Origin of the sequence: uncultured Algimonas sp., assembly GCF_947498175.1 — a bacterium.
Lineage (GTDB): Bacteria > Pseudomonadota > Alphaproteobacteria > Caulobacterales > Maricaulaceae > Litorimonas.
The window spans coordinates 1-48,335 of the sequence record NZ_CANMJB010000012.1; the positions used below are offsets into that span (position 1 = coordinate 1).

Genomic DNA, 48,335 nt, shown 5'->3' on the forward strand with positions numbered 1-48,335 from the left:
ACCTTGTTCATGTAGACCACCATGGCGGGAATGCCGACCTGGCGACCGAGCAGGATGTGCTCGCGCGTCTGGGGCATCGGTCCGTCGGCGGCGTTCACCACCAGGATCGCGCCATCCATCTGCGCCGCACCCGTGATCATGTTCTTGACGTAGTCGGCGTGGCCGGGGCAGTCGACGTGGGCGTAGTGACGCGCGTCCGTCTCGTACTCCACGTGCGCCGTGCTGATCGTGATCCCGCGGGCCTTCTCTTCCGGCGCGCCGTCGATCTGGTCATACGCCTTGAAATCCCCGAAATACTTCGTGATCGCCGCCGTCAGCGTCGTCTTGCCGTGGTCCACGTGACCGATCGTGCCGATGTTGGCATGCGGCTTCGTGCGCTCGAACTTTTCCTTGGCCATGTGGCTCATCCTCTCATCTGGCCCACCTATCAGGCCGTTAAGGGTTCATTATGTCTGCAGCGTCATTCCTTGCGAAGCGACGCCGTATTCTGGAGCGGGTAGCGGGAATCGAACCCGCATACTCAGCTTGGAAGGCTGCTGCACTACCATTGTGCTATACCCGCCGCGTTGATCGAGACCGTACGGCCCGTTGAAATCCTGCGGAAGTGGTGGAGGGGGTTGGATTCGAACCAACGTACACATAGTGACCAGATTTACAGTCTGGCGCCTTTAACCACTCGGCCACCCCTCCCTGAAGGAACTCCTGATACCCCGAAGCATCCGACCCGGCCGATGGATCGAAAGCCCGAAAGTGCTGTTTTCCAACAAAAAACGCTCTGTCGCCCGCATGGCCATCGTGTTAGCCGCGCTGGAAGACAGAGACATGATGTTGATCGAGGCGGGCATATAACGATGGACGACGGTCCGCGCAAGAACGAAAACGCAGGCGGAACGGGCGGAAAGAGCCGACGGCGCCCCGGTGGCGGCCATGCCAGCGGCAAGCGTGGCGGCAAAGGCGGCGGCGCGCCCCATAATGCACGCCAGACGGGAAACTCAGGCGGTCATCCGGACCGGGACTCTCCCATGCGCTCGAAAGGCATGATCGGCGGGTCGGCTAGGGACGCGAAAAAAGGCGGCCCGCGCCGATCCAAGGGCGCGCGCGATCATGGCGCCGTCACGACACCGCGCAAGCCGAATCGCGGAAACTACAACAAACGCAGCAATAAGGGCGCCGGACCCAATCCCTGGATCTGGGGCTGGCACGCCGTGCAGGCCGTGTTGGCCAATCCGCGCCGCACCATCCATCAGATCATGGTGACGGAACAGGCCGCCGGACGGCTGGGCCTCGCCGACGGTCATCCCAATCTGAAAATGGTGGCGATGAATTATATCGACACCGCCTTGCCGCGCGGCGCGGCTCATCAAGGCGTCGCGGTCAAGGCCGCGCCGCTGGAATGGCCGGACCTGTCGCAGCTGGCCGACGATGCGGATGACGACGCACTCATCCTCGTGCTGGACCAGATCACCGATCCGCATAATGTCGGTGCCATGCTGCGCCTGTGCAGTGCGTTCGGTGTCTCCGCGCTCGTCATGCAGACCCGCAAGGCCCCACCATTGTTCGGCGCAACCGCCAAGGTTGCCGTGGGCTGCGTGGAAACCGTGCCCGTCTGCCTGGAGGTCAACATCGCCCAGTCGCTCAAGACGTTGCAGAATTTCGGCTACACCGTCGTTGGGTTGGCAGGCGAAACCGAGACGACCTTGCCGGATGCGCTATCGGGCGGCGGGCGCCGCGCCCTCGTCATGGGCGCGGAAGGGCCGGGCCTGCGCGAGCTGGTCGCCAAGAATTGCGACGTGCTAGCCCGCATCCCGATGCAAAGCCATGCCGTCGCGGGGCAAGCGGAAAGCCTGAACGTGGCCACGGCGGCGGGAATCGCGCTTTATGAGGCGCGCCGCTAGACATAATCATGTCCAAGGTCGCCGACAGCCGCAACACGCATTGGGTCAACCGCACACCCAGTTTTCTCCGCCCCTATTTGCAGCTTTCCCGCCTCGACCGCCCTGTCGGCTATTGGCTGCTCGCCTTGCCCGGCTGGGTCGGCCTGATGGTGCCGTCCTGGCTGTGCCGTCCGGGCTGGCAGGTCTGGTCACCCCTTTACTGGGGCGGCCTGATCCTGATCGGGGCCGTCGCCATGCGCGGAGCCGGCTGCACCTATAACGATATCGTCGACCGGGATCTGGATGCCCAAGTCGAACGGACGCAGTCGCGCCCCCTGCCCTCCGGGCAAGTCACGGTGAGGCGGGCCTGGCTTTGGCTCGTCGCGCAACTCGCCATCGGCTTCGTCGTCTGGCTCGCCCTGCCTTGGGGCGCGAAACTTGTCGCTTTTGCCTCGATCCCCCTCGTCGCCGCCTACCCGTTCATGAAGCGCATCACCTGGTGGCCGCAGGTCTGGCTTGGCCTGACGTTCAATTGCGCGGTGCTGGTGGCCTATGCGATCAAGACCGGCGGGCTCGATGCGACGATCGGGCTTGTCTATGCGGGGATGGCGATGTGGACGGTCGGCTACGACACGATCTACGCTCTGCAGGATCTGGAAGACGACGCCATGGCCGGCATCCGCAGCACGGCGCGCCGCTTCGGGTCGCGAGTCAGGTCGGGTGTGGCGCTGAGCTACGGCCTGTGCGTCGCGGCGATCACGGCCGGACTGTCGATCTCGCAGATGCCTCTCGCCGCCCTCGCCGTCATTCCCTTCGCCATCCATCTTTTCTGGCAGGTCATGAAACTCCGCTCTGATGACCGTCGCGGCGCGCTGCGCCTGTTCAAGTCCAACGGCTGGGCTGCGCTGATCCTGGCGGCCACGCTCGCCCTTGTGCAAACCGCGGTCACTCAGGCGTGAGAGAAACCTGATTGGCGTGTCACGCGTAAATCCTTACGTCGGAGCGGAGTCCGATCCGACGGAGAGACCGACATGATCGACAGACGCCGATTCGCCTTGAGCAGCCTCGCCTTCGGAAGTTCCGCCATCGTCCTCACGGCGTGCGGCGCATCGTCCGCACCCGCCTCCCGGGCAACCCTTCAGAGAAAGACAGACGTCATGAGCGCATTAGACACCGACACCGACTGGGCCGAACTGACCAAGGCGGACTGGAAAGAGCGCCTGACCGAAGAGGAGTTCCACGTCCTGCGCAAGGAGGGCACGGAGCGCCCCTTCTCCAGCCCGCTCAACGACGAAAAACGCCCCGGCACCTTCGTCTGTGCCGGGTGCGGATTGCCTTTGTTCAAGACAGACATGAAATTCGATTCGGGTACGGGCTGGCCGAGCTTCTTCGACTATATAGACGGCGCGGTGGACACAAAGCGCGACTTCAAGCTGATCGTGCCGCGCACCGAATATCACTGTGCGCGCTGTGGCGGGCATCAGGGTCATGTCTTCAAGGACGGGCCTGCCCCGACGGGTCTGCGCTACTGCAATAACGGCGTTGCGCTGGACTTCATCCCCGACGCTGCCTGAAACAGCGTTACCCATCCCTTAACCGAGGCTGCAATTTCACATAATTTCATGCTTGCCCGCAGCGTGGAGTCACCCCAATTATGGATCTATCGTTAGCCGTCCCATTGTGGGGCCGCGTTGAGAAAGGAGGTGTGATTTGTCTATCTTTTTTGAGGGGTCTGCCCAGAGCTGTTAGCTCAGCCTTTCGTAAACGCGAAACTGGGTAGGGTTTGCTCGCCGGATGCGTCCACAGAGTGAACCACAACGAAGCGGGCATGGTGTCCCGTAAGACCCAAACTTCAAAACGAGGCCCGCTGGCATTGTCGGCGGGCCTTTGTTTTATCCGCCTTTCCAAAAAGTCATCTTTTCGGCCCATTTGTACCATATGGGCAATGTCTCTCCTATCTGGCCGCGCCTAGCAGGCACATGTCGCGCGAATCCCCGCGCTGCAGACCGTCGCGGTCGGAGTGAAATCATGTCGCCTTGGACATCCGCCATCAGCCTTCTGTTCGCCGCCACGCTCGCCGGCTTGTTCTGGCCGGCCGATGCCGCGCAGACACCGCTGCGGCCTGCCTCCGTAACGAAGGCCTCTATGACCCCGGTTACTGCGGCCCCGGTCATGGCCCGCGACATGGCCACTCAGACGGAGGATGTCGCCCTCGCCAATCGGTGCGTGCTGGACGGGATTGGCAAGGCCGACTGCCTTTGCGTCGTCAAGATCATGAAATTCGAGCTGCCGTTACGGACTTACCGCCAGGACGTCCGGGCTTATGTCAGACGCCAAGCGGGCTCGACCATACGTCCGGCCGTGCGAGACCTCGTCTCGGATGCATTGTTCACTGACCGTTGCGCCTCGGCCAACGATTTCTTCTTCCCCGGCCCGGCAGACCGCTGACGAACGACGCCTGACGCACCGCGGTGGATTGCGGACATCGCGGCGCGGCGTTAGAGCCGCGCCATGCCCGATTTCATGATCCTGTCCAAAGACGTCGCCGAAGGCCCGGACATCCGCGCCCGCATCCGGCAGGACCATCTGGACTGGCTCGGCCAACCGTCTAACTGCACCGTTCTGTCGGCCGGACCTTGGCTCGACGACATGGATGTGATGCGTGGGTCCCTGCTAATTGTCAAAGCGCCGTCCCGCGAGGCATTGGAAGCCTGGATGGCCGAAGATCCCTACGCCGTGGCGGGTCTGTCGGCCGACATCGACGTCAGGCCGTTCAATCTCGTGATCGGACGGCCCGACGGGCGCTGATACACGCAGGGGAACGCATATGGGTTTGCAATTGGTCACGGATACCGTCCTTCCCGACCGCGGCCCGCGCGATCCGGTTCACCCGATCCAATACCCTCTGACGCCCCCTGCCGATCTGGGCGAACCCCTCACTTTCGCCGTGGAACCGCCTTGGAAGGCGTTCCGATCGATGCGCGAAACGGCTCCGGTCATGTGGCATCCGCTGGACAACAAGAAGCTGGAAGGCTTCTGGGCACTGACGCGTTACGACGATATCCGAGCGGCCAGCCTCGATACCGGCATCTGGTCCTCGCAGATGGGCGGCATCATGATGGCTTATGCCAACGATGCCCGACAGCATCCCAAGCTGCACTCCGCCTCGCTCAACACCATGATCTGCCTGGACGCTCCGCACCACATGCAGCTGCGGCGCGAACACATGCAGTTCGTGCGCCCGGATTTCGTCGCCGATCTGCGCCGCAAGGTCGATCAACGCGTGACGCACTTGCTCGACGGCGTCGAACGGAACGGACCGCGCCTGGACTGGGTCGAGCATTTCTCCTCCCGGCTGCCTCTCTTCACCCTGTGTGAAATGCTAGGCGTGCCAGAAGCCGACCGACCCCAGATCCGCGACTGGATGGATATGCTGGAAATGGCGACATACGTGCTCGGCACCGGCGATCCGTCATCCATCGACCCGCAACTGGTCATGACATTCCTGACCGAAGTCGAAGCGATGTTCGCCTATGGCCGCGACATCTTGCTGGCACGGCGGGCCAATCCGACCGGCGACCTGCTTTCGGCCATCGCCAATGTCGAGATCGACGGCGAACGACTGCCAGACGAATTTCTCGACGGATCCTGGCTGCTCATCATTATCGCCGGGAACGATACCACACGCAACTCCCTGTCCGGCGGCTTGCGCCTGCTGGGCCGGTTTCCTGACGAGAAAGCTAAGGTGCTGACCGACCGCTCGCTGATCCCGAACATGTGTCACGAAATCGTGCGCATGGTCAGCCCGGTCATGTATATGCGCCGCACCGCTTTGCAGGAGACGGAGATCCGCGGACAGATGATCGCCAAGGGCGAAAAGATCGTCATGTGGTACGGAGCCGGCAACCGCGATCCCGAAGTCTTTCCCGACCCCGACCGGTTCATCGTGACGCGCGAAAATGCCTCCAAGCATATCGCCTTCGGCACCGGCCCCCACCTCTGCATGGGCCAGCGCATCGCCAACATGCAGCTGAACGCCGCCTTCACGCAGATATTCGACCGTTTCCCTGACATTGCGTGGACCGGCCAACAGACGATCCTGCCCAACAACTTCACACATTCGATCGGATCTTTGGAGGTGGATTTAGGTCCAGCTTGATCGAACAGGTCTGGGTCCATCTCGGCACCGGCTCTTGCAGCTTTCGTCTTGCGTGCAGATCCAAGAACGGCGAAACCGTTCGTCGCAAACCTCCCGCTCAGCAGATTTGTTCTAGAGGATAGAAGGGAAAAAAATCCGCCGTAAATCGAGTCGGTGTGTGGTGTGCTGGTCGCCTCTTTGTCCGCATACCCCGATGTGTCGGGGTTCAGCTCGTAGCCGCACAACCACGCTCGAGCCAGCCCGCCGCCTGGATCCCGACATCCGTCGGGATGAGCGGTGGATCAAAGGCTATCGTTTGTCTTACGTCGATCTGTCGTCACGGCTTGGCTTGCCCATCTCCCCGCAACCTCATCCCGGGCTTGGCCCGGAATCCGCCTTCCAGCCCTATCGGCTAGGCCAGCGGTCTGGTGATGGACTCCGGGCCAAGCCTGGAACGAGGCCTGCAAAAGACACCGTCGCCAACACATTCTCCCAGGTTTGTTGTCGTTCACACTCACGAGACGAGGGCGGGTTTGCCGCCACCTCTTGTGAACCTAACCTCGACCGAATTCAGGCAATAGGTGCCGGCACGAAAGGAGGATGGACGAGATGTCGCTCTGATGCCGATGTCCGGAAGACCGGACAGGCCTAGTTCCGACGCCGATCCGTATCCATCGCACAAATCATCCGGGCTTTCCCTACGCCAAGCCCCATCACCCACTTTTAGCCTCTTGCCCCTCCAGGGACGAAAGGGGCCGCGGACTACAAGGGCCATGTGTCGCAGACCGGGCGGCGGCAGGGGGTCGGACTCCCCGCGCGGGCTTCGCCTTCGTGTGGATGGTTCTTCTTTCGCTTCCCCATCACGAAGCAGGGCAACGCCTCGTGTCGCTTCGCGGCACTCACGCAGACTCGCCGTGGCCAGCATGTTTGGTCGCACCGAAAAGCATGCGTCGAAAACAATTCACATCACGAGCGTCGACGATAGGGGTGTTACGAGCGCGCAAAGAAAAAGCCCGGCTCGAAAGCCGGGCTTCTTGCTTTCGGAATGTCCGAGAAGCCTAGTTGTTCATCATCGCTGTGCCGACTTCGGACAGCGTCAGAAGAACTTCCGTACGGCGGTTCAGCTGTTCGCGCACACCGTCGCCGGTCTGGACGAATGGCTCGGTCTCGCCTTTGCCTTCGGAGGCGATCATCCCGGCATTGACACCCTGGCGGATCAGCTCTTCGCGAGCGTCTTCGGCACGGCGTTGGGACAGACCCTGGTTGTAGGAGGCCGGACCAGACGTATCGGTGTGACCGACGACCCGGATATTGTCGATGCGGCAGAACTGGCCGACGTCGAGAATACGGTTGATCGTGTTACGTGTCTCAGCGGACTCGGCCACGTCGAATTCGTAATAGATCAGTTCCTGGCGGAATTGCTCTTCACATGCATTCACCGGGCACATGGCCAGATCGGATACGACCGTGAGGCCATCCGGGCAAGTCAGACGGACAGGCTCAGGCGGACACAGATCGAGATCGGTGACTTCCGTCACGCCGTCCCAGCAAAGAACCGTCGCAGGCGGGCAAAGCGCCAGATCCGTGACGGTTGTGATGCCGTCGTCACACGTGTAGACGACGGGCGGAGGCGGAGGCGGCGGAGGCGTAACCTTGCCGAAGCGATAGCGGAAACCCGTCATCAGCGTATGCGAGGTCAGGTCCTCGACCGTTGCACCGAGGCTGGCAAACACGCCGCCTGTTCCCGGAACGCCCGCTTGGATGTAGGTGCCGTCCAGATCGGCATCGCCAAGATCGGAATATTTGTAGGTTGTATCCCAGGTCAGGTTATCGGTGATGTTGTAGCCAAGACCTGCCATGAGGTTCCAGCCGAAACCCGTGTCCTTATCGTCAACCTGGCAGGCACGGAATGCAGCAGCGTTAGGCGGCTGCGTCACGCAAACAGGGTGACGAACGAGCACGGGACCGTTTTGGAAGTCCTGCGCGGCCAAAGTCAGGTCATTACTCACAATACCCAGACCAGCACCGATATAGGGCTCGAAGCGGCCGAAATCGTTGAAGTCGTAAAAAGCGTTGAGCATCAGCGCATTGGAGCGGATGCCCGCCGTCGTGAAGGGCTGATTGTCGATGGCGCCGAGGTCGTTTTGAAGCTGAGAGCCTTCAAGCTCGATGCGCCAGCCATTGCCATAGTCATAGCCGAGAGCCAGCCCCAGAGCGAGATCGCCTTGGCCCTGAACTTCGCCGAGCATACCCGGAAACGCCGAATTTGTCGGCACGATGTCGGCATCGGTGACGACGCCGTAACCTGCCTGTCCCTTGATATAGACGCCGCTATCCTGTGCGGTTGCAAGCGTCGGCACTGCCATGAGCGCTGTCGCGGCTGCGGCGATGAGAAGCCTATGCTTCATGATTTTCCTCCGTAAATGGTCCAAGCCATTAGTTCGATTCAGGTTTACGCACGCGGATGCGACGCGACTCCTGAAACCGCTGCTACACGAAAGCGTTCCATAATGCCAACGGGAGTTTTGGATTTCGGTCAAGTTTTGCGACAGTTTTCCCGTAAACGTTGCAAAACTGCACCAGTTTCGCCTCGTGACAGAGTCAACGAAATCCTAATCGGGAAGATTTGGTACGCCCACACGGACTCGAACCGTGGACATCCTCATTAAAAGTGAGGCGCTCTACCAACTGAGCTATGGGCGCTTGCCAAAAACGGCCGCAACGATCCGGATGCCGGTTTGCGGAAGCGGGCGCTACCTAGGCGCGGCGGCAGAACAGGTCAAGCCGCCTTGGCCCTTCTATTTCAGCCCCACTCTTGGCGGAACCGGACGACGAACGCGCCAAAGGTTCCGCCGGCGATCTCGACGCGGATTCGGCGCATGAGATCTTCGAAGTAGGCGATGTTGTGCCAGGACAGGATCATCTGGCCCAACATCTCGCCGGAGCGGATCAGGTGGTGGACATAGGCTTTCGAATAGGTCCGCGAGGCCGGGCAGTCGACCGACGCATCGAGCGGGCTGTCGTCTTCGGCGAATTCGGCGCGCCTGATGTTGTAGGGCCCACGGTCGGTCCAGACCTGCCCGTGACGGCCGGACCGGGTCGGGATGACGCAATCGAACATGTCGATGCCGCGCCAGACCGCCTCGACCAGATCGATCGGCTTGCCGACGCCCATCAGGTAGCGCGGTCTCTCGGCGGGCAGGTGCGGTGTCGTAGCGTCCAGCACGTCGCACATCGTCTCGTGCCCTTCCCCGACCGCGAGACCACCGACAGCATAACCGCCATATCCGCCCAAACGGATGGAGCGCTCCGCCGATTCGGCGCGCAGATCCGGATAGACCGAGCCTTGCACTATGGCGAACAGGGTCTGGCTGGGCCGCTCGCCGAACGCCTCCAGCGATCGCTCGCCCCAGCGCAGCGACAACTCCATCGACGACCGCGCCTGATCCGGGCTGGCCGGGAACGGCGTGCATTCGTCGAACTGCATGCAGATGTCGGCGCCCAGCAATTCGGCCTGGATCTGCATGGAGCGCTCCGGGCTCAACATATGCTTGGAACCGTCGATATGGGACCGGAACTCGACCCCTTCCTCGCTCATGGTGCGCAGCTTGGACAGCGACCAGACCTGGAACCCGCCCGAATCGGTCAGGATCGGCCTGTCCCAGCGGCAGAATTCGTGCAGCCCGCCCAGTTTCGCGATCCGCTCCGCGCCGGGCCGCAGCATAAGATGATAGGTGTTGCCGAGGATGATGTCCGCCCCGGCTTGCCTGACCTGATCCATATAGACGCCCTTGACGGTCGCGGCCGTGCCGACCGGCATGAAGGCCGGCGTGCGGATGTCGCCGCGCGGGGTGCGCAGCGTGCCGGTGCGGGCGCGGTCCTCGGTCGCATCGATGTCGAAGGGAAAGATCGCCATCCTAGGCCTTCCAGATGAGCGAGCTGTCGCCGTAGGAGTAGAAACGGTATTCTTCCGCGATCGCATGGGCATAGGCCGCCTGCATACGGTCCAGACCGGCCAGGGCGCTGACCAGCATGAACAGGGTCGAGCGCGGCAGATGGAAATTGGTCATCAATCCGTCGACGACGCGGAAACGGTATCCGGGCGTGATGAATATATCCGTTTCGCCGGACATGGCGCGGCCGTTCGAAGCTTCGAGCGCGCGCAGTGCCGTCGTTCCGACGGCTATGATGCGGCCCCCTGTTTTCCGGGTCTCGACAATCTCTGCAGCGGTCTCGTCCTCGATCTCGAACCATTCGCTATGCATGTCATGATCTTCGGTGCGGTCCGACTTGACCGGCAGAAACGTTCCGGCCCCGACATGCAGCGTCAGCCGCGCGGTCCGCACGCCGCGGTCATGAAGACGCGCCATGAGCTGCGGCGTGAAATGCAAACCCGCCGTCGGGGCGGCCACGCTGCCCGGGTCATCCGCATAGACCGTTTGGTAGTCCCGTTCATCGCGGGCATCGGCGGCACGCTTCCTGGCGATATAGGGCGGCAACGGCATTCGTCCATGCGCTGACACGGCCGCATCCAGCGCGTCGCCAGACCGGTCGAAACGAAGTTCGACATCGCCGCCGTCGCGGATGGCCATGACTTCGGCCCGGAAATTGCTTGCGGACTTGTCCGCGAAGAGAACGGCGTCGCCGATCTTCAATCGCTTGGCGGGCCGGATGAACGCACGCCAGCGGTCCGGCGCGGTGCGCTTGTGCAGGTTGATCGTCAAGGAGACGTCGCCCCCGCCCCCGACGGGCCGGGCTGGACGGATGGCGGACAAGGCGGCCGGTATGACCTTCGTGTCGTTCAGAACCAGCAGATCGCCAGACTGCAGCAGGTCAGGCAGATCGCCGACCGTGTGATCGCTAAGCGGCTCGGTCACGCACAAAAGCCGCGCGGCTTCGCGCGGCTCCATGGGCCGGAGGGCGATGCGGTCCTCCGGCAGGTGAAAATCGAATGCGGAAACGTCCATGGCTGGACGGCTTCGAAAAGAAGCCTAGCCTTCGACGACGCTCGCCTTGACGATCTTGCCGGGGTGGCGAGGCGGTTCGCCCTTTGGCAAGGCATCGACCAGGTCCATGCCGTCCTCGACTTCCCCCCAGACGGTGTACTGGTTGTCCAGGAACTGGCTGTCGTCCAAGCAGATGAAGAATTGGCTGGACGCGCTGTTGGGCTGACTGCTGCGGGCCATGGAGCAGACACCGCGCAAGTGAGGGTGCTTGCTGAATTCGGCCGGGATCTGCTTTTTCGCTCCACCCATGCCGGTGCCGTCCGGGCAGCCGCCTTGGGCCATGAAGCCGTCGATAACGCGGTGGAAGGTCAACCCGTCATAAAAGCCGTCCTCGACCAGCGCCGTGATCTGCTCGACATGTTTGGGCGCCAGGTCCGGGCGCAGCAAGATGGTGACGTCGCCGGTCTGGCCCGTCTGCGTATCGACGGTGAGAATGAGTTTTTCGGACATGATGTTCCTGGTTGGTAAGGGATTGAACGTTAGAGCGTACGCGTAGGGATCTGCACATCGCAGACATCGTCATAGGTTTGCGTTGCGATCCAGCTGGAGAAGGCATCCGAGCCCGTGTCCAGCACCTGCACGACCGGACGGTCGTCCTCCGGCAAATCGGCGGCGATGCGCACGCTGTTCATCTGATCGGGAACGAAACCGTCATTCTGGCCGACGACGCCTTCTTCGAAGGATGTGAGATAATCATGTCCGAGCACGGTCGTGCCCCAGATGGAATATTGCGAATCCAGATGTTCGGCCTGGCCGCGCATCAGGAAGAACTGGCTGTTGGCGCTGGCCGGGTCGGATGTGCGCGCCATCGAAGTGACGCCGGCGCAATGCAGGCCGAAAGCGGCGACCTTGCCGTCGCGTGTCAGGATCGCCTGGCTGATCGGCTGGCTGGCGACCGGAAGGCCCTTGTAGAAGCCGGTGGCGATCTGCTGCTCTTCGGCGCCGCGGGCCGAGACCAACGTGATGGCCATGTCCTCGCCGCGGCGGAAACTGAATTCCGCCGGAATGTTGGGCAGGTCGCTGTCGCCCGTGCCGTCGCCGTTCGAGCCGTCGCCCGTCTGGTTCATGAAGCCGTCGATCACGCGGTGGAACGGCACGCCGTCGTAGAAACCGTCGCGGGCCAGCTGCTTGACCTGCGCCACATGCAGCGGCGCGATCTCCGGCAGCAATTCGACGCCGATCATGCCGTAGGCCGTATCGATCAGCATGAGGTTTTCGGGATCGACCGTCCGCCAGGCCGAGTCCGGAATGTCGGTCCCAGCCGTCACTTCGCCGTCGGCGTAACTTTGCGGCGGTTCGGCCGAACAGGCGGGGCTGGCGAAGGCCAGAACCGAAAGGGCGGCAAGACGGAAAACTGTCTTCATGTGTACTTGTCCTTCAATCGCAGCGCGACCTCCGGGGTCACGAACTGGTCGATGTCGCCGCCGAGCCGCGCGATTTCCTTGACCAAGCGCGACGCGATGGTCTGATATTGCGGATCGGCCATCAGGAAGACGGTCTCTATATCCGGGTTGAGCCTATCGTTCATGCCCGCCATCTGGAATTCGTATTCGAAGTCCGACACGGCCCGCAGGCCGCGCACTATCATGCTGGCGCCGCATTCTTCAACGAAGTGTATCAGCAGACCTTCGAACGGTCGCACTTCCACCTCGATCCGGTCGCGGAAGGCGGACACCACGTTTTCCACCATTTCGACGCGTTCGTCCAAAGCGAAGAGCGGGTTCTTGCCGCGGTTGATGGCGACCGCCACGATCAGCTTGTCGCACAGGCGCGACGCCCGCTTCATGATGTCCAGATGCCCCAGCGTCATCGGGTCGAACGTTCCCGGATAGAGCGCGATGCGGTGAGTGGTGGGTGTGGCCATGGCGAGCGGGACTTACGGGAGTGAATGCGGCAGAACCAGAAAATTCCGACTGGCTTCCCGCCTCAGTCGTCCGCCTCGTAAATAGCGTGGCGCGCAATCTTCAACTCTTCGGCCATCCGCTCGCGGATGGCCTGGTCGGACACGTCCACACCGGCCGCCGACAGGTCGCCGCTCAGCTTGCGGAAAACGTCTTCGTCGCCCGCCTCTTCCATGTCCGCGGCGATGACCTGCAAGGCGTAGGCGTCCGCTTCCGCACCGGACTTGCCCATCAGCGTGGCCGCCCAATGGCCCAGAGCCTTGTTGCGGCGCGCCTCGGCCTTGAATTCCTTGGCCGCGTCCAGAGCGAAGCGGGTCTCGGAAGCGTTCTTGCGGTCGTCGAACATGGACATGGGGGCGATCCTTGAGCTGTCGCGCGGCACGGAAAGTCCGGCCGCGTCACCGTCAGCGCGCAATACTAAGCCCGTTTCGCGGCGGCAAGGCGCAAATTGCGCCGGAACTTCACGTGACGGGAAATTAAACGGGGACCGGATGGTGCGCGCCGTTGCCGCCCGCCGAGCGCTCGTCTATGGGGCGCGTTCCTCATTCAAGGAGTCGCGCGCCCGATGAGCCGCCGCAAGCAAATCTACGAAGGCAAGGCCAAGATCCTCTACGAAGGACCGGAGCCCGGCACGCTGGTCCAATATTTCAAGGACGACGCGACCGCGTTCAACGCGCAGAAGAAGGCGACGCTGGACGGCAAGGGCGTGCTGAACAACCGCATCAGCGAATTCATCATGATGCGGCTGATGGAAATCGGCATCCCGACCCATTTCATCCGCCGCCTGAACATGCGCGAACAGCTCATCAAGCGGGTCGAGATCGTCCCCTTGGAAGTGATCTGCCGCAATGTCGCCGCCGGCACCATGTCCAAGCGGCTCGGCATCGACGAGGGCGAGAAGTTGCCGCGCTCCATTGTGGAATTCTGCCTCAAGCGCGACGATCTCGGCGATCCCCTGATCGCCGAAGAACATATCTACGCGTTCGGCTGGGCGAGCCAAGGCGAACTGGACGAGATCATCGCCATGACCTTGCGCATCAACGACTATCTGCAGGGCATGTTCGCGGGCATCGGCATCAAGCTGGTCGATTTCAAGCTGGAATTCGGGCGGCTGGAACATCCGGACGGGATGGGCGGACACATGATCGTGCTGGCCGACGAGATCAGCCCCGACAGCTGCCGCCTGTGGGACCGCGAGACCGACAGGAAACTCGACAAGGACCGTTTCCGCCGCGACTTGGGCGAGGTCACCGAGGCCTACCAGGAAGTCGCCACGCGCCTCGGCATCCTCAAGCCCAACCCGACGACCGCCAACATCTCCGTCATCTCCTCCAACGATTAGAGACTCCTCATGATCGCTCGCGTCTATGTCGGCCTCAAACCCGGTGTCCTCGATCCGCAAGGACGCACCATCGCCGCCTCCCTCAACGACCTCGGCTTCGACGAAGTCCAGGACGTCACGCAGGGCAAGATCATCGAATTGAAGCTGGCCTCCGGCGAGCGCGACACCGTCGAAGCCCGCGTCAAGGAGATGTGCGAACGCCTGCTCGCCAATACGGTGATCGAAAGCTACCGCATCGAGCTGGACGAAGAGGAAGAATAGGTTTGAGCACCGCCGTCATCGTCTTCCCGGCTTCGAACTGCGACCGCGACGCCGCCGTCGCGCTCGAAAAGGTCACGGGCAAACCGCCCCGCATGGTGTGGCACAAGGACACGTCCATCCCCGACGATGTGCGCTTCGTCGTCGTGCCGGGCGGGTTCTCCTATGGCGACTATCTGCGCTCCGGCGCCATCGCCGCCAACTCGCCGGTCATCCGGGACCTGAAGGACAAGTCCGAGGCGGGCCTGCCGGTGCTGGGCATCTGCAACGGCTTCCAGATCCTGACCGAAGCCGGGATGCTGCCCGGTGCGCTGATGCGCAATGCCAATCAGAAGTTCGTCTGCCGGATCAGCCGCCTGCGTCTGGCCAATGCCAAAACGCGCTTCACCAGCCAATACGACGCCAAGCACGAAATCGACGTTCCGGTGGCCCATCACGACGGCAATTATTTCGCCGACGACGAGACGCTTCGCCGCATCGAAGGCGGCGGCCAGGTCGTGTTCCGCTACAGCGAAAACCCCAACGGATCGCGCAACGACATCGCCGGGATCGTCAATGCGTCCGGCAATGTGCTCGGCATGATGCCCCATCCCGAACGCGCCGTGGATACGGTGCATGGCGGCACGGACGGCATCACCCTGTTCAAATCCATTGTGGGGTCGCTGTAATGGCGCGCAAGAAAAAGAGCGAGATCACACCCGAGATCGTCGCCGAACACGGTCTGTCCGAGGATGAATACGCGATCGTGCTCGACCGGCTCGGCCGTGAACCGAACCTGACGGAACTGGGCATCTTCTCGGTCATGTGGAGCGAGCATTGCTCGTACAAATCCTCGCGCCGCCATCTGGGCAAGTTCCTGACCACGAGCGACCGCGTCATCCAGGGGCCCGGCGAGAATGCGGGCGTGATCGACATCGACGACGGCGACGCCATCGTCTTCAAGATGGAGTCCCACAACCACCCGTCCTTCATCGAGCCCTATCAGGGCGCGGCGACGGGCGTGGGCGGGATCATGCGCGACGTGTTCACCATGGGCGCGCGCCCCATCGCGCTGATGAACGCGCTGCGCTTTGGCGAACCGGGCCACCCCAAGACGAAAGCGCTGGTGTCGGGTGTCGTCGCCGGGATCGGCGGCTACGGCAATTGCGTCGGCGTGCCGACGGTCGGCGGGGAGACGAACTTCCACCCGGGCTATAACGGCAATATTCTCGTCAACGCCATGTGCGTCGGCCTCGCCCGCACCGACAACGTCTTCTATTCGGCCGCCAAGGGCGTCGGCAATCCGATCTTCTATGTCGGGTCCAAGACCGGCCGCGACGGCATCCACGGCGCCACCATGGCGTCGGCCGAATTCGACGATGACAGCGAAGAGAAGCGCCCCACCGTGCAGGTCGGCGATCCGTTTACCGAAAAGTTGCTGATCGAGGCCTGCCTGGAACTGATGGCGACCGACGCCATCATCGCCATCCAGGACATGGGCGCGGCGGGCCTGACCAGTTCCTCCATCGAGATGGCCGACAAGGGCGGCGTCGGCATCGCGCTGAACCTCGACAAGGTGCCGCAGCGCGAAACGGGCATGAGCGCCTACGAGATGATGCTGTCGGAAAGCCAGGAACGCATGCTGATGGTCATCCAGCCGGGCAAGGAGAAGCTGGCCTTCCAGGTGTTCGAGAAGTGGGAGCTGGACGTCGCCGAAATCGGCACCACGACGGATACGGGCCGGTTGGTGCTGACGCATAAGCGCAAGACCGTCTGCGACATCCCGATCGCGCCGCTGGCCGACGACGCGCCGAACTACGACCGCCCGCACGAACCGACCGCGCCGCGCGAAATCCTCAAGCCGGACGAAGTGGACGAACCTGCAGACTACAACGATGCGCTCATCCAGGTCATGACCGATCCCGACATGGCGTCGAAACGCTGGATCTGGGAACAGTATGACCGCCACGTCATGGCCGACACGGTCGATAGCAGCCAGTCGGGCGGCGACGCCGCCATCGTGCGCATCCACGGGCCTGACGGGCCGACCGACAAGGCCGTGGCCATCACGACCGATTGCACGCCGCGCTATTGCTATGCCGATCCGGTGCAAGGCGGTCGGCAGGCCGTGGCTGAGAGCTGGCGCAACCTGACCTGCGTCGGGGCCAATCCGGTCGCGATCACCGATTGCCTGAACTTCGGAAATCCGGAACGTTCCGAGATCATGGGCCAGTTCGTCGGCTGCATCGAGGGCATGAACGAGGCCTGCCGCGCCTTCGACTATCCGGTCGTGTCCGGCAATGTGTCACTCTACAACGAGACGAACGGCGTCGCCATTCCGCCGACCCCGGCCGTGGGCGGGGTCGGTCTGATCCCGGATCTGACGCTGGTGCAGTCCCTGGGCGGCGCCCGGCCCGGCGATACGCTGATCCTGATCGGCGCAACGGAAGGCTGGCTTGGCAGCTCGATCTTCCTGCGCGCCTTGCAGAACCGCGAGGACGGCGCCCCGCCGCCCGTCGATCTGCAGGCCGAAAGGCACAATGGCGATTATGTCCGGAAACTGATCCGCAACCGCCGCGTGCGGGCCGTGCACGACCTGTCGGACGGCGGCCTCGCGGCGGCCGCTTGCGAGATGGCGTTCGCGTCAGGCATCGGCATGGAGCTGATCAATCCGAGCGAGCTGCCTGCCCATGCCTGGTATTTCGGCGAAGATCAGGCCCGCTACCTCATCAGTACGGATGGCAATTCGGTCAATCCGATCCTGACGACCGCCGACGGGCTCGGCGTGCCGGCCATGATCGTCGGCAAGGCCGGCGGCACGCGGCTGAAAGCCAAAGGCGCCTTCGATGTCAGCCTGGACGGGTTGCGCGGACGCTGGGAACAATGGATGCCCGAGTTGATGAGCGGCGCGACCGAGACGGTCTGACGAAACGGGTTTGGAGACGATTCGATGGCGATGGAAAAAGAGGCGATCGTGGCGATGCTGAAGGCCGCCCTGCCCGACGCCGAAATCGAGATGATCGATCTGGCCGGCGACAACGACCATTGGAAGGCCGTCATCGTCAGCGAGCGGTTCCGCGGCCAGAGCCGCGTCGCGCAGCACCAGCTCGTCTATTCGGCCCTGGGAGACAAGATGGGCGGCGAATTGCACGCCCTCGCCCTGGAAACCCGCGCCCCGTGACGGTGCCTCTGTAACGCCTTCGTCAGTTGAACCCCGTCCGGTCGCTTCCTACGTTGGACGCGACCTCACAGGAGACCCGCTTTTCATGTCCGATACACCCGCCCCCGACCAGACGGTCAAGGACCAGATCGCCAAGACTGTCAACGACCACGATGTCGTGCTCTACATGAAAGGCACGCCGACCTTCCCGCAATGCGGGTTTTCGTCGACCGTCGTGCAGGTTTTCGACTATCTCGGCGTCGATTATTCGTCCGTCAACGTGCTGGAAGACCCGGCCGTCCGACAAGGCATCAAGGACATCAACAACTGGCCGACCATCCCGCAGGTCTTCGTCAAGGGCGAGTTCATCGGCGGCTGCGACATCGTCCGCGAAATGTTCGAGTCCGGCGAACTGCGGACGCTGCTGGCCGACAAGGGTGTGGAGATGGCGGCGTAATCCAACGTCTTGCCCCACAGGTCTGCGTCCCGCCATGCGGCTCTAGACCGCCAACGGCCATCTTCGCGAACCTCGTCGGACTGAGCATTCGTCCTTAAGGACGACAAGGAATTGCCGCGGCGCAAGCCCGGCGGCAGTTTGCCCGCCCATCTGCGTAGATCCTTATCCCTGACTCGATCCGGGATCCATCTCCCAACCGTCATAGCCAGCACGATCATCGCGCGATTGAGCCCGGAGTGAGGGCTGCTGCGACCGTTGCCCTTGATCTTCGTCGCCAGGGATGACCGCATCGGCGTTTCGTACAAATCCCCTCCTTCGGGGCGCTCTTGCCAAATCCATCCTCGCTTATCGACTTGAGCGACCCATGGCGGTGCCTTGTAATCGCTCGGCCTTACAGAAAACCTTGGGAAAATGATCCTCCTTTTCGAAAGCTGTGATATCTTTCCGCCATTCCACTCCCGGTCACGAGGCGGTTGCATGACCGTGGTGGGGGTGGGGTTTTCCGGGAGGTCCGGATGGCGGGCGGGCGGGCAGCAGTCCGACGCGCGGCTCGCAAGAGCGGCGCGACAACCGCCCCGGACGGCCGAGCGGTGTTTATGCAACGCACCGATCGCCCGACCTTCCGTGTGGAGAGCGAACCTCCGGCTGTCGCCGGGTGGTGGCGAGAGGCGAGCGCCTTGGATGGGACACTGGCTGCGGTGTTCCCGGAGACCGTCGTCGCCCCGCCCGGCCCGACCGGACGCCCTCCATGCGGATGACCGCATCCGGGAACCGACGCGCGGGCTCCGTCCCAGCGTAAAAAGGTAAGTGTTTGCTTTGTTCCTTCGCCGGGACGGAGCCCGCGCCTCGTGCATTCTTCAAGGATGCGCCGCTCTTGCCGGGACAGGCCCCCGGTCGCAGGACTAGGCGTGGGCGGATGACGATCGGCGCGGGGCCGTGGGGTCCGTCACGGGGCGGCTGGGCTGGGCGGAACGGTGGGGAGATGGATCCCGGGTCGGGCCCGGGATGAGGGGGTGGGGAGAGGAGGCCGGCAAGACGCCGTTCGGGCTTGCGGCGAGGTGTTCCCTTCGCGTCCATTGGGACGCGTGTCCGTGCCGGACAAGGTTTGCGACGGTTGCCGTTGGCAATCTTAGACCCGCATGGCGGGACGCAAACCTGGGGCCAGTCGTTAACGCGAGTAGAATTCGATAACCAGGTTCGGTTCCATCTGCACCGCGTAGGGCACTTCGTCGAAGCTCGGCACGCGGGTGAAGGTGGCTTTCATGCCCTTGACGTCGAGGTCGACATAGTCCGGCACGTCGCGTTCGGCCAGTTCCAGCGCTTCGAGGACGAGGGCCATGGTCTTGGACTTCTCGCGGACCTCGATCGTGTCGCCGGGTTTGACGCGGTAGGACGGGATGTTGACCTTCTTGCCGTTGACCAGGACGTGGCCGTGATTGACGAACTGGCGCGCGGCGAACACGGTCGGCACGAACTTGGCGCGGTAGACGACGGCATCGAGACGCTGCTCCAGCAGGCCGATGAGGTTCTCGGACGTATCGCCCTTCATCCGGGTGGCTTCGTCATAGGTGCGGCGGAACTGCTTTTCGGTGACGTTGCCGTAATAGCCCTTGAGCTTCTGCTTGGCGCGCAGCTGCGTACCGAAGTCGGACATCTTGCCGCGACGACCGCCACCATGCTGCCCGGGCGGGTTGGGACGCTTGTTGACCGGGGACTTGGGACGGCCCCAGATGTTTTCGCCCATGCGGCGATCGATCTTGTATTTAGCGGAGTGACGCTTCGACATGGCGGCGCCCTTTCATATCTTCGCGGGCCGGCTTCCAGCATGTGCGGAGGCAATTGCAACGGCGACGGCGCGAATATCCCGTCTTGAAGGCGGGCGACATACTGCAAAAAGACGTGAAGTCAACACGGCCTGACAGGCCGTCCGAGAGGTGTATGGGGCGGTCATGAACCGATCCCAGCAACCCGACAGCCGTGCCGGTCTCGTCTCCGGCCTGTCGGCCTATCTGATGTGGGGTCTGTTCCCCATCTATTTCGTCGCGACCAAGGCCGTGCCCGCTCCGGAGATCCTGGCGCACCGCATCCTCTGGTCCCTGCCCTTCGGCCTGCTCATCCTCGTCTTCCGCAAGCAGATCGGGGCCATGCTGACGGCGCTGCGCCATCCGCGCACGCTGGGACTGCTGACGCTGGCTTCCGTCAGCCTGGCCGCGAATTGGGGGGTCTACATCTATGCCATCCAGATCGGGCAGATCTTCCAGGGCAGTCTGGGATATTACATCAATCCGCTGATCTACGTCCTCGTGGCCGTCCTGTTCTTCGGCGAAAGATTGTCCAAGTTGCAGGGTCTGGCCATCACGCTGGCTTGCGCCGGAGTGCTGGTGCTGACGCTCTATGGCGGGCAGTTCCCGGTCATCTCCTTGTTCCTAGCGGTCAGCTTCACGATCTACGGCGTGCTGCGCAAGCTGATCGATGTCGGCGCCATGCCGGGATTGTTCATCGAGGTGCTGGTGCTGCTCCTGCCCGCCGCCGGCTACATGGCGTGGCTGGCGCAGTCCGGACAGATCGTGTTCGGCACGGATCCGACGCTCGATTGGCTGATGGTGGCGGCGGGTCCGATCACCGTGCTGCCGCTGCTGGCCTTCGCGTTTGCGGCCCGGCGCATACGGCTATCGACGCTGGGCATCCTGCAATTCATCGGGCCGACCATGCAGTTCCTGTGCGGCCTCTATTACGGCGAAGCCTTCACGACGGCGCACGCCGTCTGCTTCGGGCTGATCTGGTGCGGGGTGGCGTTGTTCGCCTGGGACGGCTGGCGCGTCAGCCACCCATCATCCGCATGAGGAAGATGCCGAGCGCGAACGCCACGAAGTGAATGAGCGTTTGCTGGAAGACGAGGAAGGCCCCGTCGAGGATCATGTTGCGGTCCGGCGCCTGAGGCTGCGTCCTGAGCTGGTCGCGCCGTAGCGGAAACAGCAGCACCGCCGACAGGATGGCGACGATGAAAACCAGGAAGAACGGATAGGACAGATAGCCCAGACCGAAGCTGACGATCAGGGCGAGATAGGGAACGAAGCGCATGGCGCGCCCCTAGAGAAAGCGGACCGCACGTGCAACGCGCGGTCCGCAGCTTTGTCGTCGCTTCGCGAGAGGACGTCTATTCTTTGTCGATGTCGGTCGCGAAGATGAACGTATCCATGCCGGCCGGAATGGTCGCATTGACAGTCGCGGGCAGGTCGTAGTCGCGGGCACGGACCGTGCCTTCGATGTCGATCATGTCACCGCGATTGATGTCGAGCATGCCTTCCTGGTTCGTGCCGGGCGTGCGGACTTCGTCGAACACGATGTAGTATTCCGTGCCGCTCATGTCTTCGGCGTAGAAGGCCATGTCGCCCGATACGTTGGTCACGCGCAGATCGTCCATGTCGACGGCGCTGTCGACCACGACGCGGTCGACCGTGCCAGTATCGACCGTATCGACATCATCGTCGTTGCCGGCGAACCACCAGAAGAGCAGCGCAGCGAGTAGAAGCGCTCCCAGCAGCCACAGCCACCAGAGCGAATTTTCTTTCTTTTCGACGGGAATCTCAGCCATGGGTCGTCTCCTTTTCGAATGAGTCGCCGCGCCTGGCACGACGCGGGACGGGAACGTTCAAGCTACGCGCATTCTGCGACGATGTTCCCAAAGCGTCAGTCCCCGTCGGGGACGATGCCGCGTTTGCGGTCGATATGGCGGCCTCGGCCCCTGGACAGGGCCTTGACGATTCCGCGAAAGGTCCGGACTTCCTGCTCGGTCATTCGCGCGCGGGTCAGCGGCGCCCGGATGTTGTGGCGCATCAATTCCTGCTTGGATCGGGGGTAGAAGAAACCCGCCTCTTCCAGTTCCGCTTCCAGGTGATCGAACAAACGGACCAGGTCTTCGCGCGGCGCCACGTCGGACAGGCTGTCGTCGAACGTATCCGGCACGCCTTCGCCCGCCGCGTAGAGGAAGGCGAAGACATTGACGGCCTGCGCCAGGTTGAGCGACTGGAAGGCCGGATTGACCGGATAGGTCAGGATCGCATCCGAAAGCGCCACGTCCGCATTGGCGAGGCCGGACTTCTCCGGCCCGAACAATATGCCGGTCCGCGTGCCGGACGCCTCCAGAGCGCGCAAGCGTCCGCCCAGGCCTTCGACGCCTTCGACCGGCAATTCGATGTCGCGGCGCCGCGCCGTCGCGGACAGCACATGGTTCAGGTCGGCCACAGCCGCCTCGGTCGTGTCGAATATGGACGCCGACTCGATCACCGACAAAGCGCCGGCCGCCAGCGTGACCGCCGCTGGATTGGGCCAGCCGTCGCGCGGGGCGACGAGCCGCAGATCCGTCAGGCCGAAGTTCAGCATGGACCGCGCGGCTGCGCCGATGTTCTCGCCCAGTTGCGGATTGACCAGGATCACCGCCGGAACGGTTTGGGAAGCCACGCCCACGGTGCGGCCCAATTGGTCGCGGACTTCCTTGCCGGGCTTGTTCGCGCCCATGTCATCACCTCGCCGATAGTGCTTTAACTCTGGACACGCTTTGCTATACGCGCCCGCGAAATTCCAAGACTTTGCTGAAAAGAACAGAGGACCTCATGGCCAAAATCAAGGTGAAGAATCCCGTCGTCAACATGAATGGCGACGAGATGACCCGCATCATCTGGGACATGATCATCGAACGGCTGATCGAGCCCTATCTGGACATCGACCTGCTCGACTACGACCTGTCGATCCAGAGCCGCGACGCGACCGACGACCAGATCACGGTGGATGCCGCCGAAGCCATCAAGAAGCACAATGTCGGCATCAAATGCGCGACCATCACGCCGGACGAAGCCCGCGTGGAAGAATTCGATCTCAAACGCATGTACCGGTCCCCCAACGGCACGATCCGCAACATTCTCGGCGGCGTGGTGTTCCGCGAACCGATCATCTGCTCGAACATTCCGCGTCTGGTCCCCGGCTGGACGCAGCCCATCGTCATCGGCCGCCACGCTTTCGGCGACCAGTACAAGGCCACAGACTTCGTGGTTCCCGGCCCCGGCACGGCGACGATCAAGTTCGAAGGCGAAGACGGCGAGGTCATCGAGCACAAGATCTTCGACTTCCCCGGCGGCGGCGTGCTGATGGGCATGTACAATCTGGACAAGTCAATCGAGGACTTCGCCCGCGCCTGCTTCAATTACGGCGTCCAGCGCCGCTGGCCCGTCTACATGTCCACCAAGAACACGATCCTGAAAAAGTATGACGGCCGCTTCAAGGACATCTTCCAGGACGTCTACGACAATGAATTCAAGTCCAAGTTCGAAGCGTTCGGCGGCGAGTACCAGCACCGCCTGATCGACGACATGGTCGCGGCGGCCATGAAATGGTCCGGCGGCTATATCTGGGCCTGCAAGAACTATGACGGCGACGTGCAGTCCGACACGGTGGCGCAAGGGTTCGGCTCGCTCGGTCTGATGACGTCCTTCCTGCTGACGCCGGACGGCAAGACGATGGAAGCCGAAGCCGCGCACGGCACGGTCACCCGCCATTACCGCAACCACCAGAAGGGCGAGGCGACATCGACCAACTCGACCGCGTCGATCTTCGCCTGGACCCGAGGCCTCGCCCACCGCGCCAAGCTGGACGACAACGAAGCGTTGCTGAAATTCGCCACCGGTCTGGAAGAAACGGTCGTCGATACCATCGAGGGTGGCCAGATGACCAAGGACCTCGCATTGCTGGTCGGAGACAAGCAGGGCTGGCTGACCACGACGGGATATCTGGAAGCCATCGACGAGAACTTCCAGAAGAAGATGAGCTAAAGGACATAGCTCCATGTGGGCTCCGGAACCGGCCCATTGGCGAAAACACCCGCTCCGAGCAAAGCGAGGGGCAGTCGTCGTGTTTGGGTCATGCGCCCGACCCCAGCGCGCTGAGCGGTCGCGAACCCCATGCACGGCATCCGCCTGAACCAAGTTACGCTCGCGGCCACGGACATGGCCGCGAGCATCATGTTTTACGAAACACTCGGCTTGCGGCTCATCGTGGATGCTGCTCCGCGCTATGTGCGCTTCGAGTTTCCCGATCCGCCCGGCGGCGGGGAGCCGGCCACCCTGTCGTTGCACCATGTCTGTGAGGATTGGCGCGCGCCCGAGGACTGGCCGCTCGTCTATCTGGAAGTGGACGACGTCGCGGCTTGCCTTGCGGACACGGGGCTGACCCCGTTGGCCCCGCCCGAACTGAAATCCTACGCCTGGGAAGAAGCGGATGTGCTCGACCCGGCCGGAAACCGCCTTCGGTTGTACAAGGCCGGCATGGCCAGGCGGTTCCCCGACTGGCGGATCGATTGAAAGACTTCCTCGAAGCCTGGGAGGCCCTTCCCGAAGGCAATTTCTTCGGTCATTACAAAGGCACGCGCTACGGCATCACCCGCACAGAACGCGACAGTGGGCGCCAAGCCTGGCTCTGGGCCGAGGAGCTGGGCGGCCCGCATCGGGTCAGCGCCAATCTTTACCGTCTGGCGTCCGGGACCCTGCTCAAGCCCTGCGAAATGCCGGAAGCGGTCGTGATCGATTTTGTGCTGAACGTTCGGCCAATCGCCCACGAACCGCGATGACGATATCGCGTGTCGGGATGGGCGTGCTATGCTAGATTTCACCCATGCGGTACATGCTGGCAATCCTCATAGGGCTCTGCGCCTTTGACGCGTCTGCACAGGACGAGACGGACCGGACCATACGCCTGGGCGGCGCTCTCGCCTACATTCCCGAATATGCAGGATCGGGCGACTACGATCTGCGCATCCTGCCCTTCATCGCCTTCGACGATATTGCCGGGTTCGAACTGAACGGTCTGGCCCTCACCTATCCATTGATCGATGCCGGCACGGGCCGGGGACCGGGCCAATGGTCGTTCACCGCCGGGCCACGGGCGGCCTTCGATTTCGGCCGCGACAGCGAGGATAGCCCGACCCTGACAGGGTTCGAGGATATCGGGGCGAGCCTGCTGACGGGCGGTTTCGCCCGGGCGACCTACGGCCCGCTTGGATTTCGCATCGATGCGGGACAGGACGTGATCGGCGGTCATGAGGGATTCATTGCCGACGTCTCGGTCGGCACTTTCATCCCGGAAGGGGTCATTGCCGACAAATTCGCTCTTGCACCGGCCCTGACGCTGAGCTGGGCCGACGGAAACCATAACCAAGCCGTCTATGGCGTCACGCCGCAGCAAGCGGCCGCATCAGGTTTGCCCGTCTACGATCTAAGCGGCGGCTTTCATCGCGCCTCCGCCAATCTCGTCGGCTTCTACCAGATCGACGAACGCTGGCAGATCACCACGATCCTGTCCTACCGTGAATATCTGGGCGATTATCGCGACAGCCCGATCCTGCGCGCCCCGGACGGTGTGACCTCGGATGTTTTCACCCTGATCGGAATTTCCAGGACGTTCACACTGTGAAGTTCGTTCTGACGATGTCCGCCGCGCTGTTTCTTTCAGGTTGCGCAACATCCAACATAGCCGACCCGGAACAGCAAAGCGCTCGTTGCGACGATATCTGGACGATCAATTCTGTAACGGCCCTGCCTGACCGGACTTCGGAAGCTAAACGCTATTACGAAGCGGCCTGGCTTCCCGCGCGCAGGGTCGCGAAAGAGAAAGGCGTCATCAAGGACTTCCATCTCCTCTCGACTCAGAAACCCGACCAACCGGGCTTTCAGCTCGTCACGGTCTATGAGGACGCCGATCAGTTCGCTGCCAGCGAAGAGGCTTTCCAATCGATCTTCAGGGCGATGGAACTACCCAGGCCGCTGCTCATAGATGGGTTGGAACGCGCGCAGATCATCGCCGACACATCCGGCGCGGATGACTACCGTTTCGTCGTCTCGCCGGCGGGTCCCTGCAGACCCTGACGGATCAGAAGTTTTCCCTCAGCCATTGCACGGAACGCGAAAGCGCATTCCCGGAATAGCGGGATTTCTGGTAGCGGCGGCCCGACAGGTCCGGGGGGCCGGAGACGGCTTCGCCGGTCGCTTCGAACGCATGGCGGAGCAAGCCCGTCACGACCGCGAAATCAGGTCCGCTCAGCGCGTCCGACAGTCCGAAGACGCCGTGCGGCGATCCCATGCGCACACGCTTGTTGAAGACCAGCTCCGTCAGTTCCGGCAGTCCGGATAGCTGTGCCGCACCGCCTGTCAGCACGATCTGCCGTCCCGAATAGCTGTCCAGCCCGGCATCGTAGAGCCGGTCTTTGACCAGCTCCAGCGTCTCTTCCGTGCGCGCGCGGATGATGGCCGTCAGGCGGGAGCGTGGCTCATGCTGCAGCTCTCCCATGGCGGCCACGGGCGGGCACGGGATCTGCTCGAAATCGTCGCGCGCGCCGTGCAGAGCGGAGCCGTAGAACAGCTTGATCCGCTCGGCCGCCTCGATCGGCGTGTTGAGGCCGTGAGCGATATCCGCGGTGACGTTGCGCCCGCCCACACCCACGGCATCGACGTGGACCAGCGTGTTGTCCCGGAACACGGCGACCGTCGTCAAGCCCGCGCCCATATCGATCAGCGTCACCCCGAGGTCGCGTTCGTCTTCTGTGAGAACGGATTGCGCAGCCGCATAGGGGCTGACCGTGACGCTGCGAAGCGACAGATGGCAGCGTTCGATACAATGGGCGAGGTTGCGCAGCGGGCCGATCCCGGCCGTCACGAAATGCATGTCCACGCCCAGCCTCTGGCCGAACATGCCGCGCGGATCACGAATGCCGGTTTCGCCGTCCACCTCCCAATCGCGCGGCAGGGCATGAAGGATAGCGTAATCCGGTTCGGCCAGTTCCGTCAGCGACGAACCGATCACGCGTTTCAGATCGCGGTCCGCGATGGCCCCCGAAGCGAATTCGGTCTGGACACGCAGGTGGCGCGAGGTCAAGGAGCGCAGGCCGACATTGACGATCACGCCGTGGACCGAAACCCCGGCTGCGCGCTCCGCCTTCTCAACCGCTTTGCGAATACCGATCTCGGCGGCATCCAGATCGACGACGGCGCCGGCTTTCACTCCGCCGCTGATCGCTGTGCCGCTCCCTAACAGGCGCACGCCAACGGACGGATCCTTGCGACCGATCAGGCAGGCGACCTTGCTCGACCCCAGATCGATGACGCAGACCGTATCCGGGCTTCCGGACCTCACGCGTCGATGCGTTGCGCAGGCGTCAAGGTTACACGGTCCGGCAGACGCAGATCGACGACGGCGAATTCCAGCCTGGCGCTCCGCTTTCTCACGGCCGCATACCGGCGCAGCGCCGGGCCGACGCCTTCCGCCGGAAGTCTGAGCACGACGCCGTCCGAGAGCCGGATGTCCCACCGGCCGGAGGGCAGCAGGGTCAACGTCTCGGTTTCTTCCCAGACGGCTGGATGGATTTTCAGAGTGTCGACCAGTTCACCTGAGGCGGCGACGGCATCCGCCCCGATGAAAAGGCGCAAGCCGGGCGGCAAATGATCCAGTCCGGCCGCATAGGGCGCGATGATCGATCCGTCGCGAGCCGCCAGATGAAGCTGTCCGTCCTGCTGGTACAGCGCGTAAGGGGTGGTCTCGACCAGCTGCACGACGATCCGGTTCGGCCAGAGGCGACGGACCACGGCCCGGTCCACCCAGGGCAGGCTTTCCGTATTGCGCTGCGCGCGGTCCAGATCGGCGCCGAAAAAATAGTCGCCCTCATAGATGCCGACCGCCGCGCGCACGTCTGATTCATTCAGGCGTCCCTCGCCCGTCACGTCGATGCGCTGCACGGTGAAGCCCATGGCCATAAGGCGGTCGCGCTTATAGTCGCCGACCGTGTCGCGAACCGTCGCGAGATGTCCGCCGAGCCACAATGCGAGAAAAGCCAACGCCAGAAAGGTCAGCAGGATCGAGCCCGTGGCCCGCACCATGGACGCCCTCGACCGGGTCGCCGACCGCAGACCCGCATGCATCCGGGACTGAACCAGCCGGGACGCGCCGCGCAAACCCGGCTTCAGCGGGCTGACGCGCGCGGCTTTTGGCGGTCTTGCGCCCTTCTTGGCCATGATGCATCCTCTACCATCCAGCGACACAGCGCCCCGAAGCCCATGCCGCGATGCAGACATTGCTCGGGGACCAGCGATGTCGGAGTCATTCCAGGCTGAGTATTAAGCTCAAGCATTACCAATCCATTTACCACATCCGTTTCAGATGGGTTTTCCGGCCAATCCACGTCGTTCAACCGGAAATCCGCTCGCGTGACGCCTTGGCAGCCGAGCGCGCGGTGCGCGGTTTCGGCATTGCGCAGCGCCAACTGCGTCACGGCCTCCGGCAGATCGACATCGACCACATGCCGCGACCCGCCATCGGCATATTTCGCGTCATAGTCGTACCATTCGCCGCGCGGCAGGATTTCGGTCACGCAGACCGACTTCCCGCCGATGACGGACACGGTGAGTTCCCGGCCGGGAATGAACGGTTCGATGACCGGGACTTCGCCGAGGCCCTCGTCACCCGCGATGGAGGCGAGCAGGTCCTCGGTTTCATGCGAAACGATATAGACGGAAGCCGAACTGCCGGATCCATTCGGCTTGACGACATAAGGCACGGGCAGGAGCCCGCCTTGCGCGATTTCGTGCCGGGGCGCGACGCGGCCTTGCGGCACGGTGATGCCGTGCAATGCGAATATGTCCTTGGCCCATTCCTTGTTCATGGCGAGCTTGGACGCCGCAACACCGGAATGGGTGTAAGGCAGCTGGAGCTGCTCGAGCACGCCCTGCACCTCGCCGTCCTCCCCCCAATCGCCGTGGAGCGCGTTGAAGACGACATTCGGCGATGCGGCTTTCAGATCGTCGGCTATGCGGTCGGGATGCGCGTCGATTTCGACTACCTTATACCCTTCACCGCGCAGTGCTTGCGCGCATTCCGCGCCGCTGACCAAGCTGACCTCGCGCTCGGCCGAGATGCCGCCTTTCAGGACGGCGACCTTCATGCGAGCCTTCCGATCCGGCGCACTTCCCAATCCAAGGTGATCCCCTGCGTTTCCAGCACCTTTCCCCGGACACTCTCGCCAAGCGTCTCCAGATCGGCCGCCGTGGCACCGTCCGCATTGATCATGAAGTTGCAATGCTGCTCGCTCATCTGGGCGCCGCCGACGCGGTGGCCGCGCATCCCGGCCGCGTCGATCACCTTCCAGGCCGAGTGACCCTCCGGATTCTTGAAAGTCGATCCGCCGGTCTTGGATCGGATAGGCTGGGACTGTTCACGGCGTTCGGTGATTTCGTCCATGCGCGCGCGGATGGCGTCGGGGTCGTCGGCCGTTCCTTCGAAAGTAGCGGAGACGAATATCAGATCGTCCGGTGCGGTGCTGTGCCGATAACCATAGCCGAAATCCTCGAGGCTCATCACACTCCGGCGACCTCGCCGGTCGATCGCCACGGCCTCGACCAGCACATCGCAAGTCTCCGTGCCGTAGCAGCCCGCATTCATACGCAACGCCCCGCCGATCGTGCCCGGCACGCCTGCGTAGAATTCCAGACCCGCGATACCGGCTTCGGCGGCCGCCTTGGCCACGCGCGCGTCCAGCGCCGCCGTTCCGGTCATCAGGCGCACGCCGTCCGGCTCGATCCGGCCGAATGCCGGCCCGAGCCGGATCACGACGCCTTCGATCCCACCGTCGCGGACCAGCGTGTTGGAGGCAACGCCTAGAACAGTGACAGGAATTTTCGGGTCGATCGTGGACAGGAACAGCGCCAGGTCGGCTTCGTCCTTCGGCATGAACAGGACATCCGCCGGACCGCCGACACGCAGCCATGTGTAGGGCGCCAGCGCGACATCGGCCTTCAGCGATCCGCGCACCTCCGGCATCCGGTCGATCAACGCCATTACGACCCCAGCGCTTCGGCCAGGCCACCCGCCCAATAGGTGATGTCTCCGGCGCCCAGGCAGATTACGAGGTCGCCGTCCGTCAGGTCGCCTCTCAGATCGTCGGCCAGCGTTTCTTTGGACGTCAGAGACACTTCCCGATGACCGTGGCTGCGAATGCTGTCCACGAGCGACGGCGCCGAAACGCCTTCGATCGGGTCTTCGCCCGCGGCGAACACATCGGCGATGCGGACCGTGTCGGCATCGTTGAAGCAGGTCGAGAAATCCTCGAACAGATCGCTGAGCCGGGAATAGCGGTGCGGCTGCATGACCGCATGAACGCGACCCTTGGAAACCTGCCGAGCGGCTTGCAGCACGGCCGCGATTTCGACCGGATGATGACCGTAATCGTCGATGATGGTCACGCCGTTCCAGTCGCCGACCGGCGTGAAGCGGCGCTTCACCCCGCCAAAGCCCATCAGCGCCTTGCGGACATCCGCCTCGCCCATGCCCAGTTCGCGCGCCACGGCGATGGCGGACAGGACGTTCTGCGTGTTGTGCTTTCCGGCCATGGGCAGGAACAGATCGCTCCACCGCGTTTCGCTGTCCGTATCGCGGAACAGCACATCGAAGCGCGTTCCGTCCGGCTCCAGCGACAGATCGACGGCGCACACCGCCGCCTGCGGGTTGAAGCCGTAGGTGATGATGCGCCGGTCGGAGACGCGGCTGACCAGCGCCTGGACTTCCGGATGATCGGTGCAGAGCACGGCGAAGCCGTAGAAGGGCAGGTTTTCGACGAAACTGTCGAAGGCAGCGCGCAGCGTGTCGAAGCCACCGTAATGCTCCATGTGCTCGGGATCGATGTTCGTGACCACAGCGACCGTGGGAAGGAGTTTCAAGAAAGAGCCGTCGCTTTCGTCGGCTTCGACCACCATCCACTTGCCCATGCCGAGCTTGGCGTTTGACCCGTAGGCGTTGATGATCCCGCCATTGATGACGGTCGGGTCCAGATCGCCGCCTTCCAGCAGCGCAGCGATCATGGTGGTCGTCGTCGTCTTTCCGTGCGTTCCGCCGACCGCCACTGTCCATTTCAGGCGCATCAGTTCGGCTAGCATTTCGGCGCGGCGCACCACCGGAATGGACCGGGCGCGCGCTTCGACGAGTTCGGGATTGTCCGGCTTGATCGCCGAGCTCATGACGATGGCGCCTGCGCCGACGACCTGTTCGGCCTTCTGGCCGATGAAGATGGTAGCACCGAGGGATTTTAGCCGTTCCGTGATCGGCGATTCGCGCATGTCGGAACCCTGGACCGCATAGCCGAGATTGAGCATCACTTCGGCGATGCCGCTCATGCCGATGCCGCCGATGCCGACGAAATGGATCGGCCCCATGTCGAAAGGCACCTTGGTGGCGAGATTGCGGGGTTGGATATCGGTCACGTTACTTTCCGGCGGCAGAGACGACGAGCGCGGCCAGATCGCGCGCGGCGTCCGGTCTGGCGAGCTTAGAAGCGTTTCGGCCCGCGCGGTCAAGCCAGTCCGTGTCATTGAGCGTCTCCGTCAGAAGCGAGGTGAGTCGCTCTGCGGTGAAGGCGGATTCGGGCAGGATCTTGGCCGCACCGAGGCGTTCCAGGGTCCGCGCATTGGCCGTCTGGTGATCGTCCATCGCAATGGCCAGCGGCACTAGGATGGAGGGCTTTCCCATCAGCGCGATCTCGGACACGGAGGATGCTCCCGCACGGGCGATGACAAGATCCGCGTTCGACAGATGCTGCTCGATATCCGTGAAAAACGTGTCGAGATTGGCCGATATGCCGGCATCCTCGTAGCGTTTTCGCGCCGCGTCGATATGGGTCTGCGTCGCCTGCTGCGTCACGGATATGCGGTCGCGAAGTGAGTCCGGCAGACCGGCAATCGCTTTGGGGATGACATCGGAAAGAATGTTGGCACCCAGCGACCCTCCGACAGCCAGGAGCCTCAATCTGCTCTCGTCTTCCTGAGAAGACCCTTTGATGTCGGGGCGCGCCGCGTCGAGTAGCACATCGCGTAATGGATTGCCCACAGCGACATGGTTCGCCCGCACCGGCAGCTTTGCCAAATCCTCGAAGCCGCTCGCCACGATCGTGGCTTTGCGGGCGAAGACTCGGTTGACCCGGCCGAGCACGGCGTTCTGCTCGTGAATGACGCGCGCGATATTCAGGCTTTCGGCCGCCCGCAGGGCCGGGAAGCTTGGATAACCGCCAAAACCGACGACCACGTTCGGCGTCCAGTCGCGCATGAACGCCTTGGCCTGCCGCACGCCTTGCGCCAGCTGCAACGCACCGCGCACGGCTTTGATGGGACGGCGCGGCGAAATGGATGCGGCCTTCACCTCGATAATCGGGTCGGCCTTGATACGTCCGGTATGCTTGCGCCCGCGCGCATCCGTGATCATGGCGCACTGCCAACCCATCCGGGTCAGTTCCTCGGATAGGCTTTGCGCCGGGAACATATGTCCCCCGGTCCCTCCGGCCGCAAGCAGGGCGCGCATGGTCCTAGGTCCGGTAGGCGCCGGGACGGCGCCGCGTGAAGGCCAGGATCAGCCCGGCCGCGAAGCAGAGCGACAGCAGGGATGATCCCCCATAGGAGATGAACGGCAGCGTCATGCCCTTGCTCGGCGCCATGTTCAGATTGACGCACAGGTTGATGATGGCCTGCATCCCGATCAACGTGGCAAGCCCGGCCGTGGCCAGTTGGCAGAACTGGTCGTTCAGGCGCAGCGCGTTGGAAAAGGCGCGGATGACGAAAGCAGCGATCAGAGCGATAAGCATCGCGCTGATGAGAAAGCCGAACTCTTCGACCGATACGGCGAAAATGAAATCCGTATGTCCGTCCGGTAGATCGTATTTCACCGCGCCCTCCCCCGGCCCGCGACCGAAGAAGCCGCCGCCAGAAATCGCTTCCAGCGCCTTGTCGGTCTGGAACGAATCCGATCGGTCGGGCGACAGGAATGCAGAAACGCGCGCCCTGACGTGTGGCAGGGCCAGGTAGGCGCCGAACGCCCCCATCATCGTCACGCCCAGCATGACGAGCAGCCAACCGATCGACATGCCGGCGAAGAAGAAGACAGCGGCGAAACAAAGTGTCAGCAGAAAGGACTGCCCAAAATCCGGCTGGGTGATGAGCATCAAAATCATCGATGCGTACACGCCGAGCACGATCAGCACGGCCGGCACGTTCGGATCGCGCTTGGCGGCCGCGAACATCCAGGCGGCGAAGACGATGAAGGCGGGCTTGGCGAACTCGGATGGCTGCAGCGAGAAGGCGCCGAGCCGGATCCAGCGCACCGCGCCTTTCACCTCGAACCCGACAAGCGGCAGGGCCGCCATGACGAGGATCGAACCGAACAGCGCCAGAATGCCGATGCGGCGGGCGCCTCGCGGCGTGAACAAGGAGACGACGACAGCGCCCGAGAAACCGGCCACGGCAAACAAGCCGTGTCTCAGCAGGAAGTGGAAAGGCGACCCGATGCCGAGCCGGTGCGACGCCGCCGGAGACGCCGCCATGGACAAGACCAGCCCGGCGCAAAGCAGGCAGAGCAGCAGCATCAATGTCAGCTGATCGATCGACCGCCACCATTCGGTCAGCAGAAACCGCTGCGAGCGAGAGGTCAGCGACCGCGGCATGATCGCAACACTCATGCCGCGGTCCCCCGCGATGCGGCTTCGGCCGACTTGGCGAACAGGTCTATCAACCTGTCGACCTCTTCGCGGAATGCGTCGCCACGGACTTCGAAATTGCGGAACTGATCGAAACTGGCGCAGGCTGGCGACAGAAGAACGACCGCGTCCTTCAAACCCGACGCCAGCGCATCGTGCGCCGCACACAACACCGCCATCTTCAATGTGCCCGAAACTTTGCAATCGACCGAAGCGCCGCGAAGCGTGCGCGAAAAGCCCGGCGCCGCTTCGCCGATCAAATAGGCTTTACGGATGTTGGACCTTAAATCCATCAGCGGTTCGATCCCGCCATCCTTCGCGACACCGCCCGCGATCCAGAATGCATTCTCGTAACTCGATAGCGCCTGCCATGCGGCTTCGGCATTGGTCCCTTTGCTGTCGTTGATAAAGCGCACCCGTCCGACGGATCCCAAATTCTCCATCCGGTGCGCCAGTCCCGGAAAGGACAGGATCGCTTCGCCGATGGGTCGCGGTTCGATGCCGAAGCTGGATACCGCCGCATAGGCGGCCGCCGCATTCTGGGCGTTGTGCATGCCTTCGAGCGCGAGGGCTTTGCCCAGGTCGCAGACGACCCGGCCATTGCGCGCCGTTCGGTCCACCAGCTGTCCGCCCAGGGCGCAGACGCCGTGACCCAAGGCCCGCCGCGCCGAAATCGGAACTATGCGCCGGCCGTTCCGGGCTTTCAGCTTCGACGTCAGCGCCTTGCCGAAATCGTCGTCCACGCCAACCACGACCGTGTCGTCGGATGTCTGGTTCAGGAAAATCCGTTCTTTCGCCGCACCATAGTCGCTCATCGTGCCATGCCGGTCGAGATGGTCCGGGCTGAGATTGAGAAACACCGCCGCGTTGGCGCGCAAGCTGAACGTGCGTTCGAGCTGGTAGGAAGACAGCTCCAGCACGTAGTGGGTTCCGGCATGCATCCGGTCCAGATCGAGCACGCCGCGACCGATATTGCCGCCGATCTGCGCGTCCTTGCCAAGTGATTTCAGGATATGGCCGATCAAGGCCGTCGTCGTGGATTTGCCGTTCGTGCCCGTGATGGCAATGACCCGCGGACGGTCGGCAACGGGACGCGCATTGATCTCGCGCGCCAGGATTTCGATGTCGCAGATGATTGGCACGCCCGCGACGCGCGCCGCCCGTGCGGTCGGATGCGGCTCTGGCAGGATGTGCGGCACGCCGGGCGACAGGACGAACTCGTCCACTTCGGACCAATCGATGGCAGACAGGTCGCGCAAGGCCACGCCATCCGCTTCGGCGGCGGCCCGTGCGCTCTCGTTGTCGTCCCACGCCCAGACCTCCGCGCCGCCCGCTTGCAGCGAGAGCGCAGCCGAAACACCGGTCCGGCCGAGGCCGAAGACGGCGACGCGCCGTCCGTCGAATGTGGTCGCCTTGATCACCGCAGCTTCAACGTGGCGAGCCCGATCAGGGCGAGAATGATGGCGATGATCCAGAAGCGGATGACGATGGTCGGTTCCTGCCACCCCTTCTGTTCGAAATGATGGTGGATCGGCGCCATGCGGAAGACCCGCTTGCCGGTCAGTTTGAAGCTGACGACCTGGACGATCACGGAGACGGCTTCGAGCACGAACAGCCCGCCGATGATGGCCAGCACGATCTCGTGCTTCGTCGCCACGGCGGTCGTGCCGAGCGCGCCGCCTAGCGCGAGGCTCCCCGTGTCGCCCATGAAGATCATGGCGGGCGGCGCGTTGTACCAGAGGAAGCCGAGCGACGCGCCGATGATGGCGCCCAGGAAGATCGTCACCTCGCCCGAACCCGGCACGAAAGGCACGCCGAGATAGCCGGAGAATACCGCATTACCGACCAGATAGGCGATGAAGGCGAAGGCGGAACAGGCGATCATCACCGGCACGATGGCCAACCCGTCCAGACCGTCCGTCAGGTTCACCGCATTGGCGCTGCCCACGATGACGAGGCAACCGAAGGGGATGAAGAAGAGGCCCAGATTGATCCAGAAATCCTTGAGCAGCGGAATGGCCAGCCCGGTATTGAAGCTGTCTTCCGCCGGGATCGCGCCCATCAGGATCCAGACCGCAAGGGCGGCGATGAGGAATTCCAGCAGCAACCGGATCTTGCCGGGAAAACCCTTGTGGCTCTGGCGGCTGACTTTCAGGAAGTCATCGTAGAAACCGATCAGCCCGAAACCGACCGTGACCATGAACACGGTCCAGAGGAATGGGCTCGATAGATCGCCCCAAAGCAGCGTCGAGATGACGACCGAAAGCAGGATCAGCAGCCCACCCATGGTCGGCGTTCCCGCTTTCTCGATGATATGGCTCTGCGGCCCGTCTTCGCGGATCGGCTGGCCCTTGCCTTGTTTTTGGCGCAGCCAGTCGATCATGCGCGGCCCCAGCACGAAAGCCACAAGCAGCGCCGTCATCACCGCTCCGCCGACACGGAAGGTGATGTAGTTGAGCAAGTTGAAGATCTGGTAGTCTTCGCTCAGCGGTTCGAGCCATTCATAGAGCATCAGTCCGGCCCTCCCCGTTTGAGCCGGCCGGCCAAACGGCCAAGCCCCGTCGCATTCGATCCCTTGATCAGCAGCACGTCGCCGTCGCGGAGTTCGTCGCGCAGCGCGTCGTCGATCAGCTCGATCGTATCCGCTTGCAATGCGCGCAGATCGCGCGGCAGCGCACCGCGCAAGGAGCGCATGCATTCGCCGATGGTCAGCACGCGCGCAAACCCGGCCTTCTGCAAAGGGTCCGCTAGTACGGCATGCAATTCGAGTTCGTCAGCGCCCAGTTCATGCATGTCGCCCAGCACGGCGATCTTGCGGCCCGGCTGCAACGCGGCAGCCGCGATGGCGGCGCGCATGGAGGTCGGATTGGCGTTGTAGCTCTCGTCGATCAGCGTGACGGATTTGCCGTCGATTATGACCGTATGGATATCGCCGCGACCGTGGCTCGCCTTGACGCCCGACAGTGCGTCGGCGGCACGTTGTACATCCAGACCCAGAGCATGGGCGATGGCAATACAGGCGGCGGCGTTATGGTCCCAATGTTCACCGGCCACGTTCAGTTCAACGCTCACGGAATCGCCTGCGACGTCGAGGCGGACCGTGCCGCCATCGGCCCCGTGATCGGACGATAGAATACGGATATCGGCGTCGTCGGAGCGGCCGAACGTCACGATGCCCAAGTTTTCGGCCAGCCTGCGAATGCGCGGCGTGTATTCATTGTCGGCGTTCAGGATCAGCAAGCCGTCTTCGACCAGGCCGTGGCGAATTTCAGCCTTGGCGTCGGCGATGTCCGCGACGCTGTCGAAATTCGCCCTGTGCGCGCCCGCAACCGTCGTGATCAGCGCAATGTGCGGGGCGACCTGCTCGGATAGATCGGTCAGTTCTCCGGCATGGTTCATGCCGGTTTCGAACACGGCGAAGTCCGCCTCCGGCGACAGCGTCGCCAGCGTGATCGGCACGCCGAGATGATTATTGAACGAGCGGGCAGATATGTGTGTCGGACCGAAAGCGGACAGCATGATGCCCAAGGCGTCCTTGACGCTGGTCTTACCGACGGACCCCGTCACGGCGATCCGGCGGGCCTGACTGCGTTGCCGACCGGCCAGGCCGAGAGCCCGCAAGGCGACCATCGTATCGTCTACGATCACGGACGGTGCGAACCCATTCCGGTCGGCCAGCGTTCCGGCGGCGCCTGCCATCAGGGCTGCATCGATGAAATCGTGCCCGTCGCGCGCATCGATCAGCGGCACGAACAAATCGCCCGGCCGGGTTGTGCGTGAGTCGATGGACAGGCCCGTCGCCTCGAACGTTCCATTTTCATGTCCGTCGGTCGCAGCCGCGATGTCCGCCGATGTCCAGAGCGAACTCACGACAGCAGCTCCTGCACGACGGTGACGTCGTTGAAGGGAATGATCGTGTCGCCGACGATCTGGCCTTGTTCATGGCCCTTGCCCGCCACGACGAGGCAATCACCCGGTTTCAGCCGCGCGATCCCTTCAGCGATGGCGGCACGCCGGTCGCCGATCTCGGTCGCATCCGGGCAGCCGCTCAGAACCGCCGCTCGGATTGCGGCAGGGTCTTCGCTGCGCGGATTGTCGTCGGTGACGATGACGTCGTCGGCATGGCGGCAAGCGGCCGCGCCCATTTTGGGGCGTTTGTCCGTATCGCGGTCGCCGCCGCAGCCGAACACGACGTGCAGGCGGCCTTCCACATGCGGACGGACGGACCGCAACAGCTTCGACAGGCCGTCTTCCGTATGGGCGAAATCGACGAAGACGGGCGCGCCGTTCCCCGTCGTACCCGCAATTTCGAGCCGTCCCGCAACGCCGGACAGGGTCGACAGCGCGGACAGGGCGTCGTCTTTCGTGACGCCCGTCGCCATGGCCAGACCCAGTGCAGTCACAGCGTTCAGAGCCTGGAATTCGGCGGCAAGCGGCAGCTCGACTTCCGCGCGGTCGCCGTCGATCACCAACGTCAGGAGCTGCGAGGCGGCGCGCGGCATGATTTCGGCGATCCGAACGTCGCGGCCGGCCCAGCCGACCGAACGCACGTCGAACCCTTTGGCGTCGCACATGTCTTGGATTGTCCGTCCCGCCTCGTCGTCCACCATGACCACGACTGGCCGGCCATCGGGCAGAAGTTCGGTGAAAAGGCGGGCCTTGGCATCGAAGTAGGCTTCCGGCGTGCCGTGATAATCGTAATGATCCTGCGTCAGGTTTGTGAAGCCTGCGGCGCTGAGCGTCACTGCGTCCATGCGGCGCTGATCGAGACCGTGCGACGAGGCTTCCATGGCGGCATGGGTGATGCCGCGCGCCTCAAGATCGGACAGGGTTCGGTGCAAAGCCAGCGCATCCGGCGTCGTATGGCTCATCGGCTCCAGATCATCTGCGAGGCGAACGCCCAGCGTGCCGAAACAGGCCGAAGCACGCCCAGCCGATTGCCAGATCTGGCGCAGGAATTCGACAGTGGAGCTTTTGCCGTTTGTGCCGGTTACGGCCACGATCGTTTCGGGCTGGTCCGGATAGAGCCGCTTGGACAGGCGCGCATAATCGAGACGCGGATCCCGAGAAGCGAGCAGCGGCAGGGTCTGCGTCTGCGCTCCCGACGTGCTCAGGACGGCGATCGCGCCGTTATTGATCGCTTGCGGAATGAAGTCGCGCCCATCCAGGAATGTGCCTGGCAGCGCGGCGAAAACATAGCCGGGTTCGATCTGCCGTGAGTCGCAACTCAGTCCTTGGATGACCGTATCGCCGGACAGGCCGATATCGCCGAGCGTCAGCCGTTTCATCGCAGCGCCTCCGTATTCAGCCGTGCCGTCTTGCGGATGTCCCGCGCGCCCGGCAGCATCGGTCCGATCCGTTCGATGATCGCACCCGTCGTCGGTGCGGCGTTCCACCCCGCGGTCGCAAACCCATGCGTTTCCGGCAGGCCTTTGGGTTCGTCGAGAGTCACGATCAGCGCATAGCGCGGATCGGAATGTGGGAAGGCCGAGATGAAGGATGTGACGAGACGGTTGCGATCGTAACCGCCGCGATAAGGCTTCTCCGCCGTGCCGGTCTTGCCCATGACTCCGAAACCCGGGACGTCGGCCTTCTTGCCAGTCCCTTCCACGACAGTCAGCCGCATCATGTCGGCCAGATCCTGCGAAACCCGACTGGAGAAGACGCGGCGCGTTTCCGGCGGGCGCGTGGCATCGCGTTTCAGAACTGTCGGTGCGATATAGACGCCGTCATTGAGCAAGGCGGCGGTCGCCGCCGTCAGAGCCAACGGTGTGACGGCCAGACCGTGGCCGTAGGAGACGGTCACGGTCGCCATCTCGCCCCAATGGCTTTGAATCTGCGGGCGGGCGCTTTCGGCCAATTCGTAAGGCACGCGGTCCATCAAGCCGAGCCCGCGCAGATAACGCTGCATCCGCTCCTTGCCGATCCGCTGGGCCAGCATGGCTGTGCCGCGATTGGAGGATTCAGCCAAGACGTAATCGAGCGATAGCGGTTCCTTGGCCGGATGGTCGTCGCGAATGAACTTGTTCAATACCTTGTAAGGCTTGTGCACGTCGAACATCTCCTCCCGCTCGGCCAACTTGTCTTCCAGCGCCATGGCGACGGTCAGCGGCTTGAAGACGGAACCAAGATCGTAGGTCGACATTGCGGCGTGATTGAAGCGGGCTTCAGGCGAAGCCGCGCCGTAATCGTTCGTGTTGAAATCCGGTACGGACACCATGGCGACGATCTCGCCGGACTGGATGTCCATCAGCACGGACGCCGCCGAGAGCGCGGAATAGTGTTCGACGCTTTTCTTGAGTTCTTCTGCGATCGCGAACTGAACGCGGCCATCGATGGATAGCGTCAATGCCGGGGCCGTGTCCCCGACCAGGCGGTCCTCGAAAGCGCGTTCCACTCCGGCCGCACCGGCCAGATCGATATCTGTCCAACCGACCAGATGGGCGGCGAGCGGCGCGTTGGGATAAGCACGCCGGGGTTCGCGACGAAATCCCAGTCCCGGATGGCCGAGCTCGAACACGGCTTGGCGTTCCTTCGGCGATAGACCCCGGTCGATCCAGACGAATGCCCGTTCGGAGGCGAGCTGTTCGACTATGCGGGATCTGTCTAGACCGGGACGGATGTGCGCCAGCGCATCCGCCGTTTCCTGTGGGTTCCAGATGCGCGCAGGCTCCGCATAGAGCGAATAGCTCGACAAGGTGGTGGCGAGCAGCAGGCCGTTCCGGTCGGTGATGTCGGCCCGGTCGAGCGTGATCTGCGCCGGCGCGGCACGGCGATGCGCGTCCGGCGACAGCAAGGCGACTTCGGCCAGGCGCAGCAGGACGAGCGCCATCATGCCGAGAAACAGGATCAGGCTGATGCGGATGCGGATCCGGCCTTCCGATACGGCGGCGTGATTCACATCGGCAAGCGCGACCGAGCGCGTGCTGGCGAAAGGAGACAGGCTCATGGCGTCTCCTCCGCTGGCAGCTCATCGACCGCAGCGTCGGACAAGGCCAGCAGTCCAGCCAACGTGATCGTGTTTTCCGTGGTGACGGGAACGAGATCGAGGCGGGCCTCCGAGAGACGACGCAGGCGTTCCGGATTGGCGAGCACCGCTTTTTCGGCCGTCAGCACGCCGATGGCGGCCTCATGCTGCGCAATGCGTTTCTCCAGGCTCGCGACTTCGGCGCGCGCGTCCTGGGCACGTGTCTTGACGAAGAAGAGCACCATGGTCAGCGACAGGCCGAGCATGATCAGCAGGAACAGGCCGAGTCGACGGGATGTCCGCTCGACCGGCGTGTAGACATAAGGCGCCGCGCTCACGCCAGACGCTCCAGCGTCGGCAGTTCCGTCCGCGGCGGATGCCAGCTCTCAGCCTCGCAATCGTGAGCGGACGCGTCCGTCCGCACCGCCATGCGCAGCTTGGCCGAGCGTGCGCGTGGATTGACAGCCTCCTCGGATCTGGACGGCTTGACGACGGAACGCCGCGGCAGGATAAAACTCGGCGCTGGGCCTTCGCGAGTGACGGCCGGGGCGTAGCGCGAGCCGCCTTCCACATCTCCGGCCCGGTCGCGCAGAAACTGCTTCGCGATCCGGTCTTCGAGCGAATGGAAGGTCACGATCACCAGCCGCCCGCCGGGTTCGAGCAGGGCTTCCGCCGCGCAAAGGCCGCGATAAAGTTCGCCTAGCTCGTCATTGATGAAGATGCGCAAGGCTTGAAACACACGGGTCGCGGGATGGATCTTGCCGGTGCGGCCGATGGCGGTTTCGATAATGTCGGCCAGTTGTCCCGTCGTCGCGATATCACCGTCCATGCGGGCTTCGACGATGCGCCTTGCCGCGCGGCGGGCGTGGCGTTCCTCGCCATAGACCTTGAAGAGCGTTGACAACGCCGCCTCGTCCAGTTGCATCACCGCGTCGCGCGCCGTCGGTCCGGACCGGCTCATGCGCATGTCGAGCGGACCGTCCTTCTGGAAGGAAAAGCCGCGCTCGGCCCGGTCGATCTGCATGGAGGAGACGCCGATATCGAACACGACGACATCTACAGGTGGAATATCGTGACGGTCCATATCCGAGAACGGCGTTTCGATCAGGCGGAAGCGACCTGGATAGGCTTTGGCCAGTTCGCTCGCGCGCGGTTGCACGGTCGGATCGCGGTCCAGACCGACCACATCGCATTTTGCGGCCCGAAGGAAGGCTTCGCTGTAGCCGCCATGACCGAAAGTGGCGTCCACGACCGTATCGCCGTCCGCGACCGCGGCGGCATCCAGCACGGCGTCCAGCATGACCGGAATATGCGGCCGTGCGCTCATGGCCTCACGACGCCCATCACTAGCGGGGCGCCCTTGACCCGTTCACGCATTGCCGCCTTGCGGATTTCGTGCGCATCGGGCTCCCAGACCTGGAAGCGATTGCCCAAACCGACGAATGTCGCGGCTGTCGTCAGCCCGGCATGGTCGCGCAGCGTTTCGGGCAGCACGACGCGGCCCGTTTTGTCATAGCCGAGACGGCGTGCCTCGCCGAGCAGCATGACCTGTTGCGCTTCCGCCTCTTCCGGCGAGAGCGAACCATCCATCACGCGGTCGAAGATTTCGCGCTGGATCGAATCCATCAGCGCCTTTCCCCCACCTTCGAGGAAACTTCCGCGTACGCTCGGCCAGATGAAAACGGCCGCATCGTCGCCGATGGCGTCGCGGAAACCGGACGGAACGGATGTCCGTCCCTTGGCATCGATCGCATGTGTCGAAGTCGACAAGAACATTGTGGCACCCTGCGCACGGCCCGCCGGTCAGGGATGGGGCGGGCCGTGGCTATCCATGGGATATCGTGGGAATTCATGGTCATCAATCCCGCGTTGAACTTTTGTTAGCTATAGTTCCGCGAACCTTAATAGACTGTGAGTCCTGTGGATAAGAGGATGTTTCGCTTTCGATTCAATGTTGTGGCTTGTGGACCGCGTCGGGAAAAGCGTCAGAGGGCCTGTAAGCCGGGTTCTGTCCGGCGGATTTCTCCGCCTGTGCGGCCATTCATCTGGGCGGGCCGTTACCGACCCGCTCATGCAACCGACCCGGACGACATCGGCGAAACCCGACATGCGCCGTCCCTATTTGGTCTTGCTCCGGATGGGGTTTACCGTGGCGGCCTTCCTTGCGGTCGGCCCGGTGCGCTCTTACCGCACCCTTTCAGCTTTTCCGGGGACGAACCCCGGTAGTCTTCTCTCTGTGGCACTGTCCCTTGGCTCACGCCAGCCGGGCGTTACCCGGCATCCTGCTTCGCTGGAGCCCGGACTTTCCTCGGCACCCGAAAGTGACGCGGCCGCCCGGCCCTCTGACGTCGCCCATGTAGGGACGCCAGCTCGCTGCGTCCATAGCTACAGCGCGCCGAAAAAGCGCTGAAGGTCGTCGGCCACGATGCCGGGCTGTTCCCATTCCATGAAATGGCCGCCCTGATCCGTCTCCGTCCAATGACCGATCGGCCCCTGGCGTTCCATCCATTCGCGCGGGGTCGGGAACATGTCGTGTCTCGGCATCAGATAGCCGACCGGCACGTCGGCGCGGCCCCAGCTGCCCGGCGAGCGCACGGCTTCGTAATACAGCCGCATGGAGGATCCGATGGTCTGGGTCGCCCAGTAGATCGTCAGGTTCGTCAGGAAGGCGTCCCGCCCGACCCGGCTCATCGGGTCGCCGTCATGGTCGACCCATTTGTGGAACTTCTCGACAATCCAGGACGCCAACCCGGCCGGCGAGTCGTTCAGCGCGACGGCGAGCGTCTGCGGCTTGGACGCGTGGAGCTGTGCATAGGCCATCTCGGTCTGCATCCAATTCTGTGCATTCGCGACGAATTCCGCCTCGGCCTCCGACAGGTCTGTCGGGATCTCGCCCTGCAGATAAGGGTTCGTGCCGCCCGTGTGGGAGCCGATGACGGCCTCCGGATGGGACAGGGCCATGGCCGACGCCACGCCCGCGCCCAGATCGGACGACCGCATGCCGTAGCGTTCATAGCCCAGAACGTCGTGCATCAGCGCATGCATCATCGGCGCCATCGCCGCCGGGCTCATGCCCGGTTCGGACGGGCGGTCGGAGAAGCCGAAGCCCGGCAACGACGCCGCGACGACGTGAAAGGCCGGCTCGCCTTCGGTCAATTGCGGGATCAGGTCCAGCATCTGCACGAAGGAGGACGGCCAGCCATGCAGCAGGAGCAACGGGATCGCATCGTCCCGCGACGATGTCGCGTGAACGAAATGCACGTCCAGCCCGTCGACCCGCGCCTTGAAATGGTCGAACCCGTTCAGCCGGTCCTGTTCAGCCTCCCAGTCATAGCCGTTCCGCCAGTAATCGATCAGGGTTTCGAGATAGTCTGTCTTAGTCCCGTAATCCCAACCGGCGCCCGCGACCGTGTCCGGAAAGCGTGTCTGCGAGAGCCGCGCGCGAAGATCGTCGATGATGTCGGATGCGATGTCGATGGTAAAAGCGTCGGCGTTGGATGTCATGACGATCTCTCCCGATTGGCCCTCAAAGCATAGCACATATGCAAGACGATTGCATGACCCGCCCTCGACCCGACTTGGAAACCGGCGTTCAGGACCAACGGGGCGGATCGGCATGGAGGCGCCGCGCAGGCCTGTCCCAATGCATCGCCTGGTCGGACGGCCAGCGCACGCGCCGCGCCGGACCCCAGTCGGTCGGCTCCACCGGCTCCGCCAGATCGGCCGCGCCCACCGGTGCCAAGTCAGCCCCGTCATTGTCCGCCGGAACCGAAGCCAGCAGCGCCGCAGTCCGCGCCAGCGACAGCCGCGCCGACATGGGCCGCCCCAACCGCACCGCCCGCATCACCGCCGCCGCCATCAGATAGCCCGTCGCGAAGTCCAGCGCCTGGACGGGCAGCGGCATGGGCGTGTCCGCGCCCGCCCATTCCATGCCGCGATGAGCGATTCCGCTGCTCATCTGCACGAGGCTGTCGAAGCCGCGCCGTCCGGCCCATGGTCCGGTCCAGCCATAGGCGTTGAGCGCCACGTCGATCAGCCGCGGATTGGCCGCCCGTCGAACGGACTCGCCCAGTCCCAGCGCGTCGAGCGCATCCTTGCGGTAGCCGTGAACGAAGACATCGGCCTCCGACAGCAAGTCCAGAAGCTGCCTGCGGCCATCCTCCGTCTTCAGATCCAGCGTGGCCAGCCGCTTGCCCGGCGTCACTTCGGTCTCCACGAGCGCCTCGCCCCAGCCAGGCGGATCGATGCGCAGCACATCCGCGCCGAACCCCGCCAGCGTGCGCGTGCAGACCGGCCCGGCCAGTACGCGCGTCAGGTCCAGAACTTTCAGTCCGCGCAAGGGCCGCTCGGCCGGACCGGGCCGCCACAGCGTGCCGCGCCCGTCATGACGCTGCCAGGCGATCAGGGGTTCGGATGCGACGGCGCGGCCTTGCGGATGCGCCCGCCAGTCTTCCAAGCTCATCAGCCGCGCCGCACAGCCGTCCTGCGCGACGACGGCCGCCTCGACCGCTTCGGCGGGCATTCCGGCGACGACCGCTTCGACCCGGGCGCGGTCGGCGTCGACATCCAGCGCGCGCAGGGCGGCGGCCTTGTGATGGGGCGCGTTGGTGTGCAGGCGGACGAAGCCGTCTGCGGCGCGGTAGATGCCCGCCAGCGCGTCCCAGACGGGCGGCAGCTCCCAGCCTTGGGGTTGGACCGTGAAGCCGAACCAGAGCGACGCCAGACGGCGGTCGATCACGACCGGCGCGCGCCGATCCGCCAGCGCGCCCGCTTCCGCGCAGGCCGCGCCGATGGAGGCGACGGCCAGGTCGCTGACGGCGAAGGCGGAGGGCCAGCTGCCCTGCCCTGTTTCCGCGTAGTCCGGACCGTCCATTCCCGCCGCGTCGAGCGCGGCCGAAATCCGGATCCGGATGTCCATCAGTGGGGTTGGGTGCCCATGTCCGGACCGGTCTCCAGCGACGGCGTGCCGCCCAGCAGGATACCGGACAGCTGCGCTGCGTCGGCCTCGGTCCAGTCGATGGCCACAGGCGCGGATGCCAACGCATGTTCCAATACCTCGTCCACCGAGCCGACCGGGATGATGCGCAATTCGTCCTTCACATTGTCCGGAATCTCGGCGAGGTCCTTCTCGTTCTCGTCGGGGATCAGCACGGTCGTCACGCCGCCGCGCAATGCGGCGAGCAGCTTCTCCTTCAATCCGCCGATCGGCAGGACGCGGCCGCGCAAGGTCACTTCGCCCGTCATCGCGACGTCGGAGCGCACCGGAATGCCGGTCAGCACGGACACCATGGCCGTGACCATGGCGATGCCCGCGCTCGGCCCGTCCTTGGGCGTCGCGCCCTCGGGCACATGGACATGGATGTCGCGCGAACGGAACTCGCGCGGAGAGATCCCCAACTCCGGCGCGCGCGCCTGGACGTAGGAGTTCGCCGCCGAGATCGATTCCTTCATCACCTCCTTGAGGTTGCCCGTCACCGTCATCTTGCCCCGGCCCGACATGGAGACCGCTTCGATGGTCAGCAGATCGCCGCCCACTTCGGTCCAGGCCAGACCGGTCACGACGCCGATCCTGTCTTCCGTCTCGGTGCGGCCGAAACGATGTTTCTTCACGCCGAGGAAATCGCCGATATTGTCCGCCGTGACGCCGATCGCTTCGGACTCGCCCTTGATGATGAAGGTCAGCGCCTTGCGCGCCAGCCGGGCGATTTCGCGCTTGAGCGAGCGCACGCCGGCTTCGCGCGTATAGTAGCGGATGATCGCGCGGACCGCATCGTCGGACACGTCGAATTCGTCCGCCTTCAGCCCGTTTTCCTTGAGCTGTTCGGGGATCAGGTGGCGACGCGCGATTTCGACCTTCTCGTCTTCCGTATAGCCCGGAATGCGGATGATCTCCATCCGGTCGAGCAAAGGCTGCGGCATGTTCAGGCTATTGGCCGTGGTGACGAACATGACGTCGGACAGGTCGTAATCCACGTCCAGATAATGATCGTTGAACGTATCGTTCTGTTCCGGATCCAGCACTTCGAGCAGAGCGGCGCTCGGGTCGCCGCGATGGTCGTGGCCCATCTTGTCGATCTCGTCGAACAGGAAGAAGGGGTTGACGTATTTCGCCTTCTTCATCGACTGGATCACCCGGCCTGGCATGGAGCCGATATAGGTCCGGCGATGGCCGCGAATCTCGGACTCGTCGCGCACGCCGCCCAGGCTGACCCGCACGAATTCGCGGCCCGTGGCTTTCGCGATGGACTTGCCGAGCGAGGTCTTGCCCACGCCGGGCGGGCCGACCAGGCACAGGATCGGGCCCTTCACCTTCTTCGTACGCGTCTGCACGGCGAGATGCTCGATGATGCGTTCCTTGACCTTGTCGAGGCCGTAATGATCCTGGTCGAGAATGGCCTGCGCCTTGTCGAGATCGCGCTGGACGCGCTTCTTCTTGCCCCACGGCACGGACAGCATCCAGTCGATATAGTTGCGCGACACGTTGGCTTCCGCGCTCATCGGGCTCATCTGCCCCAGCTTCTTCAGCTCCTTGGTCAGCTTCTCGCGCGCTTCCTTGGACAGCTTGGTCTTCTCGGCCTTTTCCAGCAGCTCGGCCATCTCGTCGACCTCGTCGTCGCCGAGCTCGGTCTTGATCGCCTTCATCTGCTCGTTGAGATAATATTCGCGCTGCGTCTTCTCCATCTGGCGCTTGACGCGGCTGCGGATCTTCTTCTCGACCTTCAGCACGGAGGTCTCGCCGCCGATGATCTCCATGATCCGGGCGAGCCGTGCGGCCGGGTCGGGCATTTCCAGCAAGGCCTGCTTGTCCGCCAGATCCGCGCCCAGATGCACGGCGACCGTGTCGGCCAGCTTGGATGCATCGGTCGTATCGACGACGGAGGCGACGACTTCCTCGGCGATGCGGTTGTTGACGGTGCCGAAATCGGCAAACGCCTCGCGCACGTCCTTGGCCAGCGCGCCGGATTTCGCCGTGTCGAACTCGGTCGGCAACGGCTCCAGCGCGCCTTCCAGATAGCCGTCGCGCGCCGTCAGCCCGGTCGCTTTCGCGCGCACCTGGCCTTCGACCAACACCCGCACCGTGCCGTCCGGCAGCTTGAGCAACTGCATGATCTTGGCCACGCAACCGAAATCGAACAGATCGTCCGCACCCGGCGAGTCCGTTTCCGGATCGCGCTGCGTCAGCAGGAAGATCTGCTTGTCTGCGGACATGACCGCTTCCAGCGCCCGGATGGACTTTTCGCGGCCGACGAACAGCGGCACGACCATGTGCGGAAACACGACGATGTCGCGCAAGGGAAGAACGGGAAGGGTCTGCGTCATATCAGGCGGCGGCTTTCAAAGGTTCGGACTCGATAGGCGACAAGGTGGGAGAGCCGCGAGCCAAGCGCAAGGCCAGGAGTCAGGAAAGCAAGGGGATAGGTACGACCGGGCATCGGGGCCACGGCGGGGTCGGTCTGTGCCGCCGGTTGGCGACACGAGGCGCGGGCTTTCGCTCCCGAAGGATTGAAAGCAAAGACACACCTATTTACGGGGGCGAAAGCCCGCGCGAGGAGTCCGGCCCGATGCCGCCGTCCGGCGTGGGGCCCACCCCTGAGATCCACGGCCTCCCCCCGACTGCCGAACCTGGCAAGGCGGGGATCTTAAGCGCGCGCGGAGCCCAGGGACCAGCCACACGTCGGGACGAGACATCGGAGGACGCGGACGGC

General features: G+C 63.5%; 48 protein-coding genes, 3 tRNA genes and 1 other RNA gene. 18 read left to right on the forward strand and 34 right to left on the reverse strand.

Going from position 1 to position 48,335, the window contains the following annotated elements; translation table 11 throughout:
• The 3 genes from Q0718_RS12380 to Q0718_RS12390 form a co-directional block, all read right to left on the reverse strand.
• On the reverse strand, positions 1 to 398 hold a 398-nt coding region (locus Q0718_RS12380), incomplete at its 3' end, for a GTP-binding protein (RefSeq protein WP_298918437.1).
• 90 nt (positions 399 to 488) lie between these two features.
• Positions 489 to 562, reverse strand: a tRNA-Gly gene (locus Q0718_RS12385).
• 43 nt (positions 563 to 605) lie between these two features.
• Positions 606 to 690: transfer RNA gene (locus Q0718_RS12390), tRNA-Tyr, on the reverse strand.
• A 161-nt stretch (positions 691 to 851) separates the two neighbouring features.
• Between Q0718_RS12390 and Q0718_RS12395 the strand changes: the two genes are divergently transcribed.
• The 6 genes from Q0718_RS12395 (at position 852) to Q0718_RS12420 (ending at position 6,033) form a co-directional block, all read left to right on the forward strand.
• The gene (locus Q0718_RS12395; RefSeq protein WP_298918440.1) at positions 852 to 1,895 is read left to right on the forward strand and encodes an RNA methyltransferase; all 1,044 of its coding nucleotides are present in this window, start codon (positions 852 to 854) and stop codon (positions 1,893 to 1,895) included.
• Between the two features lie 8 nt (positions 1,896 to 1,903).
• The gene (gene ubiA / locus Q0718_RS12400; protein ID WP_298918442.1) at positions 1,904 to 2,833 is read left to right on the forward strand and encodes a 4-hydroxybenzoate octaprenyltransferase; all 930 of its coding nucleotides are present in this window, start codon (positions 1,904 to 1,906) and stop codon (positions 2,831 to 2,833) included.
• Positions 2,834 to 3,031: 198 nt separating this feature from the next.
• Positions 3,032 to 3,448: a peptide-methionine (R)-S-oxide reductase MsrB gene (msrB, locus tag Q0718_RS12405; protein WP_298918445.1), complete on the forward strand. Its 417-nt coding sequence runs from the start codon at positions 3,032 to 3,034 to the stop codon at positions 3,446 to 3,448.
• Positions 3,449 to 3,902: 454 nt separating this feature from the next.
• Positions 3,903 to 4,322, forward strand: a complete 420-nt coding sequence (locus Q0718_RS12410; protein WP_298918448.1) for a hypothetical protein — start codon at positions 3,903 to 3,905, stop codon at positions 4,320 to 4,322.
• A 63-nt stretch (positions 4,323 to 4,385) separates the two neighbouring features.
• Positions 4,386 to 4,682, forward strand: a complete 297-nt coding sequence (locus Q0718_RS12415) for a YciI family protein (RefSeq protein ID WP_298918451.1) — start codon at positions 4,386 to 4,388, stop codon at positions 4,680 to 4,682.
• A 19-nt stretch (positions 4,683 to 4,701) separates the two neighbouring features.
• Positions 4,702 to 6,033 carry a cytochrome P450 gene (locus Q0718_RS12420; protein WP_298918454.1) on the forward strand — a complete coding sequence of 444 codons (1,332 nt, stop codon included), beginning with the start codon at positions 4,702 to 4,704 and terminating at the stop codon, positions 6,031 to 6,033.
• A 1,037-nt stretch (positions 6,034 to 7,070) separates the two neighbouring features.
• Here the strand turns inward: Q0718_RS12420 and Q0718_RS12425 are convergent.
• From Q0718_RS12425 to Q0718_RS12460, 8 genes are all read right to left on the reverse strand, one after another.
• Positions 7,071 to 8,420: an outer membrane beta-barrel protein gene (locus Q0718_RS12425; RefSeq protein WP_298918457.1), complete on the reverse strand. Its 1,350-nt coding sequence runs from the start codon at positions 8,418 to 8,420 to the stop codon at positions 7,071 to 7,073.
• A 219-nt stretch (positions 8,421 to 8,639) separates the two neighbouring features.
• Positions 8,640 to 8,715, reverse strand: a tRNA-Lys gene (locus tag Q0718_RS12430).
• Between the two features lie 100 nt (positions 8,716 to 8,815).
• Positions 8,816 to 9,928: a tRNA guanosine(34) transglycosylase Tgt gene (tgt, locus tag Q0718_RS12435; RefSeq protein WP_298918460.1), complete on the reverse strand. Its 1,113-nt coding sequence runs from the start codon at positions 9,926 to 9,928 to the stop codon at positions 8,816 to 8,818.
• Between the two features lies 1 nt (position 9,929).
• A complete protein-coding gene (queA, locus tag Q0718_RS12440; protein WP_298918463.1) occupies positions 9,930 to 10,979 on the reverse strand; it encodes a tRNA preQ1(34) S-adenosylmethionine ribosyltransferase-isomerase QueA in 1,050 nt (349 codons plus the stop codon).
• 24 nt (positions 10,980 to 11,003) lie between these two features.
• Positions 11,004 to 11,468, reverse strand: a complete 465-nt coding sequence (locus Q0718_RS12445; protein ID WP_298918466.1) for a peptidylprolyl isomerase — start codon at positions 11,466 to 11,468, stop codon at positions 11,004 to 11,006.
• Positions 11,469 to 11,497: 29 nt separating this feature from the next.
• Positions 11,498 to 12,382: a peptidylprolyl isomerase gene (locus Q0718_RS12450; RefSeq protein WP_298918469.1), complete on the reverse strand. Its 885-nt coding sequence runs from the start codon at positions 12,380 to 12,382 to the stop codon at positions 11,498 to 11,500.
• Positions 12,379 to 12,882, reverse strand: coding sequence for a pantetheine-phosphate adenylyltransferase (coaD, locus tag Q0718_RS12455; RefSeq protein WP_298918471.1), 504 nt, complete (start codon positions 12,880 to 12,882; stop codon positions 12,379 to 12,381). Before coaD ends, Q0718_RS12450 begins: the two co-directional genes overlap by 4 nt.
• Before the next feature lie 62 nt (positions 12,883 to 12,944).
• A complete protein-coding gene (locus Q0718_RS12460; protein WP_298918475.1) occupies positions 12,945 to 13,271 on the reverse strand; it encodes a DUF1476 domain-containing protein in 327 nt (108 codons plus the stop codon).
• A gap of 213 nt (positions 13,272 to 13,484) precedes the next feature.
• Here Q0718_RS12460 and purC point away from each other — a divergent pair, with 213 nt between their 5' ends.
• From purC to grxD, 6 genes are all read left to right on the forward strand, one after another.
• Positions 13,485 to 14,261 carry a phosphoribosylaminoimidazolesuccinocarboxamide synthase gene (purC, locus tag Q0718_RS12465; RefSeq protein WP_298918478.1) on the forward strand — a complete coding sequence of 259 codons (777 nt, stop codon included), beginning with the start codon at positions 13,485 to 13,487 and terminating at the stop codon, positions 14,259 to 14,261.
• A gap of 9 nt (positions 14,262 to 14,270) precedes the next feature.
• Complete coding sequence (gene purS / locus Q0718_RS12470) at positions 14,271 to 14,522, forward strand: phosphoribosylformylglycinamidine synthase subunit PurS (RefSeq protein WP_298918481.1); 252 nt, start codon at positions 14,271 to 14,273, stop codon at positions 14,520 to 14,522.
• A gap of 2 nt (positions 14,523 to 14,524) precedes the next feature.
• Positions 14,525 to 15,187 (forward strand): phosphoribosylformylglycinamidine synthase subunit PurQ, encoded by a 663-nt coding sequence (purQ, locus tag Q0718_RS12475; protein ID WP_298918483.1) that lies wholly within the window; start codon positions 14,525 to 14,527, stop codon positions 15,185 to 15,187.
• Positions 15,187 to 17,424: a phosphoribosylformylglycinamidine synthase subunit PurL gene (gene purL, locus Q0718_RS12480; protein ID WP_298918485.1), complete on the forward strand. Its 2,238-nt coding sequence runs from the start codon at positions 15,187 to 15,189 to the stop codon at positions 17,422 to 17,424. The genes purQ and purL overlap by 1 nt, the downstream gene beginning before the upstream one ends.
• A gap of 24 nt (positions 17,425 to 17,448) precedes the next feature.
• On the forward strand, positions 17,449 to 17,679 hold the full coding sequence (locus Q0718_RS12485) for a BolA family protein (protein ID WP_298918487.1): 231 nt from the start codon (positions 17,449 to 17,451) through the stop codon (positions 17,677 to 17,679).
• 85 nt (positions 17,680 to 17,764) lie between these two features.
• Positions 17,765 to 18,115, forward strand: a complete 351-nt coding sequence (gene grxD / locus Q0718_RS12490) for a Grx4 family monothiol glutaredoxin (protein WP_298918490.1) — start codon at positions 17,765 to 17,767, stop codon at positions 18,113 to 18,115.
• A gap of 1,168 nt (positions 18,116 to 19,283) precedes the next feature.
• Here grxD and rpsD read toward each other — a convergent pair.
• Positions 19,284 to 19,901 carry a 30S ribosomal protein S4 gene (gene rpsD, locus Q0718_RS12495; RefSeq protein ID WP_298918493.1) on the reverse strand — a complete coding sequence of 206 codons (618 nt, stop codon included), beginning with the start codon at positions 19,899 to 19,901 and terminating at the stop codon, positions 19,284 to 19,286.
• A gap of 163 nt (positions 19,902 to 20,064) precedes the next feature.
• Between rpsD and rarD the strand changes: the two genes are divergently transcribed.
• Positions 20,065 to 20,958: an EamA family transporter RarD gene (gene rarD / locus Q0718_RS12500; protein ID WP_298918496.1), complete on the forward strand. Its 894-nt coding sequence runs from the start codon at positions 20,065 to 20,067 to the stop codon at positions 20,956 to 20,958.
• Here the strand turns inward: rarD and Q0718_RS12505 are convergent.
• The 3 genes from Q0718_RS12505 to Q0718_RS12515 all read right to left on the reverse strand — a co-directional run bounded on the left by Q0718_RS12505 (position 20,936) and on the right by Q0718_RS12515 (position 22,633).
• Entirely contained in the window at positions 20,936 to 21,196 is a 261-nt protein-coding gene (locus tag Q0718_RS12505; protein WP_298918500.1) for a hypothetical protein, read from the reverse strand. The two genes, rarD and Q0718_RS12505, sit on opposite strands and share 23 nt — an antisense overlap.
• 76 nt (positions 21,197 to 21,272) lie before the next feature.
• Complete coding sequence (locus Q0718_RS12510; RefSeq protein WP_298918503.1) at positions 21,273 to 21,710, reverse strand: hypothetical protein; 438 nt, start codon at positions 21,708 to 21,710, stop codon at positions 21,273 to 21,275.
• A 95-nt stretch (positions 21,711 to 21,805) separates the two neighbouring features.
• Positions 21,806 to 22,633 (reverse strand): RNA methyltransferase, encoded by an 828-nt coding sequence (locus tag Q0718_RS12515; protein WP_298918505.1) that lies wholly within the window; start codon positions 22,631 to 22,633, stop codon positions 21,806 to 21,808.
• 95 nt (positions 22,634 to 22,728) lie between these two features.
• Here Q0718_RS12515 and Q0718_RS12520 point away from each other — a divergent pair, with 95 nt between their 5' ends.
• The 5 genes from Q0718_RS12520 to Q0718_RS12540 all read left to right on the forward strand — a co-directional run bounded on the left by Q0718_RS12520 (position 22,729) and on the right by Q0718_RS12540 (position 26,028).
• A complete protein-coding gene (locus Q0718_RS12520; RefSeq protein WP_298918508.1) occupies positions 22,729 to 23,940 on the forward strand; it encodes an NADP-dependent isocitrate dehydrogenase in 1,212 nt (403 codons plus the stop codon).
• Positions 23,941 to 24,129: 189 nt separating this feature from the next.
• Entirely contained in the window at positions 24,130 to 24,468 is a 339-nt protein-coding gene (locus Q0718_RS12525) for a hypothetical protein (RefSeq protein WP_298918511.1), read from the forward strand.
• Entirely contained in the window at positions 24,465 to 24,734 is a 270-nt protein-coding gene (locus tag Q0718_RS12530) for a hypothetical protein (RefSeq protein WP_298918514.1), read from the forward strand. Before Q0718_RS12525 ends, Q0718_RS12530 begins: the two co-directional genes overlap by 4 nt.
• Positions 24,735 to 24,778: 44 nt before the next feature.
• Positions 24,779 to 25,576, forward strand: coding sequence for a MipA/OmpV family protein (locus tag Q0718_RS12535; RefSeq protein ID WP_298918517.1), 798 nt, complete (start codon positions 24,779 to 24,781; stop codon positions 25,574 to 25,576).
• Positions 25,573 to 26,028, forward strand: coding sequence for a hypothetical protein (locus Q0718_RS12540; RefSeq protein ID WP_298918520.1), 456 nt, complete (start codon positions 25,573 to 25,575; stop codon positions 26,026 to 26,028). The genes Q0718_RS12535 and Q0718_RS12540 overlap by 4 nt, the downstream gene beginning before the upstream one ends.
• A gap of 4 nt (positions 26,029 to 26,032) precedes the next feature.
• On the opposite strand, the gene ftsA is transcribed toward Q0718_RS12540, so the two are convergent.
• The 19 genes from ftsA to lon all read right to left on the reverse strand — a co-directional run bounded on the left by ftsA (position 26,033) and on the right by lon (position 47,949).
• The gene (gene ftsA, locus Q0718_RS12545; RefSeq protein WP_298918523.1) at positions 26,033 to 27,292 is read right to left on the reverse strand and encodes a cell division protein FtsA; all 1,260 of its coding nucleotides are present in this window, start codon (positions 27,290 to 27,292) and stop codon (positions 26,033 to 26,035) included.
• Positions 27,289 to 28,167, reverse strand: coding sequence for an FtsQ-type POTRA domain-containing protein (locus Q0718_RS12550; protein ID WP_298918526.1), 879 nt, complete (start codon positions 28,165 to 28,167; stop codon positions 27,289 to 27,291). The genes ftsA and Q0718_RS12550 overlap by 4 nt, the downstream gene beginning before the upstream one ends.
• Positions 28,116 to 29,093, reverse strand: coding sequence for a D-alanine--D-alanine ligase (locus tag Q0718_RS12555; RefSeq protein WP_298918528.1), 978 nt, complete (start codon positions 29,091 to 29,093; stop codon positions 28,116 to 28,118). The genes Q0718_RS12550 and Q0718_RS12555 overlap by 52 nt, the downstream gene beginning before the upstream one ends.
• Positions 29,090 to 29,986 (reverse strand): UDP-N-acetylmuramate dehydrogenase, encoded by an 897-nt coding sequence (murB, locus tag Q0718_RS12560; protein ID WP_298918530.1) that lies wholly within the window; start codon positions 29,984 to 29,986, stop codon positions 29,090 to 29,092. Before murB ends, Q0718_RS12555 begins: the two co-directional genes overlap by 4 nt.
• Entirely contained in the window at positions 29,986 to 31,356 is a 1,371-nt protein-coding gene (gene murC, locus Q0718_RS12565) for a UDP-N-acetylmuramate--L-alanine ligase (protein ID WP_366523887.1), read from the reverse strand. The genes murB and murC overlap by 1 nt, the downstream gene beginning before the upstream one ends.
• 49 nt (positions 31,357 to 31,405) lie before the next feature.
• Complete coding sequence (murG, locus tag Q0718_RS12570; protein ID WP_298918536.1) at positions 31,406 to 32,494, reverse strand: undecaprenyldiphospho-muramoylpentapeptide beta-N-acetylglucosaminyltransferase; 1,089 nt, start codon at positions 32,492 to 32,494, stop codon at positions 31,406 to 31,408.
• A gap of 4 nt (positions 32,495 to 32,498) precedes the next feature.
• The gene (locus tag Q0718_RS12575; RefSeq protein ID WP_298918539.1) at positions 32,499 to 33,644 is read right to left on the reverse strand and encodes a putative peptidoglycan glycosyltransferase FtsW; all 1,146 of its coding nucleotides are present in this window, start codon (positions 33,642 to 33,644) and stop codon (positions 32,499 to 32,501) included.
• On the reverse strand, positions 33,641 to 35,083 hold the full coding sequence (gene murD / locus Q0718_RS12580) for a UDP-N-acetylmuramoyl-L-alanine--D-glutamate ligase (protein WP_298918542.1): 1,443 nt from the start codon (positions 35,081 to 35,083) through the stop codon (positions 33,641 to 33,643). The genes Q0718_RS12575 and murD overlap by 4 nt, the downstream gene beginning before the upstream one ends.
• Positions 35,080 to 36,174, reverse strand: coding sequence for a phospho-N-acetylmuramoyl-pentapeptide-transferase (gene mraY / locus Q0718_RS12585; protein WP_298918545.1), 1,095 nt, complete (start codon positions 36,172 to 36,174; stop codon positions 35,080 to 35,082). Before mraY ends, murD begins: the two co-directional genes overlap by 4 nt.
• Entirely contained in the window at positions 36,174 to 37,532 is a 1,359-nt protein-coding gene (gene murF, locus Q0718_RS12590; RefSeq protein ID WP_298918548.1) for a UDP-N-acetylmuramoyl-tripeptide--D-alanyl-D-alanine ligase, read from the reverse strand. Before murF ends, mraY begins: the two co-directional genes overlap by 1 nt.
• A complete protein-coding gene (locus Q0718_RS12595) occupies positions 37,529 to 38,950 on the reverse strand; it encodes a UDP-N-acetylmuramoyl-L-alanyl-D-glutamate--2,6-diaminopimelate ligase (RefSeq protein ID WP_298918551.1) in 1,422 nt (473 codons plus the stop codon). Before Q0718_RS12595 ends, murF begins: the two co-directional genes overlap by 4 nt.
• Positions 38,947 to 40,611, reverse strand: coding sequence for a penicillin-binding protein 2 (locus tag Q0718_RS12600; RefSeq protein ID WP_298918553.1), 1,665 nt, complete (start codon positions 40,609 to 40,611; stop codon positions 38,947 to 38,949). The genes Q0718_RS12595 and Q0718_RS12600 overlap by 4 nt, the downstream gene beginning before the upstream one ends.
• Positions 40,608 to 40,967 carry a hypothetical protein gene (locus tag Q0718_RS12605; protein ID WP_298918556.1) on the reverse strand — a complete coding sequence of 120 codons (360 nt, stop codon included), beginning with the start codon at positions 40,965 to 40,967 and terminating at the stop codon, positions 40,608 to 40,610. The genes Q0718_RS12600 and Q0718_RS12605 overlap by 4 nt, the downstream gene beginning before the upstream one ends.
• Positions 40,964 to 41,956, reverse strand: a complete 993-nt coding sequence (gene rsmH / locus Q0718_RS12610) for a 16S rRNA (cytosine(1402)-N(4))-methyltransferase RsmH (RefSeq protein ID WP_298918559.1) — start codon at positions 41,954 to 41,956, stop codon at positions 40,964 to 40,966. Before rsmH ends, Q0718_RS12605 begins: the two co-directional genes overlap by 4 nt.
• Complete coding sequence (locus Q0718_RS12615; RefSeq protein ID WP_298918562.1) at positions 41,953 to 42,405, reverse strand: division/cell wall cluster transcriptional repressor MraZ; 453 nt, start codon at positions 42,403 to 42,405, stop codon at positions 41,953 to 41,955. Before Q0718_RS12615 ends, rsmH begins: the two co-directional genes overlap by 4 nt.
• A gap of 205 nt (positions 42,406 to 42,610) precedes the next feature.
• An RNA gene (gene rnpB, locus Q0718_RS12620) (RNase P RNA component class A) lies at positions 42,611 to 42,975 on the reverse strand.
• 39 nt (positions 42,976 to 43,014) lie between these two features.
• The gene (locus Q0718_RS12625) at positions 43,015 to 44,133 is read right to left on the reverse strand and encodes an epoxide hydrolase family protein (RefSeq protein WP_298918565.1); all 1,119 of its coding nucleotides are present in this window, start codon (positions 44,131 to 44,133) and stop codon (positions 43,015 to 43,017) included.
• An 88-nt stretch (positions 44,134 to 44,221) separates the two neighbouring features.
• Positions 44,222 to 45,502, reverse strand: coding sequence for a CoA transferase (locus Q0718_RS12630; protein ID WP_366523888.1), 1,281 nt, complete (start codon positions 45,500 to 45,502; stop codon positions 44,222 to 44,224).
• A gap of 44 nt (positions 45,503 to 45,546) precedes the next feature.
• A complete protein-coding gene (gene lon / locus Q0718_RS12635; RefSeq protein ID WP_298918570.1) occupies positions 45,547 to 47,949 on the reverse strand; it encodes an endopeptidase La in 2,403 nt (800 codons plus the stop codon).
• Between the last annotated feature and the right edge of the window lie 386 nt (positions 47,950 to 48,335).

Bases quoted from the DNA above. Each gene is read 5' to 3' on its own strand.
- rsmH (WP_298918559.1), bottom strand. From the start codon at position 41,956: ATGAGCGCACGGCCGCATATTCCGGTCATGCTGGACGCCGTGCTGGAT.
- Q0718_RS12425 (WP_298918457.1), bottom strand. From the start codon at position 8,420: ATGAAGCATAGGCTTCTCATCGCCGCAGCCGCGACAGCGCTCATGGCA.
- Q0718_RS12450 (WP_298918469.1), bottom strand. From the start codon at position 12,382: ATGAAGACAGTTTTCCGTCTTGCCGCCCTTTCGGTTCTGGCCTTCGCC.
- grxD (WP_298918490.1), top strand. From the start codon at position 17,765: ATGTCCGATACACCCGCCCCCGACCAGACGGTCAAGGACCAGATCGCC.
- Q0718_RS12515 (WP_298918505.1), bottom strand. From the start codon at position 22,633: ATGGGCGCGAACAAGCCCGGCAAGGAAGTCCGCGACCAATTGGGCCGC.
- Q0718_RS12615 (WP_298918562.1), bottom strand. From the start codon at position 42,405: ATGTTCTTGTCGACTTCGACACATGCGATCGATGCCAAGGGACGGACA.
- Q0718_RS12505 (WP_298918500.1), bottom strand. From the start codon at position 21,196: ATGCGCTTCGTTCCCTATCTCGCCCTGATCGTCAGCTTCGGTCTGGGC.
- purS (WP_298918481.1), top strand. From the start codon at position 14,271: ATGATCGCTCGCGTCTATGTCGGCCTCAAACCCGGTGTCCTCGATCCG.
- mraY (WP_298918545.1), bottom strand. From the start codon at position 36,174: ATGCTCTATGAATGGCTCGAACCGCTGAGCGAAGACTACCAGATCTTC.
- Q0718_RS12460 (WP_298918475.1), bottom strand. From the start codon at position 13,271: ATGTCCATGTTCGACGACCGCAAGAACGCTTCCGAGACCCGCTTCGCT.
- queA (WP_298918463.1), bottom strand. From the start codon at position 10,979: ATGGACGTTTCCGCATTCGATTTTCACCTGCCGGAGGACCGCATCGCC.
- Q0718_RS12525 (WP_298918511.1), top strand. From the start codon at position 24,130: ATGTTTTACGAAACACTCGGCTTGCGGCTCATCGTGGATGCTGCTCCG.
- Q0718_RS12630 (WP_366523888.1), bottom strand. From the start codon at position 45,502: ATGGACGGTCCGGACTACGCGGAAACAGGGCAGGGCAGCTGGCCCTCC.
- Q0718_RS12485 (WP_298918487.1), top strand. From the start codon at position 17,449: ATGGCGATGGAAAAAGAGGCGATCGTGGCGATGCTGAAGGCCGCCCTG.
- msrB (WP_298918445.1), top strand. From the start codon at position 3,032: ATGAGCGCATTAGACACCGACACCGACTGGGCCGAACTGACCAAGGCG.
- Q0718_RS12420 (WP_298918454.1), top strand. From the start codon at position 4,702: ATGGGTTTGCAATTGGTCACGGATACCGTCCTTCCCGACCGCGGCCCG.
- Q0718_RS12625 (WP_298918565.1), bottom strand. From the start codon at position 44,133: ATGACATCCAACGCCGACGCTTTTACCATCGACATCGCATCCGACATC.
- rpsD (WP_298918493.1), bottom strand. From the start codon at position 19,901: ATGTCGAAGCGTCACTCCGCTAAATACAAGATCGATCGCCGCATGGGC.
- purL (WP_298918485.1), top strand. From the start codon at position 15,187: ATGGCGCGCAAGAAAAAGAGCGAGATCACACCCGAGATCGTCGCCGAA.
- ubiA (WP_298918442.1), top strand. From the start codon at position 1,904: ATGTCCAAGGTCGCCGACAGCCGCAACACGCATTGGGTCAACCGCACA.
- Q0718_RS12445 (WP_298918466.1), bottom strand. From the start codon at position 11,468: ATGTCCGAAAAACTCATTCTCACCGTCGATACGCAGACGGGCCAGACC.
- murB (WP_298918530.1), bottom strand. From the start codon at position 29,986: ATGGCGTTGATCGACCGGATGCCGGAGGTGCGCGGATCGCTGAAGGCC.
- Q0718_RS12535 (WP_298918517.1), top strand. From the start codon at position 24,779: ATGCGGTACATGCTGGCAATCCTCATAGGGCTCTGCGCCTTTGACGCG.
- tgt (WP_298918460.1), bottom strand. From the start codon at position 9,928: ATGGCGATCTTTCCCTTCGACATCGATGCGACCGAGGACCGCGCCCGC.
- murG (WP_298918536.1), bottom strand. From the start codon at position 32,494: ATGCGCGCCCTGCTTGCGGCCGGAGGGACCGGGGGACATATGTTCCCG.
- Q0718_RS12575 (WP_298918539.1), bottom strand. From the start codon at position 33,644: ATGAGTGTTGCGATCATGCCGCGGTCGCTGACCTCTCGCTCGCAGCGG.
- Q0718_RS12595 (WP_298918551.1), bottom strand. From the start codon at position 38,950: ATGAAACGGCTGACGCTCGGCGATATCGGCCTGTCCGGCGATACGGTC.
- Q0718_RS12520 (WP_298918508.1), top strand. From the start codon at position 22,729: ATGGCCAAAATCAAGGTGAAGAATCCCGTCGTCAACATGAATGGCGAC.
- Q0718_RS12415 (WP_298918451.1), top strand. From the start codon at position 4,386: ATGCCCGATTTCATGATCCTGTCCAAAGACGTCGCCGAAGGCCCGGAC.
- murC (WP_366523887.1), bottom strand. From the start codon at position 31,356: ATGGGGCCGATCCATTTCGTCGGCATCGGCGGCATCGGCATGAGCGGC.
- Q0718_RS12555 (WP_298918528.1), bottom strand. From the start codon at position 29,093: ATGAAGGTCGCCGTCCTGAAAGGCGGCATCTCGGCCGAGCGCGAGGTC.
- Q0718_RS12395 (WP_298918440.1), top strand. From the start codon at position 852: ATGGACGACGGTCCGCGCAAGAACGAAAACGCAGGCGGAACGGGCGGA.
- rarD (WP_298918496.1), top strand. From the start codon at position 20,065: ATGAACCGATCCCAGCAACCCGACAGCCGTGCCGGTCTCGTCTCCGGC.
- coaD (WP_298918471.1), bottom strand. From the start codon at position 12,882: ATGGCCACACCCACCACTCACCGCATCGCGCTCTATCCGGGAACGTTC.
- Q0718_RS12410 (WP_298918448.1), top strand. From the start codon at position 3,903: ATGTCGCCTTGGACATCCGCCATCAGCCTTCTGTTCGCCGCCACGCTC.
- purC (WP_298918478.1), top strand. From the start codon at position 13,485: ATGAGCCGCCGCAAGCAAATCTACGAAGGCAAGGCCAAGATCCTCTAC.
- Q0718_RS12510 (WP_298918503.1), bottom strand. From the start codon at position 21,710: ATGGCTGAGATTCCCGTCGAAAAGAAAGAAAATTCGCTCTGGTGGCTG.
- Q0718_RS12600 (WP_298918553.1), bottom strand. From the start codon at position 40,611: ATGAGCCTGTCTCCTTTCGCCAGCACGCGCTCGGTCGCGCTTGCCGAT.
- Q0718_RS12550 (WP_298918526.1), bottom strand. From the start codon at position 28,167: ATGGCCAAGAAGGGCGCAAGACCGCCAAAAGCCGCGCGCGTCAGCCCG.
- lon (WP_298918570.1), bottom strand. From the start codon at position 47,949: ATGACGCAGACCCTTCCCGTTCTTCCCTTGCGCGACATCGTCGTGTTT.